The 41028-nt window shown below is 58.8% G+C and carries 34 protein-coding genes and 10 pseudogenes; 21 read left to right on the top strand and 23 right to left on the bottom strand.

Annotated elements, in window-relative coordinates:
• From JFV26_RS17590 to JFV26_RS17575, 4 genes are all read left to right on the top strand, one after another.
• The coding region (locus JFV26_RS17590; RefSeq protein WP_201194292.1) for a hydantoinase/oxoprolinase family protein at positions 1–1873 on the top strand (1873 nt) is incomplete at its 5' end.
• Positions 1874–1883: 10 nt separating this feature from the next.
• On the top strand, positions 1884–3539 hold the full coding sequence (locus tag JFV26_RS17585) for a hydantoinase B/oxoprolinase family protein (RefSeq protein ID WP_201194291.1): 1656 nt from the start codon (positions 1884–1886) through the stop codon (positions 3537–3539).
• A gap of 16 nt (positions 3540–3555) precedes the next feature.
• On the top strand, positions 3556–4263 hold the full coding sequence (locus tag JFV26_RS17580; RefSeq protein ID WP_201194290.1) for an SDR family NAD(P)-dependent oxidoreductase: 708 nt from the start codon (positions 3556–3558) through the stop codon (positions 4261–4263).
• Positions 4264–4369: 106 nt separating this feature from the next.
• Entirely contained in the window at positions 4370–5035 is a 666-nt protein-coding gene (locus JFV26_RS17575; RefSeq protein ID WP_201194289.1) for an HpcH/HpaI aldolase family protein, read from the top strand.
• A gap of 42 nt (positions 5036–5077) precedes the next feature.
• Here the strand turns inward: JFV26_RS17575 and JFV26_RS17570 are convergent, their stop codons facing one another.
• Genes JFV26_RS17570 through JFV26_RS17560 form a run of 3 tightly spaced genes read right to left on the bottom strand, consistent with a single transcriptional unit; the run spans position 5078 to position 6079 of the window.
• Positions 5078–5257: a hypothetical protein gene (locus JFV26_RS17570; protein ID WP_201194288.1), complete on the bottom strand. Its 180-nt coding sequence runs from the start codon at positions 5255–5257 to the stop codon at positions 5078–5080.
• A complete protein-coding gene (locus JFV26_RS17565; RefSeq protein ID WP_201194287.1) occupies positions 5236–5742 on the bottom strand; it encodes a LysR substrate-binding domain-containing protein in 507 nt (168 codons plus the stop codon). The genes JFV26_RS17570 and JFV26_RS17565 overlap by 22 nt, the downstream gene beginning before the upstream one ends.
• The gene (locus JFV26_RS17560; RefSeq protein ID WP_201194286.1) at positions 5627–6079 is read right to left on the bottom strand and encodes a LysR family transcriptional regulator; all 453 of its coding nucleotides are present in this window, start codon (positions 6077–6079) and stop codon (positions 5627–5629) included. The genes JFV26_RS17565 and JFV26_RS17560 overlap by 116 nt, the downstream gene beginning before the upstream one ends.
• Positions 6080–6276: 197 nt before the next feature.
• On the opposite strand from JFV26_RS17560, the gene JFV26_RS17555 reads away from it, so the two are divergent.
• From JFV26_RS17555 to JFV26_RS17540, 4 genes are all read left to right on the top strand, one after another.
• The gene (locus JFV26_RS17555; RefSeq protein ID WP_201194285.1) at positions 6277–7485 is read left to right on the top strand and encodes an aspartate transaminase; all 1209 of its coding nucleotides are present in this window, start codon (positions 6277–6279) and stop codon (positions 7483–7485) included.
• Positions 7486–7587: 102 nt separating this feature from the next.
• Positions 7588–8484 carry a nitrogen assimilation transcriptional regulator NAC gene (gene nac, locus JFV26_RS17550; protein WP_201194283.1) on the top strand — a complete coding sequence of 299 codons (897 nt, stop codon included), beginning with the start codon at positions 7588–7590 and terminating at the stop codon, positions 8482–8484.
• 360 nt (positions 8485–8844) lie between these two features.
• Entirely contained in the window at positions 8845–9135 is a 291-nt protein-coding gene (locus JFV26_RS17545) for a transporter substrate-binding domain-containing protein (RefSeq protein ID WP_201194282.1), read from the top strand.
• 264 nt (positions 9136–9399) lie between these two features.
• On the top strand, positions 9400–9969 hold the full coding sequence (locus JFV26_RS17540) for a hypothetical protein (protein WP_201194281.1): 570 nt from the start codon (positions 9400–9402) through the stop codon (positions 9967–9969).
• Between the two features lie 165 nt (positions 9970–10134).
• Here JFV26_RS17540 and JFV26_RS17535 read toward each other — a convergent pair.
• The 10 genes and pseudogenes from JFV26_RS17535 to JFV26_RS17490 all read right to left on the bottom strand — a co-directional run.
• Positions 10135–10338 (bottom strand): annotated as a pseudogene (locus JFV26_RS17535) (integrase core domain-containing protein); the annotation flags it as partial.
• Between the two features lie 12 nt (positions 10339–10350).
• Positions 10351–10650: pseudogene (locus JFV26_RS34935) on the bottom strand (transposase); the annotation flags it as partial.
• Positions 10644–11399, bottom strand: coding sequence for an IS110 family transposase (locus JFV26_RS17525; RefSeq protein ID WP_201194280.1), 756 nt, complete (start codon positions 11397–11399; stop codon positions 10644–10646). The gene JFV26_RS17525 and the pseudogene JFV26_RS34935, both read right to left, overlap by 7 nt.
• A gap of 363 nt (positions 11400–11762) precedes the next feature.
• The gene (locus JFV26_RS17520; RefSeq protein ID WP_201194279.1) at positions 11763–12710 is read right to left on the bottom strand and encodes an electron transfer flavoprotein subunit alpha/FixB family protein; all 948 of its coding nucleotides are present in this window, start codon (positions 12708–12710) and stop codon (positions 11763–11765) included.
• 14 nt (positions 12711–12724) lie between these two features.
• Positions 12725–13474 (bottom strand): electron transfer flavoprotein subunit beta/FixA family protein, encoded by a 750-nt coding sequence (locus tag JFV26_RS17515; protein WP_201194278.1) that lies wholly within the window; start codon positions 13472–13474, stop codon positions 12725–12727.
• 223 nt (positions 13475–13697) lie between these two features.
• A complete protein-coding gene (locus JFV26_RS17510) occupies positions 13698–15488 on the bottom strand; it encodes an acyl-CoA dehydrogenase (protein ID WP_201194277.1) in 1791 nt (596 codons plus the stop codon).
• A gap of 48 nt (positions 15489–15536) precedes the next feature.
• Positions 15537–16322 (bottom strand): enoyl-CoA hydratase-related protein, encoded by a 786-nt coding sequence (locus JFV26_RS17505; RefSeq protein WP_201194276.1) that lies wholly within the window; start codon positions 16320–16322, stop codon positions 15537–15539.
• A gap of 45 nt (positions 16323–16367) precedes the next feature.
• Entirely contained in the window at positions 16368–17300 is a 933-nt protein-coding gene (locus tag JFV26_RS17500) for a 3-hydroxyacyl-CoA dehydrogenase NAD-binding domain-containing protein (RefSeq protein WP_201194274.1), read from the bottom strand.
• A 39-nt stretch (positions 17301–17339) separates the two neighbouring features.
• Positions 17340–18092, bottom strand: coding sequence for an acetoacetate decarboxylase (locus JFV26_RS17495; protein WP_201194272.1), 753 nt, complete (start codon positions 18090–18092; stop codon positions 17340–17342).
• A 35-nt stretch (positions 18093–18127) separates the two neighbouring features.
• Entirely contained in the window at positions 18128–19360 is a 1233-nt protein-coding gene (locus JFV26_RS17490) for a CaiB/BaiF CoA transferase family protein (RefSeq protein ID WP_201194270.1), read from the bottom strand.
• Between the two features lie 203 nt (positions 19361–19563).
• Here JFV26_RS17490 and JFV26_RS17485 point away from each other — a divergent pair, with 203 nt between their 5' ends.
• Together JFV26_RS17485 and JFV26_RS17480 are read left to right on the top strand one after the other, a co-directional pair.
• Positions 19564–20817: a helix-turn-helix domain-containing protein gene (locus JFV26_RS17485; protein WP_201194268.1), complete on the top strand. Its 1254-nt coding sequence runs from the start codon at positions 19564–19566 to the stop codon at positions 20815–20817.
• A 530-nt stretch (positions 20818–21347) separates the two neighbouring features.
• Entirely contained in the window at positions 21348–21899 is a 552-nt protein-coding gene (locus JFV26_RS17480; protein ID WP_201194267.1) for a hypothetical protein, read from the top strand.
• 106 nt (positions 21900–22005) lie between these two features.
• On the opposite strand, the gene JFV26_RS17475 is transcribed toward JFV26_RS17480, so the two are convergent.
• Positions 22006–22299, bottom strand: a complete 294-nt coding sequence (locus JFV26_RS17475) for a short-chain dehydrogenase (RefSeq protein ID WP_201194266.1) — start codon at positions 22297–22299, stop codon at positions 22006–22008.
• 163 nt (positions 22300–22462) lie between these two features.
• Here JFV26_RS17475 and JFV26_RS17470 point away from each other — a divergent pair.
• A pseudogene (locus JFV26_RS17470) lies at positions 22463–23035 on the top strand (AAA family ATPase).
• Between the two features lie 33 nt (positions 23036–23068).
• Here JFV26_RS17470 and tnpC read toward each other — a convergent pair.
• The 3 genes and pseudogenes from tnpC to tnpA all read right to left on the bottom strand — a co-directional run bounded on the left by tnpC (position 23069) and on the right by tnpA (position 25326).
• Positions 23069–24615: pseudogene (tnpC, locus tag JFV26_RS17465) on the bottom strand (IS66 family transposase).
• A 61-nt stretch (positions 24616–24676) separates the two neighbouring features.
• Positions 24677–25012, bottom strand: a complete 336-nt coding sequence (gene tnpB / locus JFV26_RS33655) for an IS66 family insertion sequence element accessory protein TnpB (protein ID WP_242487855.1) — start codon at positions 25010–25012, stop codon at positions 24677–24679.
• Positions 25009–25326 (bottom strand): IS66-like element accessory protein TnpA, encoded by a 318-nt coding sequence (tnpA, locus tag JFV26_RS17455; protein WP_201194265.1) that lies wholly within the window; start codon positions 25324–25326, stop codon positions 25009–25011. The genes tnpB and tnpA overlap by 4 nt, the downstream gene beginning before the upstream one ends.
• Before the next feature lie 128 nt (positions 25327–25454).
• On the opposite strand from tnpA, the gene JFV26_RS17450 reads away from it, so the two are divergent.
• Positions 25455–25649 carry a DUF7740 domain-containing protein gene (locus tag JFV26_RS17450; RefSeq protein WP_201194264.1) on the top strand — a complete coding sequence of 65 codons (195 nt, stop codon included), beginning with the start codon at positions 25455–25457 and terminating at the stop codon, positions 25647–25649.
• A 139-nt stretch (positions 25650–25788) separates the two neighbouring features.
• Here the strand turns inward: JFV26_RS17450 and JFV26_RS34470 are convergent.
• Positions 25789–26414: pseudogene (locus tag JFV26_RS34470) on the bottom strand (zincin-like metallopeptidase domain-containing protein); the annotation flags it as partial.
• Positions 26415–26855: 441 nt separating this feature from the next.
• On the opposite strand from JFV26_RS34470, the gene JFV26_RS34195 reads away from it, so the two are divergent.
• The 7 genes and pseudogenes from JFV26_RS34195 (at position 26856) to JFV26_RS17420 (ending at position 32801) form a co-directional block, all read left to right on the top strand.
• Entirely contained in the window at positions 26856–27377 is a 522-nt protein-coding gene (locus JFV26_RS34195; protein ID WP_274610355.1) for an amino acid permease, read from the top strand.
• A pseudogene (locus JFV26_RS34190) lies at positions 27374–27894 on the top strand (hypothetical protein). Before JFV26_RS34195 ends, JFV26_RS34190 begins: the two are co-directional and overlap by 4 nt.
• The gene (locus JFV26_RS33650) at positions 27884–28108 is read left to right on the top strand and encodes a hypothetical protein (RefSeq protein ID WP_242487854.1); all 225 of its coding nucleotides are present in this window, start codon (positions 27884–27886) and stop codon (positions 28106–28108) included. The pseudogene JFV26_RS34190 and the gene JFV26_RS33650 overlap by 11 nt, the downstream one beginning before the upstream one ends.
• 702 nt (positions 28109–28810) lie before the next feature.
• Positions 28811–30219: pseudogene (locus tag JFV26_RS17435) on the top strand (circularly permuted type 2 ATP-grasp protein).
• A 3-nt stretch (positions 30220–30222) separates the two neighbouring features.
• Complete coding sequence (locus tag JFV26_RS17430; protein WP_201194262.1) at positions 30223–31173, top strand: alpha-E domain-containing protein; 951 nt, start codon at positions 30223–30225, stop codon at positions 31171–31173.
• A complete protein-coding gene (locus tag JFV26_RS17425) occupies positions 31170–31967 on the top strand; it encodes a transglutaminase family protein (RefSeq protein WP_201194261.1) in 798 nt (265 codons plus the stop codon). Before JFV26_RS17430 ends, JFV26_RS17425 begins: the two co-directional genes overlap by 4 nt.
• Before the next feature lie 84 nt (positions 31968–32051).
• On the top strand, positions 32052–32801 hold the full coding sequence (locus JFV26_RS17420; protein WP_201194260.1) for a proteasome-type protease: 750 nt from the start codon (positions 32052–32054) through the stop codon (positions 32799–32801).
• A 2413-nt stretch (positions 32802–35214) separates the two neighbouring features.
• On the opposite strand, the pseudogene JFV26_RS17405 reads toward JFV26_RS17420, so the two are convergent.
• Positions 35215–35776 (bottom strand): annotated as a pseudogene (locus JFV26_RS17405) (IS110 family transposase); the annotation flags it as partial.
• 177 nt (positions 35777–35953) lie between these two features.
• On the opposite strand from JFV26_RS17405, the gene JFV26_RS17400 reads away from it, so the two are divergent.
• Positions 35954–36859, top strand: a complete 906-nt coding sequence (locus JFV26_RS17400) for a LysR family transcriptional regulator (RefSeq protein ID WP_201194259.1) — start codon at positions 35954–35956, stop codon at positions 36857–36859.
• Positions 36860–36881: 22 nt separating this feature from the next.
• Here the strand turns inward: JFV26_RS17400 and argE are convergent, their stop codons facing one another.
• The 4 genes and pseudogenes from argE to JFV26_RS17380 all read right to left on the bottom strand — a co-directional run bounded on the left by argE (position 36882) and on the right by JFV26_RS17380 (position 40653).
• The gene (gene argE, locus JFV26_RS17395) at positions 36882–38033 is read right to left on the bottom strand and encodes an acetylornithine deacetylase (protein WP_201194258.1); all 1152 of its coding nucleotides are present in this window, start codon (positions 38031–38033) and stop codon (positions 36882–36884) included.
• Positions 38030–38708: pseudogene (locus tag JFV26_RS17390) on the bottom strand (DUF1028 domain-containing protein). The gene argE and the pseudogene JFV26_RS17390 overlap by 4 nt, the downstream one beginning before the upstream one ends.
• Positions 38709–38858: 150 nt before the next feature.
• Entirely contained in the window at positions 38859–39275 is a 417-nt protein-coding gene (locus JFV26_RS17385; RefSeq protein ID WP_201194257.1) for a RidA family protein, read from the bottom strand.
• A 34-nt stretch (positions 39276–39309) separates the two neighbouring features.
• Positions 39310–40653: pseudogene (locus JFV26_RS17380) on the bottom strand (flavin-containing monooxygenase).
• 138 nt (positions 40654–40791) lie between these two features.
• On the opposite strand from JFV26_RS17380, the gene JFV26_RS17375 reads away from it, so the two are divergent.
• A partial coding sequence (locus tag JFV26_RS17375; protein WP_201194256.1) for an ester cyclase occupies positions 40792–41028 on the top strand: 237 nt, incomplete at its 3' end.

The raw sequence follows: 41028 nt of genomic DNA, 5'->3' as shown, positions 1-41028 counted from the left end.
GACCAACGCCGTGCTTGAACGCAAAGGTGTGGACACGGCGCTGCTGGCCACCGATGGCTTCCAGGACCTGCTGCGTATCCGAACCGAAGGCCGCTACGACCTCTACGATCTGAACATCCAATACCCTGAGCCACTGGTGCCGCGCCAGGACTGCAAGGGCGTGCGCGAGCGCATCGCCGCTGACGGCAGCGTGATTCTTTCGCTGGACGAAGCCCAGGTGCGGCAGCTGGCTGGCGAGCTTCAGGCAGCCGGTATTCAATCCGTGGCGGTGTGTCTGCTGCACGCCTACAAATACCCGGCACATGAGCGCCGTATCGGCGAGCTGTTGAATGACGTCGCACCCGGCCTGTCGGTTTCACTGTCCAGTGCGGTGTGCCCGGAGGTACGTGAGTTCGACCGAGCTTCGACCACTGTGGCGAACGCTTATACCCGCCCGCTCATGCAACGCCATGTCGAGCACCTGGAGCGTGAGTTGGCCAAGCTTGGCGTGCAAGGGCAGTTGATGTGGATGACGTCCAGCGGCGGCGTGGTACCCAGCGTGACCGCCGCGCAAGTGCCGGTACGGCTGATCGAGTCGGGCCCGGCGGCTGGCGCGGTGGCGGCGGCCGACTATGCGCGGGCGGTGGGCGAAAGCAGTGTGCTGTCGTTCGACATGGGCGGGACCACGGCCAAACTGTGCCTGCTGCCCAACGGTGAACCGCTGATTGCCAACGAACTGGAAGTTGCCCGGTTCGAACGCTTTCGCAAGGGCAGCGGTTTCCCATTGAAAATCCAGTCCATCCACATGATCGAGATTGGTGCCGGCGGCGGCAGTATCGCCAGTCGCAGCTCGCTTGGCCTGCTAGCGGTCGGGCCTCGCAGTGCCGGCGCCGCCCCAGGGCCGGCTTGTTATGGTCGCGGTGGTCGCGAGCCTACGGTTACCGACGCCGACCTGCTGTTGGGGTATCTGGACGAACGCTCGTTCCTGGGGGGGGATTTTGCCCTCGACCGCGAGGCGGCGCGGGTGGCCATGGCCGGCCTTGCCGAACGCCTGGGTATTACGCTGGAGCGCTGCGCCTGGGGTATTCACGACATGGTCAACGAGAGCATGAGCAAGGCGGCGGCGATGCAAGCCACCGACAGCGGCGTCGACCCGCGTTCGTTGCCATTGATTGCGTTCGGCGGTGCCGGTCCGGTCCATGCCTTCGGGGTGGCACGCAAGCTGGGCATCGGCAAGGTGATTTGCCCCATGGGCGCGGGTGTGACGTCAGCAGTCGGTCTGTTGGGCGCTCCGGTTGCCGCCGACCTCAGCGCGAGCATGCCGCTGGCCCTGGAGGCCTGGGATGTCGCCCTGGTCCGCGACCTGCTGGAAAGCCTTGCCGAACGCGGTCGCGAAGTGGTGCTCGCCAGCGGTGTCGGGCGTGAGGCGATTACCTACCGCTACACCGTCGATATGCGCCATGTAGGGCAGGGGCACGAGATTTCAGTCGCCCTTCCGGAGCTGGACCCGGCGAATGAGGCCTTCATCCCGCAGTTGCTGGAGCGTTTCTATGGTGCCTACAGCTTGCTGTACGGGCGTACGGTCAGCGGTTCGGCGGCAGAAATCATTACCTGGCGCATACGTGCCAGCGGCCCACGCAACGCGGTCAAGCTGGGCGGCATGCTCAACACCGATACACGGGCCGCACAGCCATTGAAGGGCCATCGGCCAGTGTATTTCCCTGAACTCGATGGCTACGTCGACGCCCCGGTGTATGACCACTACGCCCTGACGCCCGGCGAGCGCATCGAAGGGCCGGCCATTATCGAACAGCGTGAGTCGACCGTGGTGATGGGCCCCAACGCCAGCGCTGCACTCGACGCCCAATACAACTTGATCATGCTCTTAGCCTGAGGACCGCATTATGACCATCAAGCATCCCGATCTTGACGACCCCATCACTCTGCAGGTGATGTGGGACCGCCTGGTTTTTATTGCCGACCAGGCCGACAGCGCCTTGGGGCGCACCGCGTTCTCACCCATCGTGCGCGAAAACCACGACTATGTGACCGTGCTCATGGACGCCCAGGGCAAAGCGCTGGCGCAGTGCACCTGGTCGATACCGGTGTTCATCACCTCGCTGCCCATGGCGGTGCAACAGCATTTCTTGCCGGCGTTCCCGCCGCATACCCTGCAGCCGGGTGACGTCATCGCCACCAACGATCCGATGATCGGCACCGGTCACTTACCGGATCTGGTCATGGTCACGCCGGTATTCCGTAACGGCACCATCGTCGCCTATGCCGGCAGCATCGCGCATTTGCCGGACATCGGCGGGCGGCCGCAATCGCCTGACTCCACCGATATGTTCGAGGAAGGCATTCGCCTGCCGTTGCACAAGATGTTCAAGGCCGGCGTGCCTAACGAAGACGTGTTCGCCGTGCTCGAAGCCAGCGTCCGTCTGCCTCGTGAGGTGCGCGGCGATGTACAGAGCATGTATGCGGCCAACGAAGTGATGGCCCGTGAACTCAGCCGCTTCATGGACGAGTACGCGCTCGATGATCTGCAAGCATTGGGACACGCCATCCATAGCCGTTCCGAGGCCCACATGCGCCAGGCGATCGCGGCGTGGCCCAACGGCCGCTATAGCGCTGAACTGACGCTCGACGGCTTTGAAGCCCCTATCGAACTGAAGGTGGTCGTGGAGGTGGGCGATGACAGCATACACGTCGACTATACCGGTACCTCGGACCAGGTCGCCCGCGGCATCAACGTCATGGCCAACTATCGTATTGCGCACAGCATGTATGCACTCAAGTGCCTGCTCGATCCGGAAACGCCCAACAACGAAGGCTGCATGGCGCCTATCACTGATTCCGCGCCGTTGGGTAGCGTGCTCAACCCAAGGCCGTGCTCTGCCGGCAGCGCCCGCCATCTGATTGGTCATACGATACCGAGCCTGATCTTTAGAGCACTGCAAAACGTGGTGCCGCAGCGGACCATGGCCGACAGTGGCGGGGCGCCGATCTGGGGCATCAACTGCCAGGGCCAGCGTGCGGACGGCAGCGCCTACGGCAGCATCCAGAACTTTCACGGCGGGCAGGGCGGTCGAGCGAGTCTCGATGGTCTCGATACCCTGAGCTTTCCCTCCAACTGTAAAGTCACGCCGGTGGAGATGTACGAGATTGCCGTGCCGATTCTCACCGAGTGCAAACAGCTGATCGCCGACTCCGGCGGTGCCGGCAAATATCGCGGCGGCCTCGGCCAGCGCGGGGTTCTGCGCAACTTGTCGACGACACCGATGAACGTCTACTTGAGCACCGAGCGGGTAGAGCATCCCTGCTTCGGTGTGTTGGGTGGCGGTGCGGGCAGCGCCGGGCGGGTCACCGTCGATGGCAAAGCGGTATTTCCAAAGGGCAAGTTGGTGTTGTTACCCGGTCAGCGCTTGCTGGTGGAACTGCCGGGCGGCGGCGGCTGGGGGAATCCGATGGAGCGCTCTCGCGAGCTGATCGAGAGCGATCTGCGTGAGGGACTTATCAGCGCCACGGCGGCCCGCGAACTCTATGGATACGGCATCTGAAGCCAGGGAAACAGACATGACGAAGATTCTTGAAGGTCAGCTGGCACTGGTCACGGGTGGCGGCAGTGGCATCGGTCGCGCGACGGCTCAGGCGTTGGCGGCGGCAGGTGCACGCGTAGTGATCAGTGGACGGCGTCGGGCGCTGCTCGACGAGGTAGTTGCGCAGATCCATGCCCAGGGCGGTCAGGCCTGGGCGCAGGTGGTCGATCTGGAGGACCGCGAGTCGCTGCTGGCGATGGTGGGCAGGGTCGAGCAAACGCTGGGACGCATCGACATTCTCATCAACAATGCCGGGAGTACCAGCCAGGTTCGCAATATTCGCTGGATCGATCCGGTGGCGTGGGACAGCACCTTCGCGGTGAACCTGACGGCCGTGTATACGCTGGTGCAGGCCGTGCTGCCGGGCATGCTGGCGGCTGGCGGCGGCACCTTGATCACGGTTTCCTCACTGGCCGCGGTACGGCCCAACCTGCTTGGCGGCGCGCCTTATGGCGCAGCCAAGGCAGGCGTGCGCAACTTGATGGGTTACCTGCATGCGACGTTTCGCAATGACAATATCCGCGCCACCACCATCCTGCCCGGTGAGGTCAGCACACCGATCATGGACACTCGCGTGCGTCCCCCAGCAGCGAGGAGCGCGAGCGAATGGTGGCGGCCGAGGACGTCGCGCAAGCGATCTTGCTGTGCTGCAGCCTGCCGGCACGCACCACCGTCGAAGAGCTGATCATCAGCCCGACCTTGCAACGTGACCAGGGACCGGACATCGAAATCAGTCGTTGGCTGGGAGCACCGGCCGGGACGCCGGGTGCACCGCGCCAGGAGGGTCGCCAATGAGCAGTCTCAAGCAACGATTGGCCGAGGGCCGCAGCCTGTTGATGGTCAACCCCAATCACGTCAGCTCGACCCTGGCGGAGAAACTGACCGCCAGTGGTGCCGACGCGATCTTCATCGATTGTGAACACGGCGCGGCGGATTTCCAGCAGGTGCAGTTGATGGCCAAGGGCGCGCGACTGGGAGGCGGTTTCACCATTGTGCGACCACAGAATCAGGAACGCTCGGTGATTACCCGCTGCCTCAACTGCGGCGCCGATGGCGTCATGGTGCCGCTGGTGCACACGGCCGCCAAGGCGCGCGCGGTGGTAGAGACCGTGCGTTATGCTTGTCCGGACACCTTCGCCGACAAACTGGTGATCGTGATGATCGAGTCCTTGGAAGCGGTCGATAACCTGGATGAGATCCTTACCGTGGAAGGCATCGATGTGTTCTTTGTCGGACCTGGCGATCTGTCACAGTCCATGGGCTACTCGCCCGCAGTCGCTGCGGGGGACGCCGGGCCCAGCCAGTGCTGGATCTGGTGGATGCGACGCTGGCACGCATACGGGCTGCGGGTCGTCGGGCGGGCACCCTGGCGGTGCGCCAGGATGTCGAACATCTGGTCGGTGGCGGGGCGCAGTTGCTCTATTACCACGCCGATCCCTTCGTCGCCGAAGGGGTGAGCCTGATGCGCGAATTGTCCATGCCGCATTAGCAGCAGCCCTTCAGACCGGTACGCTGGCCTCGTCGATGGCAGAGCGCGCGAGCAATTGCGCGCACTGCCATTGTTCGTTGGCGTCGCGGCTGGCAGGCAGCGATGATTCGCTGAACTGCTGTGCAACCAGCTCGATCAGCAGGCGCTGCACCGCCAGCACCGGCTCGGTCACCGGCAGGTGGTCGGACACGCACATCGATAAGACTGCGCGAATGCCGGGTTTACCACCCGTTGCAGGCTCGGTTTTATGCCCCCGGCAAAATTCAGCGCGAGCGCTCGCGGCAGAATGGTCGTGCCAATCCCGGTGCTGATGGCTTCACGCATGGCGGTGACCGATTCAATTTCGGCCATGACCCGTGGCTGCAAGCCGGCCTCATGAAACGCCGTATCGATAAGCTTGCGCAGGTAATGTCGCGGGCTGGGTAACAACAGCTCACGGTCGGCCAACCCGGCCAGGGTGATGGTGTCGCCGATGGCCTGACCGCTGCTATTGGGTGCACTGATGAAAAACAGGTCTTCTATCAGCAGAGGTTTGAGCGTCACCCCTTTCATGGCGCCTTCACCATAAATGATCGCGAGGTCCAGGCGGCCACTTTTGACCAGGCTGCTGAAGGTCAGGCCGAAATTGTCGTTCAGATAAAGATTGATGCCCGGGTGCTGCTTGCGCAGGGCCAACAGCAGGGGTGGTCAGCAGCGACAGGCTGCTGTAAGTCGCAAGCCCCAGGGAAACATTCCCCGCCAGGCATTCCCCGGCACGGCGGACTTCGCGCTCGGTGACTTCCAATTGGTACAGCACGCGTTGCGCATGGTCATACAGGGCTTGCCCGGCGGTGGTCGGTGAGACCCCAAGATTGCTGCGTACGAGCAGGCGCAGGGAAAAATGAGCCTCCAGCTGGGCGATGTGCTGGCTGAGCGCCGGCTGCGCCAGGTGCAGCCGAGTGGCCGCACCAGACAGGCTTCTTGCCTCTACCGCAGCGACGAAACTCTTGAACACCCGGAAATTGATGGCCATGGCGAAACTCCAGGAGGATGGTGCAGGACAACCCCGGTCGAATGGGCTCTGGACATGTCGATCGCTCATGCAAGTGGCGCGCCAGTGAGTCTGGCTTTGCCATAAGACGTTGTTGCCCCCACAGATGAAAGCCGTCTTGGTGAGTTGGCAATGCGCTGCCTATGGTTGTAGCCACCAGCCACCTCGAGGAGTTTCCTATGCCGGCGTCACGTATCGCTGCACATATACAGCGCATCAAGACTTCACCCAACAGCGCGGCAGCAGAGTTGATAAGCGAGTTACGCGCCCAAGGTCGACCCATCATCAATCTGGTCGTTGGCGAGCCGGATTTTCCGACCCCGGCGCATGTCTGTCAGGCGGCGGTCGCGGCGATTGGCCGAGGCGAAACCCGTTACACGCAAACTGCCGGTACGCCAGCGTTGCGTCAGGCCATCGCCGCCAAGTTGAGCCGGGAAAACGGTTTGAACATTCCAGCGCAGCAGGTCGTCGTCACCTGTGGTGCCAAGCACGCGTTATTCAATGCACTGGCGGTGACGCTCGAACCCGGTGACGAAGTATTGATCCCCGCGCCGTATTGGGTGTCCTATCCCGACATGGTCCTGGCCTGTGAAGGTGAACCGGTCATTCTGCCCACTGATGAGTCCAGCGGCTTCAAGATCACCGCCCAGGCGCTGGAGGCGGCCATCACCCCACGCACGCGCTGGCTGATCCTCAACTCGCCGAGCAACCCTACCGGCGCGACGTATGACGCCCAAGCGTTGCAGGCAATTGCCGGTGTACTGGCGGACCATCCTCAGGTGATGGTGCTGACCGACGATATCTACGAGCACATCCGCTTCGACGGTTCCGACAACCCACACATTCTGGCGCTCGCACCGCAGTTGGCGGAGCGCGTGCTGGTGGTCAACGGCGTATCCAAGACCTATGCCATGACCGGTTGGCGAATAGGCTACGCCGCCGGGCCAAGGGATTTGATCGGTGCCATGGATATGTTGCAGTCACAATCGACCAGTGGTGTTTGCTCGATCAGCCAGGCCGCGGCCCTGGCAGCTCTTGAAGGTGACCAGAGCGAAGTACTGGAACATGCACGTATTTATGAGCAGCGCCGTGACGCGACACTGGCGCTGATCAATGCCATACCCGGCTTGCAGTGCCGGGCGCCGGGCGGGGCGTTCTATCTGTTCGTCAATTGCAGCGGCGCATTGGGGCGGGTAACGCCGCAAGGCAAGCGACTGCAGACCGATATCGACCTGACCCTGTATTTCCTGGAAACGGTTGGTGTGGCGCTCGCCGCTGGTACCGGCTTTGGTTGCTCGCCGTATTTCCGTATGACGACGGCCACCGACATGGAGACCCTGCGTGAAGGTTGCGGGAAAATCGCCGAGGCGTTGGCGCTGTTGCGCTGAGTCTGATGTCTTGACGTCACGGCGGATGAACGACTGTGCCAATTTATGGAGCGTACCCGTACCATGATGGCTTTCAGTCGCTGCCCCGTTGTGAGGTGATCCTTGAACCTGCGTCGTTTGAAATACTTCGTCAGCATTGTCGATGTCGGCAGCCTGACCCAGGCCGCTGACATCCTGCACATTGCGCAACCGGCGCTGAGTCAGCAACTGATTACGCTCGAAGCCGAGTTCCATCAGAAGTTGCTGATACGTACCCAGCGCGGCGTGATTCCGACGGAGGCAGGGTTGGCACTTTATCGGCATGCGCAAATCATTTTGCGGCAGGTCGAACAGGCTCGGCAGGATGTCGGCAATGTCAGCCAGGCGTTGTGTGGTCAGGTCAGTGTTGGGTTGGTGCCCGGTACGGCGGCGTCCGCTTTGGCGGTGCCGCTGCTCAAGGCGGTGCGCGAGCAACACAGTGGCATCTTGCTGTATCTGAATGAAAGCATGGGTGCCAATCTACACGCGCAAGTGCTCAGCGGGACCATCGATATGGCTGTGCTTTACGGCGCGAGCGCGGAGCAGGGCTTGACCGTGCAAGTGCTGATCCAGGAGCCGTTGTACCTGGTCGCACCGGCCAATCTGGACCTGGGAGGGCGGCGCTTGCCGTTGGAGGCTATGGCTAACCTGGACCTGATTCTGCCCCATCCTGACAACTATCTGCGCCAGCACATCGATGAGGTGTTACAGCAGCAGAGTATTCATATATTGCCGGTGGCGGCTATCGAGTCAGCGATCCCGTTGGCCGGTGCGATCGCCGCCGGTATTGGCGCCAGCATCCTGCCGGCGTCTGCGGCGCGGATCATCGCCTTGTCCAGTGGTGCACACCTTTATGCCCTGGATCACCCTGCCGCGCAGGTGCCCCTGGCCTTGTGCATATCCGCTTATCAGCCGTTGTCCGAACCTGCTGCCGCCGTGCGCGATATCCTGATGGGGTTGGCGGAGGACCTTTCCTGCTGAGGGCGAAGTACTCTGAAGCCAGTGGGTCCCCCTGCAAGATAAAAGCTTTGTGCCTGTGTTTGCACCGACGTGAATCATTGCGCTCTCAATTTGCGCACCTTTGGCGCAATATCCTTCCTGTGAATTTCTATCAAGTTGCCTGAGTTTCAGCTTTGTAAAGGCTAGCATGTTTCATGCCGTTGTATTTTTGTTCAAGTTGCTTGAATAAAATCTTGCTGATTCAAGTGGAGGCAACCCCGATGAAGCGTTACGCACTCAATGCACTGTCCCTGTCCCTGTCCCTGTCACGGGTCACGCTGTTCGCCGCCTCCCTGGCGCATGCGGACGACCTGTTGCAGCAGGTCAAGGAGAAGAAGGAAATTGTCGTCGCCACGCGAAGCGCATTTTGCTCCTTTCGAATCGATGGAGAACGGCAAAATCGTCGGTTACGGTGCCGACCTGATGCACTACGTGCTCGACACCGATCTGGCGGGCGTGGAGGTGCGTCAGCTGGACCTGCCTTTCCAGGGCATCTTGCCGGGGCTCGATACGCGCAAGTTCGATTTCGTAGTGACGTCGGTGACCGTGAACAAAGCGCGTTATGACCAGTTCGCCTTCATGGCCATCCCCTCTGCCAACAGTCCCACAGGCCTGGGAGCAGGTGAGGGCTGATGATTTACTGGAGGAGGATTGCCTAAGAGATCCTTACCTGGCCTTCGATTGAGACTTTGCGGGAAAAATCTTCTCATCTTTCCCGATCGAGAAATGGTGTGGCGAAACTGGATACCGTAGTCATTGGCAGGCAGCACTGGGTGAATTAGTAGCTTGGACTGCAACGCGCCTCATGCCTCCTAAGATCGTGGGCCATCGCTCAAGCAACCCTGAAGCCTGCTGTTGGCAGCAACACTCAGCGCTCTCATTGCACGGTAGGCAGTATTGCTGGATGCCTCATGGGTACGCGAGCAGTGCCATGATCCATTTTTGGTTTCGGATGACGAGACGCTTTCAATGCTGAGTCGTACAGCTAGCGCCTTGGTTACCCATCATGTCCTGGACTCGATTACTGTACCAACAGGAGTCATGCAGTTTTTGGATGCATGTGCCGATCATAGAGCTTTCGTTGGGCGCAAGAATCGAGACGGTACGGTCTATGGCAATGCTATGCCCCGGTTGATCGAGGCATTGCTGTTTATTATGGTTGAAAACGCTCCTGGGGCACATCGCTTTGCCAATGGCGATTGGGCTGAAATCAGAATTATTATGTCGCTCGTAAGCAAAGTGGTTTCTTCGGTCGGTTGGTCAGCCTACGTTATGGGGAAGTTCCTCATACTTTGCGAGCGGGCGGGAGATGCTAACCCTCTGGATGATTTCATTCGCCAAGTAAGCGCGGCACTCCAGAATCTTGATGCAGCTCATGGAAGTTGGGCAGGAACGATTCTGCCGGCTCGTATAGCCGCTGTGATCCAGCGGCTTGCTGATAAACATTATCCGCCAGGACCAGGCTGAAGGATTGCTCCGCATACTTGATACCTTGATTGATCTTGGTGATCGCCGAAGCGCGGCTTTGGAGCAGAGCGAAACGTTCCGAGAAGTGCAGGTCATGGACTGAAAGATCTGCAGGCCTGAATTGTAGGTGGTAAAAAACAGAGGGATCTTGGACGTTTGTAGTGGTCAACTAATCCCGGACACGACGTTAAGTTTTTCTTCGGCCTGAGCTGGCGCCAGCCCACCGTTGAATTGGTGAGGCCGAATCCAGTTGTACCGATGCATCAAAAAATGGCTGATGTCGCGCTGTGCTTCCTGCGCAGTTCTGTAGCCTAAGGTCGGTATCCATTCAGTTTTCAAACTCCGGAACACGCGCTCCATCGGTGCATTGACGCTCCTATGTCAACAAGATCGAGCTGAATCGGCTAAATCTGCCAGGATCAAAGGGTATAGCTCCCTGACGATATAGCGCTTTAAACAGCGCAGATTTTCTTTGGAAGACAAACCTTCGGCACTACGACGGGTGACATAGCTTTGGGTTTTGGGATCACCTCGCATGCGTACCATCGCAATGGTCCATAGGGCGTTGTTCGCAGACCGATTCCCACCTCGGTTTAAACGATGTCGCACCGTTTTACCCGAGGATGCCGGTAAAGGACTGATCCCACAGAGGGCGGCGAGAGCTGCTTCACTTTTTAAACGCTCGGGTTATCATCTTCTGTCGAAAGCAGCACGGCCGCCGTTTGAGGGCCGACGCCGAATTGTTCGCGTAAACGGCGAGCATGTTGGCGAGTCAGGTTTTCTAGAATGGCATCGAGTTTTTCAACTTCCTCTGCCACTGCCAGCCAGCGCTTGCCCAATAGGCACAGGGAGGTCGTTAAGATGTTCAGGAACTCAGTCGCGCCCCGTGAGCGAAGACGTGCACATCCCTTGGCGCAGTCGGCAGGTTTGGTTTTCCAGAGCCGTTCACGAATGTCTTGCGGTGCACTGACGAGCAAGGCTCTCAATTGATTGATCGCTTGGGTTTTCGCTCTGACTTCGCTGCGCCGAGCAACCGAAACCAGCCGCATCGCCTCGGCCACACCCGATTGGGTCTTGGCGATCGCCGTGGCGTTTCCCGAAAGAACGGATCGAGCCGCGCTCTCAGCGTCGGTGGGATCGGATTTCCCCTGAAGCCGGCGTTTGGAGCGATCAGGGCGGTTAACCTCCAGCACCTCGATGCCATGATCACGCAGGACACGGGCTAAACCCTCGCCATAGGTTCCGGTGCCTTCCACGCCGGCACGCTTCAACATACCGAAGGAGTGGGCCCAGGTAACGAGCTTGAGATATCCGCTGGTATCGGTTGTTACCGCCAAGCTGCCAAGCAGGTTTCCATTCGTGCTGATCAAGACCCCTACGTGGGTATCCAGATGTGTATCAACACCCAAGATGACTTCGTTTTCACCCATGGGACTGTTCATGACTAATGCCTCCGATGAGAACGCGTTACCAACCCCATACGCAGGACAGGACACTCAAGATGCAGTACAAGGCTCCTATCAGGTCACAGACGCTGGGCCCGGCAATGCCAGGGAACGTCAGCGTCCAATCGACAGGTCAACGCAAAGGCACTCTATTGGCCAATCCCAGCACGGGTCAGATTGGGCTGACGCTCTTGAGCATAGTGAACTGAGTGACCACGTCCTATATAGAGCGCTGTCGCGAACGTCTCGAACGCCTCATAGGTAGAAATGGGAAGGGCTTCAGAGGCAACGTCGACGAAAGCCAATGCTGGGGCTACGACTTGCGCCTCTATATGCCCAGGACTGCCCTTAGCCCAATTCGGCGACCAGTTCCGGCACGATGGTGAAAAGGTCGCCCACCAGACCGTAATCGGCGACGCCAAAGATCGGTGCTTCCGGGTCCTTGTTGATCGCGACGATCACTTTCGAGTCTTTCATGCCGGCCAGATGCTGGATCGCGCCGGAGATACCTACCGCGATATACAGCTGCGGCGCGACGATCTTGCCTGTCTGCCCGACCTGATAATCGTTCGGCACGAAGCCCGCATCGACTGCTGCGCGCGACGCGCCCATCGCCGCGTTCAGCTTGTCGGCCAGCGGTGCCAATACCTTTGTGTAGTTCTCGCCGCTACCAAGGCCCCGACCGCCCGACACAATGATGCTCGCGCTCGTCAGCTCAGGACGGTCCAGCTTCGTCACTTCACGGCTCACAAACTGCAACAGGCCGCTGTCGGCCGCTGCTTCGATCTTCTCCAGTGCTGCGTTGCCGCCTTCTGCCGCGACAGGGTCAAAACCGGTGGTACGCACCGTGATGACCTTGATCGGGTCAGCGGATTGCACCGTCTCGATCGCATTGCCGGCGTAGATCGGGCGCTCGAAGGTATCGGCACTCACCACCGCTGTGATGTCGCTCACCTGCGCGACGTCGAGTTTCGCAGCAATGCGCGGCGCGACATTCTTGCCCGCAGGCGTCGCCGGAGCCAGGATGTGCGTGTAGTTTTGCGCCGGGTCTTGCACAATCGTCAGCAGCGTCGCCTCGACATTTTCAGCGAGACCCGCTTCAAGCTGCGGCGCGTCAGCCAACAGCACCTTCGACACGCCCGCGATCTTCGCAGCCGCATCCGCCGCTCCCTGCGCGTTGTACCCGGCGACCAGTATGTGAATGTTGCTGCCAATCTTTTGGGCTGCAGCGATCGTATTCAGTGTCGCTGCCTTGAGTGAAGCGTTGTCGTGTTCCGCAATTACCAGAATCGTCATGTTCCCTACTCCTATCAGAGGGCCTTAGCGTCGGTTTTGAGCATTTCCACCAGTGTCTTCACGTCCGGCACCTTCACGCCTGCGCTTCGCTTGGCCGGCTCGGCCACCTTCAGCGTCTTCAGGCGCGGCGTGACGTCAACCCCGAGGTCTTCGGGCGTGATCGTCTCCAGCGGCTTCTTCTTCGCCTTCATGATGTTAGGCAGCGTCGCGTAACGCGGTTCGTTCAAGCGCAGATCGGTCGTGATGACAGCCGGCAGCGTCAGCGACAACGTTTCCGCGCCGCCGTCCACTTCACGAACAACCGTCGCCTTGCCGTCGGCGATCGTCACCTTCGAGGCAAAAGTCGCCTGCGGCAGGCCTGCCATTGCCGCGAGCATCTGGCCGGTCTGGTTCGAATCGTCGTCGATTGCCTGCTTGCCCAGAATGATCAATGAAGGCTGTTCCTTGTCGACCAACGCCTTAAGCAACTTGGCCACGGCCAGCGGCTGCAGTTCTTCGTTCGACTCGATCAGGATGGCACGGTCCGCGCCGATCGCGAGCGCCGTGCGCAGCGTGTCCTGCGCCTGTTTCACGCCGGCCGACACCACGATCACTTCGGTCGCGACCCCCGCCTCCTTCAGTCGCACGGCCTCTTCCACGGAGATTTCGTCGAACGGGTTCATCGACATTTTTGCGTTCGTAATATCGACGCCCGTGCCGTCCGACTTCACGCCGACCTTTACGTTTGCATCGACAACACGTTTCACTGGTACAAGAATTTTCACAACACTCTCCTGAACAATTGATCCTGGCTGATCGACAATGTCTGCATCGACCAGCCACTGCCGTAACGGCACCGGTTCGGTGCCGACGGTGTTACTGCCTGTCCAAAACCCGGATACCACTCGTGGCCACCGTCGCGCGGATGCGCATTGAACTCGGGTACGTCGCGGTCTACATGTTCGGGTAATTCGGCCCGCCACCGCCTTCCGGCGTGACCCGAATGTGTCAGAACTGGCTTTCTGAAAGGGCCAGCACGCCTTCCGAACCGTTCGCGCCCGTAATGGATACCTCCAGCGCCATCGCCTGCGGCAGCACGTACTCTGCGAAGAACTGCGCGGTCGCAATCTTCGCGCCGTAAAACGACGGATCTTCGGACAGCTTGCTTGAGGCCACCAGCATCGCGCGGGCCATCTGCCAGCCGCCCAGCACCACGCCGGCGAGTTTCAGATACAGCACGCTGCCCATGAACACAGCGCTCGGATCGTGCTTCGCGTTCGCCACGACGAACTCAACGGCCGCTTGCAGCGAACGTTGTCCCTGCGCCAGATGCGTGTGCATCAATGCGAACGTGGTGCCCTGCTGGGCACGTAGTGCCTCGAGCGTTTCGCCAATGTTCGACAACAGCGTCTTCGCCACGCCGCCCCCATCGCGCAGCGTCTTGCGACCAATGAGGTCGTTTGCCTGGATCGCTGTCGTGCCTTCGTAGATCGTCAGGATGCGCGCATCGCGGTAGTACTGCGCCGCGCCGGTTTCCTCGATGAAACCCATGCCGCCGTGTACCTGCACGCCGAGGCTGGTGACTTCGAGCGCGGACTCCGTGCTCCAGCCCTTGACGATCGGTACGAGGAATTCGTAGATCGCCTGATGTTCGACACGGGTCGCCGCATCCGGATGGTGCTGGGCGATGTCGCAATGGCCAGCGGCAACGTACCCCAGCGCACGCGAAGCCTCGGTCAGGCTGCGCATCGTGGCGAGCATGCGGCGCACGTCCGGGTGCTGGATGATCGCGACTGGCTGCTTCGCCGAGCCATCGACCGGACGGCACTGTACGCGATCCCTCGCGTAGTCGACTGCCTTCTGGTACGCGGCCTCGGAGACGCCCACGCCCTGCATGCCCACTGCGAAACGCGCCGCGTTCATCATGATGAACATGTATTCGAGGCCGTGATTTTCTTCACCGATCAAATAGCCGGTCGCGCCGCCATGGTCGCCGAACTGCAGCACTGCGGTCGGGCTCGCCTTGATGCCAAGCTTGTGTTCGATCGACACGCAATGGACGTCGTTGCGCTCACCGAGCGAGCCGTCTTCATTGACCAGGAACTTCGGCACGATGAACAGCGAGATGCCCTTCACACCTTCCGGTGCGTTCGGTGTGCGCGCCAGCACGAGATGGACGATGTTCTCTGCCATATCGTGGTCGCCCCACGTGATGAAGATCTTTGTGCCGCAGATCCGGTACGTGCCGTCGCTCTGTAGCTCGGCGCGCGTGCGGACCAGAGAGAGATCGGAGCCTGCCTGGGGCTCGGTGAGGTTCATCGTGCCAGTCCATTGGCCGGAAATCAGCCTCGGTACGTAGGCCTGTTTCTGGGCATCGCTGCCAGCCGTCAGCAACGCTTCGATTGCGCCGTCGGTCAGGAGCGGGCACAGCGCAAACGACATATTCGACGCATTGAGCATTTCGATGCACGGCGTACCGATCAGTTTCGGCAGCCCCTGGCCGTCGTACTCAAGCGGGTGCTGCACGCCTTGCCAGCCGCCCGACGAGAACTGGCGGAACGCATCGGCGAAGCCCGGCGTCGCGGTGACGACACCGTCCTTCCAGGTGCTCGGATTCCTGTCACCCTGAGCATTCAGCGGCGCCAGTACCTCGCCACACAGCTTCGCGGATTCCTCGATGACGGCCTTGGCGGTTTCCGCCGTCGCGTCCTCATAGCCGGGTAAAGCTGCTATCCGTTCCAGGCCCGCAAGCTCTGTCAGGGTAAACATGATGTCTTTCACAGGGGCGTTGTAACTCATTGCAGTACTCCAATTATCTGTCGTGACAAAAACAGCAACGCGTGGCTGCTAGTGGGCCGTGAACTTCGCCGACCGTTTCTCGATGAACGCGGTCGTGCCCTCGCGCTTGTCATTGGTCGATGCACATATGGCGAACAGACCGCTCTCCAGCGCAAGACCCTGGGCAAGGGTCATTTCAAGCCCATGGTTTACCGCTTCGAGCGTGAGCCGGGTGGCGATGGGGGCGTTTGCCGCGATCCGATAGAGAATGGCTTCCGCTCGGGCGATCAACTGGTCCGCGTCGACAATCTCGTTGACAAGGCCGATCCTGTACGCTTCGGCTGCATCAATCGTGTCGGCCGTCAGAATCAGTTGCAACGCGCGGCCCTTGCCGACGAGGCGAGGTAGACGCTGCGTGCCGCCAAAGCCGGGAATGACACCGAGCTTCACTTCAGGCTGACCGAATTTCGCATGTGCGGTCGCAAGACGCAGCGTGCAGGCCATCGCCAGCTCGCATCCCCCGCCCAGCGCAAAGCCGTTGACGGCGGCGATGACTGGTTTGCCGAGTTGTTCGACCAGATCGAACGTAAACTGGCCGCTGCTGCTGAACGCTTGTGCTTCTATTGCAGAGACCGACGCGATCTCTGTGATGTCGGCCCCGGCGACGAAGGCCTTGCCGCCTGCGCCGGTAACGATCACACCACGCACGGCGGCATCATCACGCGCGTCTTCCATCACCGAGCGCAATTCGTCAAGCATCGCGTGGCTCAACGCATTCAGCGCCTTCGGACGGTTGAGGGTGACGTAGGCGATCCCCGCCTTCTTTTCGTACAACAGATTTTTCAGTGTCGACATGATCACGATATCCGGTGGTGTGGCAGGAAAGGCCGAGGTCCCGCTTCAGTCTTTGGCCCGCAGTGCGAGTAGGCTGAGCAGCATTTCGTCGCGGCGCGCCGCCAGCTCGCCGGACGAGCGGTTACCCGCCTCTTCGCGCACGCCGGCAATCACTTTCTCGCGCAGCTCGGGCGTGATCGTGGGCGAGCCCAGCGCGCTCCACCATGCGGTCATCGGTCCGGTGAACTGATCGAAGAAATGCTCGATGCCGCCCTGCCCGCCACCAAGATGGAACAGCATGTTCGGGCCCATGATGGCCCAGCGCAGCCCCGGCCCCCAGCACACCGCGGTGTCGGCATCCGCGACATTGACGACGCCTTCCGACACGAGGTAAACCACCTCGCGCCACAACGCCGCCTGCAGGCGGTTGGCGACATGGCCCGGCACTTCCTTGTTCAGACGGATCGTGCGCTTGCCGAGGGCCGTGTAGAAGTTGGTGATACGTTCGATCGTCTGTTCCGAGGTCTTCGCCCCGCCAACGATCTCCACCAGCGGAATCAGGTGCGGCGGGTTGAATGGATGCCCGATCACGCAGCGTTCGGGATGGCGCTCGCAAGCCGACTGGATTTCGCTCATGGTGAGCCCGGACGAACTCGACGAGATCAGCGTATCGGGAGGCAACAGCGCGTCGAGTTGTTTGTAGAGCACCTTCTTGAAGTCGATGCGCTCAGGGCAGTTCTCCTGCACCATATCGACGCCGCTGACTGCGGCCGTCAGGTCGCTCGTGAAGGTGAGCCGTGAGCGTGATGCGCCCGCCGCGAGGCCGAGTGTTTCAAGTGCAGGCCACGCCTGATCAATGTAGGCGCGCAGCCGGTCTTCGGCATCGGGCGCGATGTCCGTTGCGATCACGTCGAGCCCCTTGGCGAGAAACAACGCGGCCCAGCTTGCGCCGATCACGCCGGTACCAACGATGGCGACTCGCTTGGCTTGCTTTGACATATTCACTTCTCCGGAAATAAGGGTACGCGGCTGAGCGGCTTAGCGCGTGCGGTGAGGTTGCATGTAGTCGTGCACGACTTCGCCGTCGCCGAGCGTCAGATCCGTGATTATGTGGATCGCCGACAGCACTTCGAGAACCGGCAGTTGCGACACTGGCGCGAGGCAATGTGGATGCAGTTCCAGCGACGCGGGGCCCGACCATGCGCCCTTCACGACAACGTCCGTCACCTTGTAGCGGACGAGTTCGCAGGTGCGCAGCGAGCCGTCGACGTGCGGCATCATCTTCAGCAGGTAGCCGGGGGCATCAAGCGAGCGGCGCACTTCCTCAAGATCCAGCGCGTTGTACTTGTAGGCCATCGTCCCCGTTGCAATGCGAACACCGCTGTAATCGAGCGTGCCGACGAGCGTGTCGCTGCGTACTTCGAGTTGCGGCTGCGCAAGTGTCTTTGGAAAGCCGAGCAACTCTCGACCCGCAACGATAGCCGGTAGGTTGTCCAAGTACATCGTGTGCGTATAGCTGCCTGCCTGGCCGTCGAGCGTGACGGGAATCACTTGGCCGGACTCCGTGTACGAACCGAGACCCGAGGAGTCCGGCATCTTGATGAACTCGTATTTGACGATCGGTTCCGCGACCTTTAGCGGCGCTGGCACGATGCGCTCGAGCGCGGCCGGATCGGTCCGGTAGGTGATGATGACAAACTCGCGATTCACGAAGCGGAAAGGCGGTTTTGGATAGGATGGCCGTGCGAGCGGCATTGCATAGCCCTGGTCCAGCAATTGTTGTTCGGTCATGGCATTCTCAAATTAGGGAGGTCGGTCCGTGGCGTTCAGGCCTCGTCGTCATGCTTCGAAACCACGCCATTGGAGAAGAGGCCGGTGATTTCGTCATGCCCGAAACCGAGTTCGCGCAGTACGTCATGGCTATGCTCGCCAAGGTGCGGTGCACGTCCCGGAGCCACCTTTGGCACCCCGGCGATCTGCACCGGACTGTTCACCGTGTGCGTCGCACTCTCGCTCGGCTCGGCGAGCGGCACGAAAATGTCGTTCTCGTACATTTGGCGATCGTTGACGATCTCGTCGGCGATCTGTACCACGCCGTAGATCACACGAGCATCGTCGAATGCCTTCTTCCAGTGCGCGAGCGGCTGTGTTGCAAACTGCGCGTCGAGGGTTTCGACTAGCACACCGCTGTTCGCGGCGCGGCCACGCTCGTCGGCAAAGCGCGGATCGTCGAGTAGCCCAGGCATCTGCATGGAGTGCACGAATCCCGGCCAGTCCTTGCTCTGCGGGAGCACTATCAGCAGCCAGCGGTCGTCCGCCGTTCGGTACGGGTTGATCAGTGCGTTGGGCGGCGCCTTGCGGTTGTGGTGGCCATAGAACTTCGCGCCATTGAGGCCGCCCTCAATCCAGGCGGCTGCGGCCCAGGCGCCTTCGGCGATCAGAGACGTGGTAACGTGGCTGCCCTTGCCGGTCTTCTCGCGCCGGTACAGTCCGGTCACAATCGCTGAATAAAGGGTGCTGGCAGTTGCATGGTCACCAATGCCGGGAATGGGGAGTGTCGGAGGGCTGCCCGCATCGCGGGTCACCTGCATGAGTCCGGTGCGAGCCCAGTAGGCGGTTATGTCGAAGCCCGGCTTGTCTGCTTCCGGCCCGTTCGCGCCGTAGCCTGTGATGTCCGCATAGATCAGCCGCGGGTTCAGAGGTGCCACTGCTTCGTAGGTAAGGCCTAGTCTTTCCCTTACCTTCGGCGGAAAGTTGATCACCACGACGTCGGCCCATTGCACCAATCGGGTCAGAACATCTTTCGCCTCAGGTGCCTTCAGGTCCAGCGCGATACTCCGTTTATTCCTGTTGGTTAGTTGCCATGTATAGTTGTGTTCGCTCACGGGGTTCGGCGGCAGCTTATAAAAGTTCCGGTACGGATCGCCAACGCCTGGCGGTTCGACCTTGATGACCGTGGCGCCGAAATCCGAAAGGATGGTCGTTGCTGCGGGACCCGCGATGTAGCTGGAAAAATCGACAACTCTGAGGTCGGAAAACACACTTTCTGGATTTTTCATAGGCACTCGATAGATCAACAGGAACTGAATGAGATCGATCAGGAAATGAGCGATCTAGTCGACACCTGTGTAAGGTATCCGTCGTATCTTCGTCCCGGAATCGTGAAAGCTCCGGATGAATCTGTGACTTTTCACAAGCCGTTGGGCGACGCGCGACAAACCCATGCCGCCGAGATGTCTACAACCAGTCAAACGAGAAGCTAGTGAACGCGATTAGTATTGGAATACCGGCCATCTCGCCGTTGATGCGCGAAAGGCTTGGGGAGATCGCGGAGGGTTCGCCGACGATGACCAGCGGGACGTACACGGCGTTGACCCGTATCGATGGCTACGAAGATCTGTCCCCGGCCGTCAAAAAAGACATCATGGATTCGATAGCATTGTCCGAGCGGTTGTGGTTCGACTTGTTAACAAGCGGGACTTCTCCGTCATCGGAAGATCTGCAAGTGTTCCAGGAATTCGGGCGTCGTCGAGTTCACCAGGGAATCGCGCTGCCGTCGCTGCTACGCGCCTTTCGCATCGGACTGCGTGAAATGTGGAGCGCGTGCGCGCAGATGGGCACGGAGAACGATAATCTACGCGACGAATTGCTGTTCGTTATCTCGCCTTACCTGATGGACTACTTCGACCAGCTGGCACAACTGATCTCTCAGGCTTATCTGGATGAACAGTACAGGCAGGAGCGCTGGCGCGAGTCGTTGCGGTACCAGCTGCACGAGATCATTTTCAACTATTCGGGGGATGACGAGGACTTTCGGGCAACGGCAAAGGCCCTCGGCCTTGACCCGATCGCGTCGCGCATCGCGGTCGCCGTGGAATTGGAGAAATTCGAGCGCAATTCGACGACCTCCGAGGGCCAGCTCGATCGCCTCGTACTGTCGGCAGCGAGGCATATGAGGATGCCACTCGACCATCTTGTCAGCGTGTGGCATCGCGACCGCCTGATCATCTGGGTGCCCTGCGAACACGGCGAGCCGATGCATTTGAGCGACACAAAGACTGCAGAAAACGTTACCGCGTTGGCGCAGTCGACAGCCGGTATCAAGGCTATCGGACTCGGTCTCGCCGGAACCGGTGCAAAGGGGTGGGCGGGCTCCGCCGAAGAAGCGATCCGGGCACTGGACTTCGGACGCAGCGACCATTCAGAGCAGCGGCCGGTACATCGATATTCGGACATCGTGATCGAAGAAAGCGTGCGAAGCACCGATGGTGGATCGCGTTATCTGCTCTCGCTTATGGACCACCTGTCGAACGAACCCGAAATTCTGCTGACGCTCGAAACGTATTTCGCACACAACCAACGACGCAAGGTAACCGCGGGCGCACTAGGTATACATCCGAACACACTCGACTACCGTTTGGAGCGAATCGAAAACTCGCTGAGCGCCGCACTCGACAACGTCGGCTGGATCGCGAAACTCAAGGTTGCGCTTACCCTGCATCAGCAGCGCAGGTAGGAAGCAAGGGGCTACATGCGAAGCACATGCTTCACCATCGTCGCCCGCAACTCAGCGCCTGACCACTTGCACACCCACTTCGACCTTGGCCTTGTCCAGCGGTTTACGGGCTCGGGCAACTGTTGGCCGGGCAGGCAGGATTTTTCGCATCAGGTTCAGGCGGTGAGCGGACCATAAGCCACGCGCTGAAGGCGATTCAAAGTATTGATGGGGAGGGGAGTTCCCAGAAAAATGTAGGTTTTTTCCCTCTTTGATCATTGCTTGGGTTTCAAGTCCCTGGAAGAAAGTATCGAGTATTTTGTCGCTAGATAAGCGAGCACCAACGAAGCAAGCCTACTGAAAATATATCCCTTTTCATTGACCGCCCCCTTCCAGGGCGCGCTTCTTGTGATGATGGCCTTGAGCCATTGTCTCGGCTCTATTATGCTTCCTCGCGTTTTCAGGGACAGCCACCGACAACCCGGTCTTCATTCGCAGACCCTGATGCGATGTTTACCGTTACTCCCCCTTTTGGACATCAAGGATCGACCATGCTCCGTTTGCTTTCTATCTCCCTGTTTGCCCTTGTTCTCACTGGCTGTGCTTCATCAGCCAAGATCGAGAATATGCAGGTCAATCCCGCGCAAGCACAAACCTATGACGTTGCGCTTCGCGACAACATGAAAGTCGATAGCGTTGGCGGCGGTAGCACGACCAACCCGTTGTGGACCTCGCAGATCGAAAGCGCGGACTTCCGTTCGGCGCTTGAGCAATCGTTGAGCAATGCTGGCCTGCTGGGTCAGAACAGCAACGCAAGCTACGCGCTGCGCGCCAATCTGGTGAGTCTCGACCAGCCGCTGTTTGGCCTGAACTTCACCGTCACTTCGATGGTTGAATACAGCCTGGTAGAGAATGCCACGGGCCGGGTGATCTGGACCGACAAGGTCAAGGCCCCCTTCACCGCTGGCGTCGGCGACTCCTTCTTCGGTGTGAAACGCCTACGACTGGCGAACGAAGGCTCGGCGCGGGAGAACATCAATGAACTGCTCAAGCGCTTGGCTGGGTTGAAGCTCGGCGCTGGTCAGGTGTCGCTGGCCCAGTAAGAAAGTGTTTGTCCCCGTTATTTTGGGGGCGAATCCCTATCTCTGCGCCATACATAGAAAAAGCCCCCGTAGCTGAAAAGTTACGGGGGCTTTTTCGTTTTTGGGTTTATGGCTTGGCGCTTTCGCTTGCGGGCGACGGCTGCGCATCCAAACGCCGGGCAATCACATCGAGCAAGTCGTAGCCATCGCGCAGAGGAATACAGCAGAGCTGCGCGAAGTCGCTGAGGATCACAGAGTCGGTGGTGATGTCGCCACGCATCGCGAGATTTTCCAGAGTCCGCGTAACGGCCCGGATTCGATAACCGGCCGTGTCGAGCAGTGCGTGCAAGGGTTGCGAGGTTTTGACGAATAAAGTGGGGAGGTCGTCGGCGTTGCTGGTTAAAGCCATGTAGTCATTCATGAGTAAAGCTCCACTGGACACGCCTTGCGTAATGTGAGCGCTTGGCAAATCCACGTGCCCGATGATCCTGGCCGCAAGTGCGATGGTTTCTACTTGATGAAGGAGGCTGGATGACGATCGCACTGCCCAGTATGATCAGGATGTTCAATGTGCAGGGGCTCCTATGCAGCGTGTCATGATTATTGGCCAACCGGGGTCAGGAAAAAGTACGCTGGCTCGGGAGATGGGCAAGCACACCGGTCTTCCGGTCATCCATATCGACACGATCCATTGGCAACCGGGGTGGGTCGAGCGAAACGCAGATGAGAAAACTCGCCTTTACCACGAGGTCGAGGCTCGCGATCAGTAGATTTTTGAAGGCGGTCATTCGGCCACCTGGGACAACCGTATTGCCAGAGACGATCTCTTAGTATGGATTGATCGGTCGTCGGTACTTCGGTTTTGGCGTGTGCTTCTTAGAACTTTGACCCAACGTGGTAGCCCTCGCCCCGACCTTCCAGAGGATTGCCCAGAGCAGCTAGGGAACCTTCTAGAGTTATTCAACTTCATGTGGACTACCCGTAAATCGGCGCGTGCCAAGCTGAAGCAGCTTGCGGCAACGGTGCCATCAACATGTCGCGTCGTCTGTCTGCGATCCAACCGCCAAACCAGGCAATTTCTGTCGAGTATTGGGGAAGTGCATTGTGTAAAGTCGTCGAGAAAAGTCCAGGTTCAGACAAAACCGCTGCGTGATTGAAGAGAGCTGAGCGCCAAAGTCACGTTGTATTACTCAAGCTGGCACCCACTGATGCGGCAGCAGTTGGTCGATCTCACTCGCTCGCTGCGTCGGCAGCCGCGTCAGCACATCTTTCAGATAGGCATATGGATCATGCCCATTCATGCGCGCCGACTGGATCGAACTCATGATTGCTGCTGCCCGTTTGCCGCTGCGTAACGAGCCAGCAAACAACCAGTTCGAGCGTCCAAGTGCCCACGGCCTTATCTGATTTTCGACCGCATTATTATCTATGGGCACAGCCCCGTCCTCGAGATGTCGAGTCAGTGCCGTCCAGCGTTTTAGGCTGTAATCCAGAGCTTTGGCGATAGCCGACCCTTCGGGCACAAGATCGCGCTGGGCTAACATCCAGGTATGCAGTGCGTCGATAAGGGGCGCCGCTTTTTCCTGGCGTATTCGCCAGCGATTTTCGTCGGTCATTTCCCGCGCTTGCCGTTCAATTTCGTACAACCCGCCAATTGAGTGCAGCGTCTGCTCAGCCAGTTGGCTTTTATTCGTCGCGTGCAAATCAAAAAACTTGCGGCGGACGTGGGCCAGGCAGCCGATTTCGGTGATGCCTTGCTGGAAGCTGGCTTTGTCGCCGGCAAAATCATCGCAAACCAGCTTGCCATTCCACTGGCCCAGAAAGTTGCGTGCATGTTCGCCCGCGCGGCTTGGGCTGAAGTCGTACACCACTGCCTTGAGTGCTGAAAAAGGCGTGGTGCAGTAGGCCCAGACATAAGCGCGATGGGTTTTCTTCTCACCCGGCGCGAGCATCTGTACCGGCGTTTCGTCAGCGTGCATCACACCTTGAGCAAGCACAGTTTCGCGCAGCGCATCGACCAAGGGCTGGAGCTGCACACCGGTTTGGCCGACCCATTGCGCCAGGGTCGAGCGGGCGATAGCCAGGCCGGCGCGGCCAAAGATTTTCTCTTGCCGATACAGCGGCAAATGGTCGGCGAACTTGGCTACCATCACGTGAGCCAGCAGCCCTGCGGTCGGGATGCCCTTGTCGATTACCTGGGACGGAACCGGAGCCTGAGTCAGCGTTTCACATTTGCGGCAGACCCATTTCCCGCGCACATGCTGCTCGACGGTGAACACGCCCGGGTGTAATCCAGCTTCTCGCTGACGTCTTCGCCGATGCGCTGGAGCTGGCAGTCGCAGGCGCACTGGGTGGTGTCAGGTTCGTGATAAATCACGGTACGCGGAAACTGCGCTGGCAAGGAAACACGCTTGGGCTGCTTGCGTGGTTCGGCCGGCGCAGCCGGCGGATTCAATGCCTTCAGCTCGGCTTCAATGGCCGCGATGTCGGTGTCGAGCAGGTCGTCGAGCAGGCTGCCTTGGGCAGGGCTCAGTTGCTCACTGCGCTTGGCAAACTTGTTACGTTTGAATCAGGCGATTTTGTGGGTGAGCTGCTCGATGATGGTTTGGTCGCGGTCGTTCTTCTTGCCCATCCGGTCGACCTGCTGCCCGAGAGAATCAACCTGGGACAGCAACTGCGCCGCGAGGGCGCGCAGTTGGTCAGGGGACATTTGGTCGAGATTGGGCGATGAAGTCATGCCGCGAATTTTGCCAGAGCAAGCCGTTTGCGGCGATAGACCAATGGGCTAATGGCGGGCGTTAACGCAGTGTGATTGCTCCGCCAGCCCCAACGCGTTGCCAAGGCAGACCGAGCACCAAGGCCTGAAGTTGCTCGGTATCCAGCTCCATCTCGCAGCCATTGCGAATACCGGGCCAGTGAAACTTGCCTTGGTTCAACCGGCGAGCAGCCAGCCAGACGCCAATCCCGTCATGCACCAGCACTTTCATACGAGTGGCGCGGCTGTTGGCGAACAGATAAGCACAGTGCGGCTTCGCCGCACCGAACACCGCAATCACCCTGGCCAGCGCCGTTTCAGTGCCGGCACGCATGTCCATGGGCTCGGTGGCGAGCCAGATGGCATCGATGCGAATCATTGAGTAAGTTCATGGACAAAGCGTGCGCAGCCTTCAGGATCGGACGTTGGCCATTTCACCGTGATCGATTGCTCGCTAAACGGCAACTCAATGGTCGCCAACGCTTCCACCTGCCGTTTAGGCGTAGCTTTCAACGGAACGAAAGCCGGCAACGCCGCTGGTAGCTGATCTCGATAAAGCGGTAGCCACTTGCGGATAACGTTGGCATTGATGCCGTGGCTGATGGCAACGCTGGATAAGGTAGCGCCCGGTTGCAGACATTCCTGAACAACCTGGGCTTTGAACGGTTTCGGGTAAGAGCTTCGTTGGCGCATGGAAATCCTGACGTTAAGGGCGATCGCGTCAGATCAAAATACGCGGACACCATCGCCCTTAACTCTGGAGTTCGGAAGGTGTGTTGGCTGGACGCTTACACTGCGGTGTGTAGTTTTTGGGTCTTGCCATGAACCTCACTGACGCCACGCTCGTGCTGCTGCTCGCGGCACGTATCCATGGGACCGCCGAAGCCCTTAGGGCCTCGGCGAAGAGCGTGGTCAAGAAGTTGCCACGCAGTAAACGCGATTTGATCTACAAGGTGATCGACAGTCGGAGTCCGCTCGAGTTGGTGGATTATCTGGCGCAAACCCTGGATACGTAACGGCCTGCTGTGGGTGTGTGCTCCTCTCTTGTTCATTGCGTGAGGGGCCCACGGCGTGATGCCTTCTGTTTTCTGGAGACAGAAAAAAGGGCTCAACTCTCGTGGGCCCTGTGAAGCGATTGCAGCGGTGAGGTAACGATTAAGCTCCATCGTTCATGCATAGCGAATCAACTAGGACAGCTTGCTTCAGTTGCTGCTCCAGGTTGAGCACATACTCCGAGGCGCTTCGGGCGTGACCACTGGCGCGAAAGATCGCGTGTTTGTCAGCCTTGAGCAGGCGGAGCGAGGAGTCGATGTAGCCTTCGTGCCGAAGCTCTTCCTGTATACCGGCGTAGACACATAGAAAAGCAGCACCCATTTCGGAGATTAACTCCTCAAAGGCATATCCTGGCGAGTCGAACGGACAGACTGACGTCCCCCCTCGCGCTGCAACCGAGTGTGATGCCCGGTCCAGTGCGTCAGCTCGTGCAGTGCGGTGGCGTAGTACCCGCCTTCATCGTGAAATGGTGCTTTTGTCGGCAGTTGGATGAGATCCCTGATCGGGTGGTAAAAGGCTTCGTCGTCAGGCCGATGAATCATGCGTGCACCTGAACTTAACAGCAGATTTTCCGCAACACTATTGGCCTGGAAGGGATCGCTTGGTTCCGTTTCGAGCAGGGTTTGATTGAACATCTCGAGCCCCTCCGGTTACTCGATGTGGAACAGAAAATACGTCCTGAGAATGCCGAAGTGAGCGACCTTGGGCTGACCGTTTTCATCGAGTAGGCTTCCCGCGAAACATCTCTACATTGCCTACCTGCTAGAAAATTGCCGGCAGTGGCTGTTTTATTCGGATTTTTTACTCGATGAGGTCATTCCATTTACCCAGCACTGAAGAAATTGCATTTGCTTTATTGATGGCTTCGTCCCAGGCAGATGGGCGGGATCTTATCTCAGGTTGGTTTATCGACAGACCGCGACAATGGATCCAATGTGAAGACCTTTATTTTCGTAATGCGTTCACGCCACCGTTGCAATTTAGCGGGTGTGGGATGGCAAGCTCTTATTTGGTTTGAGGTCGATAACGCATGGTGGCTATCTAGTTAGTAATGATTTGGGGGATTTTTCCCGCAGGTAGGCGAGGCACCGAACGAAAGAGGCAAGAGGCCTTGGTTATTTGGGGCATTCTAGGGGGGCGGTGCGCGATTGTAGGTAGCCGGACCTTCATTGGCCATCGTTTATCTGGTGTGCGGCTTTTTTGCATTTCTCATCTTGCGCGCGCTGGGTGAGTTGGTAATGCATCGGCCTACCAGCGGCAGCTTCGTGTCCTATTCAGCGGAGTTCATGGGTGAAAAGGCGTCCTACGTCGCAGGTTGGATGTACTTTCTGAATTGGGCCATGGCCGGGATTGTCGATATCACCGCAGTGGCGCTGTACATGCAATATGGGGACACTTTCGCTGCGGTGCCGCAATGGGTGTTAGCCCTGGTGGCGCTGGCCATCGTGACCGTGATAAACCTGATTGGCGTCAAGTTGTTCGGTGAAATAGAGTTTTGGTTTGCCTTGATCAAGGTTGCCGCTCTGGCGCTGTTCCTGGTGATCGGTTCGATCATACTCGGCGGCGGAAGCGCGGTGGCCGGTCATCCTACGGGTCTGCACCTGATCACTGATAATGGCGGCTTCTTTCCCCATGGGATGCCGGCGGCTCTCATTTTGGTTCAAGGGGGGCGTATGCCGGTATCGAATTGATCGGCGTTGCCGCGGGAGAATGTCAAGACACTAAAGCCGTACGGCCTAAAACCATTAACAGCGTTATCTTGCGGATTGCGATTTTCTATGTGGGCGCTGTGATTTTGCTGGTATGCCTGTTGCCCTGGACTGCCTATAAAGCAGGCGCAAGTCCGTTTGTTACCTTCTTTGCGGCCCTGGGTGTTCCGGGAGGGGCGGTGATGAACGCGGTCGTGTTGACCGCTTCCTGTCCAGCCTCAATTCGGGGTTGTTCTTGACCGGGTTCGTCCTGCGGGCTTTGGCAGTGGGTGGCTCGGCGCCAACCTTCATGTCGCGCATGAGTGCGCAATCGGTGCCTTACACGGGGATTCTGGTGACCGTTGCCATCTACGTGGTCGGGGTCGTAATGAATTATCTGGTGCCGTCGCAGGTGTTCGAAATTGTGCTTAATATCTCCTCGCAGGGGAGTCATTGTCGTCTGTCAGATGAAGTTACATCATGCCGTAGCGCGTGGGGAGGCACAGGCAGTGTCGTTTAAGATGCCAGGGGCTCCTGTAACTTCATGGCTGGCCTTACTGTTCCTTGTGGGGGGGATGGTCTTTGATTATCCAAACGGAACATTGACCATTGCTGCGATACCTGTTGTGGCTCTGTTATTGATTTGTGGCTGGTATCTGTTGCGTCGTCCCAAGGCTGTAATGATGACCCAGACGATGCCGTCGGCAACGCTGACTCAGAAATTCTTCGAGTAATCCGCAGCTTGTCTCTTCCGTTATAGGGACGGCATGATCTCAAGGTCATGCCGTCCTTTCTTTTTGCATTGCTATTTGGCAGTTCCGTACTGCTCGCTACCTCTTGGTGCATTCTAATGAGTATTAATAGTGCGTTGATGTAAATCGATATGTTTCTCTGGAGGCTTTGTATTACAAGAGCAATAGAAACAGTGAGTAGAAATTTCCCGCTTATAGTGCAGAAACCTCGTGAGGGTTGCCAATTGCACCTTTTTCACTCGCTCCAGAGTTGTGCAAGTTACAACTGGAAGAATCGTTTTAGCGATGGCAGTATTTTATGTCTCATAAATGAAATAAAATGTCGTATTTGTGTCATTATTTGAGCCTTTTTCGTTTTTTATCAGCAGTGACAATACTTGGGCACAGCCCTTGCAAAAGTACATTTAAACCATAATCGGTATGGTTTTCAGCGAAGCAAGATAATGGAGAGCGTTATAAATTGGGCGCCAGAAATAAACTAAAACGGCCAATTATCTGGCGTCGGGAGGCGTCAAGAGAATGCCAGGGTCATGAGGAATATATTTCCGCATGAAACAGGAGGTTGACGACGCACACTGAGGTGTTTAACAGAAACAGTACTCACTCAAACAACGTAAGGCCTCATCTATTTGAAATAGCGAAGTTATAAGAAAATGCCGTCTGTATCGCGGCAAGGAGTAGGGTATGTCCCGAGCTTTTTTTAACGAAATGTATGATGCGAGTGGTGGCTGCCGCCCACATTACCAGGAGTTCGCGCGTTGGTTGGCGGACACACCTCTGGAGTTACTGGATCAACGTCGTCGCGAAGCCGACCTGTTGTTCCACCGAGCCGGCATCACCTTCACCTTATACGGGGACGAGCAAGGCACCGAGCGGTTGATACCGTTCGACATCATTCCACGCAGCATCAAGGCCAGTGAGTGGCAAATGGTCGAGCGTGGCTGCATTCAACGAGTTCAGGCCTTGAACATGTTTCTGGCCGACATTTACCACGGCCAACGCATCCTCAAGGAAGGCATCATCCCGGCCGAACAGGTCCTGGCGAACGAGGGTTATCAGGTCGCCATGCAGGGCCTGAATCTGCACCGCGGCATCTATGCTCATATCGCCGGGGTCGATCTGGTCCGAGATGGCGATGGCAGCTACTACGTACTGGAAGACAATCTGCGTACCCCCAGCGGCGTCAGCTACATGCTCGAAGACCGCAAGATGATGATGCGGTTGTTCCCCGAACTCTTCGCCGCCCAGCGCGTGGCGCCCATTGATCATTACCCAAACCTGCTGCTGGATACCCTCAAGAGCTCCAGTCCTCTGGATAACCCCACAACCGTGGTGCTGACCCCAGGCCGTTTCAACAGCGCCTACTTCGAACATGCGTTCCTGGCCCGAGAGATGGGCGTGGAACTGGTGGAAGGCGCCGATCTGTTTGTACGCGATGATCATGTCTACATGCGCACCACTTCCGGCCCGAAACAGGTGGATGTCATTTATCGCCGTCTCGACGATGCCTTCCTCGATCCGCTGTCATTCAACCCTGACTCCATGCTCGGCGTGCCCGGCCTGATTGCCGCCTATCGTTCGGGCAATGTGGTGCTGGCAAACGCCGTCGGCACCGGCGTGGCTGACGACAAATCGATCTATCCCTACGTAGGGGACATGATCCGCTTCTACCTCGACGAGGAACCGATCCTCAAGAACGTACCGACCTGGCAATGTCGCAAACCGGAAGAGTTGTCCCATGTGCTGGCCAACTTGCCCGAGTTGGTGGTCAAGGAAACCCAAGGCTCCGGCGGCTACGGCATGCTGGTCGGACCGGCGGCCACGGCGGCGGAAATCGAGGACTTCCGCGCCCGACTCAAGGCTCGCCCTGAAGCCTATATCGCCCAACCAACGCTGTGCCTGTCGACATGCCCGACCTTTGTCGAAAACGGTATCGCCCCCGTCACATCGACCTGCGCCCGTTTGTATTGTCGGGCAGCGAAACCCGTCTGGTGCCTGGCGGCTTGACCCGCGTGGCATTGCGCGAAGGCTCGCTGGTGGTGAACTCGTCCCAGGGCGGCGGCACCAAAGACACTTGGGTAGTGGAGGACTAAGACATGCTTTCAACAACCGCTTCGGACCTCTACTGGATGTCCCGCTACCTGGAGCGCGCCGAAAACCTGGCGCGCATGCTCGAAGTCAGTTACTCGCTGTCGCTGATGCCCCAGGCCGGGCGCAGTGATGGACGTGCCGAGCTGGCGATGTCGTTGCTGGCCGCCGGCACGCTGGACGACTACAACGAACGCTACGGCGAACTCAACACCGAGCGCATGCTGCACTTTTTCGCGCTGGATGAAACCAACCCTGGCAGCATCTATTGCTGTTTGCAGGCGGCGCGGGCCAATGCGCACGTGGTGCGCGGCCGTATCACCGCCGACATGTGGGAGAACATCAACGCCACGTGGCTGGAGATGCGCAACATCGCCAGCAACGGTCTGGCGCGATATGGCATCAGCCATTTCTGCGAGTGGGTCAAGGAGCGCTCGCACCTGTTTCGCGGGGCGACCTCGGGCACCATCATGCGCAACGATGCCTACTGCTTCATACGCCTGGGGACCTTCCTCGAGCGCGCCGACAACACCCTGCGCTTGCTGGACGCGCGCTACGAAATGTTCGGTGAAGAGTCGGAGGAGGTCAGTGATAACTCAGCTCGCGGCTACTACCAGTGGAGCGCCTTGCTGCGGGCTTTGTCGTCCTTCGAAGCGTTCAACGAGATTTATCGCAATGCGCCGGGCGCCGAGCAGGTCTCCGAGATGCTGCTATTGCGCGGCGATGTGCCGCGCTCGCTGCACGCCTGTATCGAAGAGCTGGACCATATCCTCGCGAGCCTACCGGGCAGTAACGGGCGGGCGGCCCAGCGTCTGGCCGCCGAACTGAATGCACGGCTACGCTACACCGGTATCGACGAGATTCTCGGCTTGGGTCTGCACCTGTGGCTGGCTGATTTCATCTCCCAGGTTCGCCATCTTGGCCAGACCGTCCACGAATCCTATCTGGAGGTCGTATGAAACTGTCCATACGCCACGACACCACCTACAGCTATGCCGATGAAGTCTGCACCAGCATCCAGTTCCTGCGTCTGACGCCGCAGAACAGTGATCGCCAGCGCATCCTGGAATGGCACCTGGAATTGCCGCGCCTGGTCCGTAGCCAGTTCGATCCTTACGGCAACATCCTGCATGTATTGACGATGGACGAGCCTCACGGAGCTTTGGTGCTGACGGCTTATGGTCAGGTGGAAATCGATCCGGATCGTGAGCAGGAGCGCGACAGCCAATCGCCTTTGCCGTTTTTGCGCACCAGTCACCTGACCAAAGCGGACGCTGCCTTGAACGCCTTCGCCGTGCAGCGCTGCGGTATGCGGCGCGATCGGACGGCGCTGATCGACTTGATGAATGGCCTGGCCGACCACATGGTCTACAACCCGGGCGCGACCACCGTGGACACCACGGCAGCCGAGGCTTTTGCGGGAGGAACCGGGGTCTGTCAGGACCACACCCACGCCTTCCTGGCCTGCGCCCGCGGCCTGGGAATTCCTGCGCGTTACGTCTCCGGTTACCTGTGCACGGAAGATGTCAACCATTTGGCTAGTCATGCCTGGGCTGAAGCGTGGCTGGACGATGGCTGGTACAGCTTTGATGTCACCAACCGCCTGGCTCGGCCCGAACGTCATTTGAAGTTGGCTGTTGGCCTTGACTACCTCGACGCCTGCCCGGTACGCGGCATGCGTCGTGGGGGCGGGGCCGAGTCGATGTTGGCGCGGGTACAGGTGACGTCCATGTTTCAGGTTCAGCACCAGTAGCCCTAGTTCACAACTGCAACCGTTACCGGCCGTACCGTTATGAAACGGTACGGTCGTTCATCCCAAATTCACGAGTTAGCGCAAATGACTTATTGCGTCGCTATGCATCTGGCCGACGGGCTGGTGTTCATCTCCGATTCACGGACCAATGCCGGTATCGATCAGATTTCAACGTTCCGAAAGTTGTTCATTTTCAGCACGCCGGGCGAGCGGCTGATCGTGTTGCAAACCGCGGGCAACCTGGCGACCTCGCAATCGGTGGTCAACCTGCTCAAGCAGCGTTCCACGGGGCGGGGACCACACTTGTTGAATGTCCGGACACTCTATGACGCCACCGTGCTGGTGGCTGAAACCGTTCGCGAAGTTGTCGCCCGGGATCGAACCAAGTTGGCTGGCAAAACCGACTTGAGTTGCTCTTTTTTGGTTGGCGGGCAGATCGCGGACGGGCCGATGGATGTGTACAGCATCTACCCGCAAGGTAACTTCATTCAGGCGACAGAGGACACGCCTTTCCTGCAATTGGGTGAAAGCAAGTACGGCCGGCCGATACTCGATCGCAATCTGACGTATCGCACATCACTGGAAGAGGGGCTGCGCTGTGGGCTGATCTCGTTTGACTCGACCATGCGCAGCAACTTGTCGGTGGGCATGCCGCTGGATCTGTTGGTGTACAGGAAAGACAGTTTTACCTGTGCGAATAGTTATCGCATCACGGCCGACGATCCGTACTTCATGCGTATCCGCATGCAGTGGGCTGCTGGACTGCACGAAATGCTTGCCGCATTGCCTGAACCGCCTGACGCCTACATGACAGCAGCCACCCATGGAAACTAGCAGGTCACGCCAACGAGTACTGATGACCTAACCAGTACGAGCTCAATGGTAAAAACTCGAAATAAGGACTGCTCGAAATGGGGGAAAGCCGTGAACATCGCACTACTTGGATTCGGCACCGTGGGGTGTTCGACAGCCCCAAATTTCGTAGCTACAGTAAGAAATTGCGTTTGGTCGAAATCGATCTCGCCTGAAGAGGGGATTTGAGCCAACTGTCAACTTCTGGCGCGAAAGCGGCCTATTGCACGCCATCAAACGCAATCTTCATATTTCGGTCGAGCTATTTGATTTGGGCGGGAGAAGGGGGGCGGAGTGGTAGGGGCGGAAATGACCGAAAAGATGCGGAAACAATCCAAAAATGGCGCAACAGAATTTGCGTACCCCAGAAACGACAAAGCCCTGAAATAATCAGGGCTTTGTCGTTTAATGTGGCGGAGGCGATGGGGTTCGAACCCTTATCAAAGGTTTCCCCCTATATCTTCAGATTTCGACACTACGCTGATCGCTTTCCTGTCCACGCCAAGCTAACAAAATCAAGGCTTCCAGGTAAGTACCCCTTCCGAGCTCAAGTGTGCATCTGGCGGCATACTTGAGGTGCTATTAGAGAGCTAGCCCTTCTAAGAGAGGCAGATAAATCTCTCTGAAAACTCAGCCATCTCCGTCAGCGCCTGAGCCTGGTCAGGTGTTGGACTAGCCCTTGCAATATCGGGTATCAACGCCTTGGAAAATTGAAGTGGTTGCCGAGAGCCGAGCTCCCACGTTGCTATGCTTGTAGGCAATTGCAAAGTAGAGAAGCGACGTTTCGTGCTCAGGCCTATCTCTAGTCGTGATGGTAGGCATGGCTGAGCTATTCGACGATCTGAAACTGTGTTTTAACTACCATCACAGCGTCCTGACGCGCTCCCTTCGCCAGCCGGTAATGCTCGAGTTATTCTAGCGGTTAAATGCAGCACATCTCATCGACGCATTTATCAGACAGCTTCACAGATCCCCCCTTGACAAGGAGGGGGGCTCCATTTTTTTACGCTTGGGCGATCTCCACGGTCTTGCCTGCGCCAATCATCGATAGCTCGTCGCCCAGGTATCTTCGTCCAGATCGAGTGCCAGAGGAAGGTCATTAGCATGGGGGTGCAGTCAGAATTGCGTTGAGCGATGGCAGGGCGCGGAGCAAGAGGGGCTGTCTTGGGGCACCTGTACGGTCGAGGTTAACCCGGCGGTCTTTCACCGTTTAGTTGCGTTGAATATATATTTATTTTTGCCTGCGGATTCCACGCCATCCGGACAGCGCAGCGACGTAGGTTTGCATTGTTAGTCTGAAGTCCCCATCGCCGCCAATTTCGTCGAACGCCTGCGCATTGATTCACCCTTGAGTTCGATGCGGTAAACCGGTGTCGCCATGCAGGTTGCTGGCGCGAGTCATCCCACTGGTTACGCCTCTGTTCTACTTGTCCACAACCGGCGCAGCCTTCGGGGGCTGAGATTCGCCTCTTCACCGCGAGCGTTTGGTTCCCAAGTGGCAGTTGAATAATCACTGATGCTTCGGGCTGGCGCTTTGGTTCAATTTTCAAAGGTATGAAGGCAGGTCTCCTCAGTAACTCTCCCACGATAACAGCACGCAGGGTAGCATCGCATCAGATCCTGCATGCCCTAGAAGCAGCGACCGCCTCGGTTTGCCTCGTCGTAGACGGTTAATTCCCAAACAGGGAAATGACGTGCTACTGATTGCTGATTGGGCTGTTGAACTGATCAGAATAATTGCCTCCCATGAGCAAGGATGCCACTCGATCCGAACCTATTCCACTTCGGGAGTATGCAAGACGAGCAGCGCCGACGTGATCTCCGCCGTCCGCCGCGAGCGACTTGGCTCCGACATGTCGTATCAGGCGTCAGGAGGCGCGTCGTGCTGACCATTTCTTATGGAGAACATTGCGAGGATATCGTCGGGATCGAGTCGCGGTCGTCGTCTTCCCGACGATTTTTCAGAGGACGTGAAGCGTGCAGCGTTTGATTACTATGAACCGCGTACGGTGCATGAATGAGTTACGGCCCGCATGCTGTCATCGCCGCGCATCTGGGCAAGACGCAAATCAGTGCCGATTTCATTTCCCGTGCCAGCCGTTACAACTTGGATTTCACTCCGGTCGACGAATACAGCAATGGGCTGCATCTTTCTGCCTATGCCGGAGCCTGGCAGGGATTGGTGGAAGGGCTGTCGGGGCTTGATATCGGGTCGGGCCAACTGGCCTTCCGCCCGAGGTTGCCCGCGCACTGGGATGCCTACCATTTCACCCTGCAGTTCCGAGGCCGGCGACTGCGGGTTTCCGTACTCGGTGACGATGAGCTGGAGATCCGCCAGGGCGATCGGCAGTTGGCGACCGAGCGCCGACAGGATGGACAAATATGCCTCAGGGAAGTAGTCGAAGTGCTCATGCAGCGTTTTCAGAAGCTGTTTGATGATTGAAGGAAATGGCTTTTCATCAATCAGAGTGGCTAGATCGTTAAGCGATTTGAAACCCTTCGGCAGGCTGATGCCGACTTCCAGGAGCGCGGCATGGATCCGATTAGCGGTAGCTGTCCGATCTTTGATAAATGAATCGCGTACCGAGTTGAGCATGGCCAGCGCTTGCTGTGCTTCAGTTTTTGGAGCGACAAAGCGCATGGCTGAACGGGTGGCAGCCTCGCAAATGGCCTCGGCATCAGCGAAGTCATTTTTGTTGCTTTTCACATAAGGGCGCACGTGCTGGGGGGGCAATAAGTTTTGGCGTATGCCCGAAACTTTGAACCTCTCGCGCCATGAAGTGCGCACCGCCGCAGGCCTCCATCGCTATCGTGCAAGGCTCAAGGCTCGCCAAGTGTTTGCTAAGCGCTTCGCGGTTGAATTTCTTGTGATACAGCTCAAGACCCCGATCATCCTGTGCATGCAGATGAAAACAGTGTTTTCCGAGGTCAATGGCCGCGATAGCTACGTTGTTCATGGCAATGGTCTCCGATAGGTACCCTGTGAAAGCTTAGTGGGCGATCACAGGGTAGGCTGGGGGAAACCATTTCATTAGTGGATGTGTTAACCCATAGCGATTTGGTAGCGCCCGATCTGCAGGAGCTGCCGAAGGCTGCGATCTTTTGATATTGATGTTGTGTTTCTGGAGGTCCGCATGGCCGCTTACAACCTGCGACAGCTTCGCTATTTCGTCACCACCGCCGATTGCGGCAGCGTGGCGCAGGCTTCGCGCAAGCTCTATATCGCCCAGCCGTCGGTGTCGACGGCGATCAAGCACCTGGAAGAAAGCTTCGGCGTACAGCTGTTTATCCGGCATCACGCCCAGGGTGTTTCTCTGACACCGAGCGGGTCGCGGTTTTACCGCAAGGCGCTGGAGTTGCTGCGGGTCGCGCACGAGTTTGAGCAAAATGCGCTGGCGGACAACGACGTGGTGGCGGGGCAGATCGATATTGGCTGTTTCGAAACGGTGGCGCCGCTGTACCTGCCGCGCCTGATCGCCGGTTTCAAGGAGCGCTGGCCCGGCGTGCAAATCCGTATTCGCGACGGCGAGCAGCAGGAGTTGGTGCATGCACTGACCGCCGGCAGCATCGACATGGCGATGCTGTTTGAACACGATCTGGACAGCACGATCGAGACCGTTGCGCTGATGCCGGCGCAGCAGCCTTACGCGTTGCTGCCAGCCGATCACCGTTTTGCGCAACAGGCAAAAGTGTCGCTGGACGACCTGGTGCTGGAGCCGATGATTCTGCTCGACGTGGTGCCGAGTCGAACCTACTTCGTCAGTATCTTCGAAGAGCGCGGGCTGACGCCGCACATCGTGTTCAGCTCGCCTTCAATCGAGATGGTGCGCGGGATGGTCGGGCGAGGTTTCGGCTTTTCGATTCTGGTGACCAAGCCGTTTTCACCCTACACCTACGACGGCCAGAAAGTGGTATGCGTACCGCTGGTGCAAACCGTGACCGGCTCCGGATTATCGGCGGCATGGTTGAAAAGGTCGCCGCTGACCAAACCGGTGCAGTTGTTCGTGGATTATTGCCAGGAAGAACTGGCCCGACTCTAATACCTGAGCGTCGGGCCAATCCTCAGCCGCAGATCGATAGCAGCATCCGTTGCAGCATGGCGTCGCAGCGGTTCAGTTGCTCGACGCTGACAAACTCGTCCGGTTTGTGGCCTTGATCCATGCTGCCGGGACCGCAAACCACTGTTGCAATCCCGGCCGCATCAAACAGGCCACCCTCGGTGCCGAACGCCACTGTGCCGAACTCCCGAGAGCCCGAAAATGCTGCGATCAACTCAGCGGCTTCGCTGTGCGCATCGGTCGCCAAACCGGGGTACGCCGACAACTCGCTGAAGCGGATGTCACTCTGCTTACTCACGGCGCGCATGCGCGGCAAGACTTGCTGCTCGGCGTAGGCTTTCAGCTCCTGCGCGACATCGCTTGGGTCGTAGGCGGGCAGGGCGCGGATTTCAAAGTCGAAACGGCAATCGGCGGGAACGATGTTCAAGGCCTTGCCGCCGCCAATCACTCCGGTTTGCACGGTGCTGAACGGCGGATCGAAGCGCGCGTCGTGGCGCTCGGGGGCCTTGAGCCGTTGGCCGATACGCCCGAGCTCTCCGATCAGTTCGGCGGCGTATTCGATGGCATTAACCCCGAGCGGCGCATACGCCGAATGGCAGGCTTCACCGTGAATGTCGCAGCGCATCGCCAGTTTGCCTTTGTGGCCGAGCACTGGCTTGAGCTCGGTCGGCTCGCCGATGATGCAGAGCATCGGCTTGACCGGGCGCTGCTCCAGCACTTTGAGTAATGAGCGGACGCCGAGGCAGCCGACTTCTTCATCGTACGAAAGCGCGATGTGCACCGGCAGCCGCAGTGGGGCCTGCACCAACGATGGCACCAGGGCGAGTACGCAAGCGATGTAGCCTTTCATGTCCGCGGTGCCGCGACCGTACAGCTTGCCGTCGCGCTCGGTGAGTTCGAATGGCGCTACGGTCCACGGTTGGCCATCGACGGGCACCACGTCGGTGTGCCCCGACAGCACGATACCCGGTCGATCCGCCGGGCCAATGGTCGCGAACAGATTGGCCTTGCTGCGTGGCTCGTTGTAGACCAGTTCACAGGGCACATCGAAGCTGGCGAGGTAGTCGCGGACAAACTCGATGAGGTGCAGGTTGGATTCGCGGCTGGTGGTGTCGAACCCCACCAGCGTTTTCAGCAAATCGCGACTGTGGCTCATCGGTCGTCTCCGGCGACGCCGTAACCAGGGGATTTGTCGGGGGCAAGGGCGCGGTCGATGTAGTCCTGAACCTGTGGGCGGTAGGCGTCCCACAAATGTTCCAGCTGGCCGATGGGGTCTTCATCGGCCCAATCGACTACGCAGGTTGATGATTGGCCAGGTCAGTTCGCCGACTACCACCAGCGCCGCCGAATGCACCGGCCCGGCTTCACCGCCCGCCACGATGGCGGCTTGCATTGCCGCCAGCAAGCGATCGGCCAGTTGACCTTCGCCCTGTTCGAATGCCCGGACCATCGCCTCGACCACTGAGCGATCCGCCAGCATGTTGCCGGCCGCGACGCATTGCTCGCCGCAGACTGCGTTGTGGTTGCCGAGGGTTTGCGAACCACTGAAGTGCGCGGTGCGGCCGCGGTGGTCAATGGCGGTGATCTGGCGATATTGGCTGTAGCCGTTGCGGGTCAGGACTTTGTCCAACGCCTCGGCAGGCGCGAGGCCTTGTTCAATCAGGGCGAGGGTTTCCGGGCCAAGTGACGGCAGGGTGATGTTTTGTGTGGAGACGGCGCCAACGCCGGGCAGCAGCCACGGGCAGCGGGCGCCGACGGCGATGCTGGAGGAACTGATGGCGATGCCGAGCTGACCGGTTTCGGGACAGCGGGCGGCGATGGAGAAGGTCATGGGTTTTGCTCCTTGTCTGGCCTTGGAGAAATGGGTGTTTGTGCGGACGCCTTCGCGAGCAAGCTTCGCTCCTACAGGAGATCGATGAGCGACGACTCCCCCTGTAGGAGCAAAGCTTGCTCGCGAAGGCCGTAACTCGGTCTACCTGCGTTACTCAGGAATCACCGCAATCACATCAATTTCCATTAGCCACTGTGGTTGCCCCAACGCCGACACCACCAACCCGGTCGAAATCGGAAACACCCCTTTCAACCACTTGCCCACCTCCTGATAAACGGGCTCGCGGTAACGCGGATCGATCAGGTAAGTGGTGGTTTTCACGATGTGGCTAAGGTCGCTGCCAGCCTCTTCCAGCAACTGTTTAACGTTGCGCATGGCTTGCTCGGTTTGCGCCCGCGGGTCACCGAGGCCGACCAGTTGGCCCTCGAAATCGGTCCCGACCTGGCCGCGAACATAAACGGTGTTACCCGCCCGCACGGCTTGGCACAGGTCATTGTCCAGGCTCTGGTTCGGGTAGGTTTCTTTGGTGTTGAACATGCGAATACGGGTATGGGTTGGCGTGGACATGTGCAGCTCCTTGACAGAATTCGACGTGGCGCGCTTAAGCGCTGACCGTGGTTTTATGGGCGAGCAGGGCGGCTTGGGCTTCGCGTTGCTCGGCATCGCGGTAGTCGAGGTACGAACGCTGGATGCCGATGTGATCAGCCACGTACTTGGCGTCGTGCCAAACCCCCAGATAAACGAAGAACCGCGCCGTGACTGCCACGGCAGGCCCAGGAAATACACGCCCGGCTCGCTCGACACGCCGCGCTGATGTTTTGGTTTGCCGTTGTCGTCGAAGGCATCGACCTTCAGCCAGCTGTAATCGGTGGCGAAACCGGTGGCCCAGATGATCGAGGTCACGCCGGCCAGGGTCAGGTCGAGTTCCAGAATCGGCTGGGTCACGCAGTCCGGATCCGGGAAGGTGATGCGGGCTTCAGGCTCTTGCGGCAGGTCCAGGCCATTGCGCTCGATGTAGGCGTCCGCCGCATTGAGCAGCGCCAGATAGTTCTCATCGCCGCGTGCCAGGTTGTCGGCCAGATTGGGTTGGAAAGTCGCCACGGCGCCATTGAACGATTGAGTCAGGCCGACCAGCGTCATGCCGCGATGGGCCAGGCCACGGAAGTCCACCGTGCGACCGCCGTGCGCACCGCTGACCGCGATGGTCACGTGTTCCCGGCCGGGTTTCATCGCCGCTTGATCCCACTCACCGAGCACGCCCAGCCACCAGCAGAAATCACGGTTGCGATAGGCGCGAGGAGGGCGGTCATGGGCCCCGACCGAGAGATAAACCTTTTGCCGGAACGCTGCAGTTCATCGGCAATCTGTACTCCCGACGACCCGGCGCCCACCACCAGCACCGCGCCTTCAGGCATCTGCTGCGGATTGCGGTACTCGGCGGAGTGGATCTGGGTGAATGGCGCGTCTTTCGGCGCAATCGGCGGGATCACCGGACGTTGGAACGGCCCGGTGGCAGCGACCACGCGGCTGGCTTCGATCACACCCTCGGAGGTTTCAATGGTGAAACCGGGCCGACCGATGTTGCGCTCGACCTTCAGCACGTCGACACCCGTTCGAATCGGCGCCTTGAACTTCCTGGCATAGGCTTCGAAATAGTCGGCCACCCGCTCTTTAGGGGCAAAGCCGTCGGGGCTGACGTCGTCGAATTCAAGGCCCGGAACCGATCGTGCCAGGCCGGACCATTGGCCACCAACGAATCCCAACGGCCGGTGCGCCAGCGCTCGGCAATGCGGTTGCGCTCGAGCACCAGGTGCGGCACACCGAGTTTGCTCAAGTGCTCACTCATGGCCACGCCAGCCTGACCGGCGCCGACAATCAAGGTGTCTGTTTTTATTGTTTCTGTGGTCATCTCTCTACCCTTCGAAGTGGGAGTCAGGTCGGTTATGGCCTGCCATCTCTTGGGCTCAAGACTAGGGATCACCTTGGTATCGGTAAAATATTATTAAGCTGGGAACTGAGCATAAATAACGGAGGCAGAGCGTACGGTTCAGGATTGAAAAGGTTTAAAGCGAGATAGTGAGCCATGAACAAACACGTACTCAGCGACACCTATCGCGCCTATATCGACGGCCTCAACCGACAGGACTGGCCAGCCCTGAGTCAACTCGTCGATGAAAACGTGCACTACAACGGCCTGCGCGTTGGGCTGTCCGGCTACCGGGCGATGCTGGAACGCGATTTTCGCTCGATCCCCGATCTGCGCTTTGTGATCGACCGTCTTATAACCGACCCGCCGCAAATGGCGGCCAGGCTGTGCTTC

The organism is Pseudomonas sp. TH31 (genome assembly GCF_016650815.1).
In the GTDB taxonomy this organism is placed as follows: domain Bacteria; phylum Pseudomonadota; class Gammaproteobacteria; order Pseudomonadales; family Pseudomonadaceae; genus Aquipseudomonas.
This window is presented reverse-complemented; position numbering and strand designations above follow the sequence as displayed.

What these genes read in the sequence shown, in the direction of transcription:
- JFV26_RS17560 (WP_201194286.1), bottom strand. Translation starts at nt 6,079, where the DNA reads ATGGCCATCAATTTCCGGGTGTTCAAGAGTTTCGTCGCTGCGGTAGAG.
- JFV26_RS17510 (WP_201194277.1), bottom strand. Translation starts at nt 15,488, where the DNA reads ATGAGTTACAACGCCCCTGTGAAAGACATCATGTTTACCCTGACAGAG.
- JFV26_RS17505 (WP_201194276.1), bottom strand. Translation starts at nt 16,322, where the DNA reads ATGTCGACACTGAAAAATCTGTTGTACGAAAAGAAGGCGGGGATCGCC.
- JFV26_RS17480 (WP_201194267.1), top strand. Translation starts at nt 21,348, where the DNA reads ATGCTCCGTTTGCTTTCTATCTCCCTGTTTGCCCTTGTTCTCACTGGC.
- JFV26_RS17555 (WP_201194285.1), top strand. Translation starts at nt 6,277, where the DNA reads ATGCCGGCGTCACGTATCGCTGCACATATACAGCGCATCAAGACTTCA.
- JFV26_RS17475 (WP_201194266.1), bottom strand. Translation starts at nt 22,299, where the DNA reads ATGAATGACTACATGGCTTTAACCAGCAACGCCGACGACCTCCCCACT.
- tnpB (WP_242487855.1), bottom strand. Translation starts at nt 25,012, where the DNA reads ATGATTCGCATCGATGCCATCTGGCTCGCCACCGAGCCCATGGACATG.
- tnpA (WP_201194265.1), bottom strand. Translation starts at nt 25,326, where the DNA reads ATGCGCCAACGAAGCTCTTACCCGAAACCGTTCAAAGCCCAGGTTGTT.
- JFV26_RS17495 (WP_201194272.1), bottom strand. Translation starts at nt 18,092, where the DNA reads ATGACCGAACAACAATTGCTGGACCAGGGCTATGCAATGCCGCTCGCA.
- JFV26_RS17575 (WP_201194289.1), top strand. Translation starts at nt 4,370, where the DNA reads ATGAGCAGTCTCAAGCAACGATTGGCCGAGGGCCGCAGCCTGTTGATG.
- JFV26_RS17420 (WP_201194260.1), top strand. Translation starts at nt 32,052, where the DNA reads ATGACTTATTGCGTCGCTATGCATCTGGCCGACGGGCTGGTGTTCATC.
- JFV26_RS17450 (WP_201194264.1), top strand. Translation starts at nt 25,455, where the DNA reads ATGAACCTCACTGACGCCACGCTCGTGCTGCTGCTCGCGGCACGTATC.
- JFV26_RS17585 (WP_201194291.1), top strand. Translation starts at nt 1,884, where the DNA reads ATGACCATCAAGCATCCCGATCTTGACGACCCCATCACTCTGCAGGTG.
- JFV26_RS17490 (WP_201194270.1), bottom strand. Translation starts at nt 19,360, where the DNA reads ATGAAAAATCCAGAAAGTGTGTTTTCCGACCTCAGAGTTGTCGATTTT.
- JFV26_RS17500 (WP_201194274.1), bottom strand. Translation starts at nt 17,300, where the DNA reads ATGTCAAAGCAAGCCAAGCGAGTCGCCATCGTTGGTACCGGCGTGATC.
- argE (WP_201194258.1), bottom strand. Translation starts at nt 38,033, where the DNA reads ATGAGCCACAGTCGCGATTTGCTGAAAACGCTGGTGGGGTTCGACACC.
- JFV26_RS17580 (WP_201194290.1), top strand. Translation starts at nt 3,556, where the DNA reads ATGACGAAGATTCTTGAAGGTCAGCTGGCACTGGTCACGGGTGGCGGC.
- JFV26_RS17520 (WP_201194279.1), bottom strand. Translation starts at nt 12,710, where the DNA reads ATGACGATTCTGGTAATTGCGGAACACGACAACGCTTCACTCAAGGCA.
- JFV26_RS17430 (WP_201194262.1), top strand. Translation starts at nt 30,223, where the DNA reads ATGCTTTCAACAACCGCTTCGGACCTCTACTGGATGTCCCGCTACCTG.
- JFV26_RS17385 (WP_201194257.1), bottom strand. Translation starts at nt 39,275, where the DNA reads ATGTCCACGCCAACCCATACCCGTATTCGCATGTTCAACACCAAAGAA.
- JFV26_RS17425 (WP_201194261.1), top strand. Translation starts at nt 31,170, where the DNA reads ATGAAACTGTCCATACGCCACGACACCACCTACAGCTATGCCGATGAA.
- JFV26_RS17400 (WP_201194259.1), top strand. Translation starts at nt 35,954, where the DNA reads ATGGCCGCTTACAACCTGCGACAGCTTCGCTATTTCGTCACCACCGCC.
- JFV26_RS17525 (WP_201194280.1), bottom strand. Translation starts at nt 11,399, where the DNA reads ATGGGTGAAAACGAAGTCATCTTGGGTGTTGATACACATCTGGATACC.